At 71.3% G+C, this 55,984-nt stretch carries 58 protein-coding genes (1 of these 58 cut by a window edge); 16 read left to right on the top strand and 42 right to left on the bottom strand.

Translation table 11 applies throughout. From position 1 onward, the window contains the following. On the bottom strand, positions 1-816 hold the 5' portion of the coding sequence (locus ACIBVP_RS33615) for a cystathionine beta-synthase (RefSeq protein WP_396110462.1). 561 nt of this gene lie to the left of the window's left edge; the window shows 816 of its 1,377 coding nt (coding positions 1-816); the start codon lies at positions 814-816; its stop codon lies off the left edge, out of view. A gap of 197 nt (positions 817-1,013) precedes the next feature. On the opposite strand from ACIBVP_RS33615, the gene ACIBVP_RS33610 reads away from it, so the two are divergent. Both ACIBVP_RS33610 and ACIBVP_RS33605 read left to right on the top strand, forming a co-directional pair. Then, complete coding sequence (locus ACIBVP_RS33610; RefSeq protein WP_396110461.1) at positions 1,014-1,859, top strand: SGNH/GDSL hydrolase family protein; 846 nt, start codon at positions 1,014-1,016, stop codon at positions 1,857-1,859. A 13-nt stretch (positions 1,860-1,872) separates the two neighbouring features. Beyond that, positions 1,873-3,093, top strand: coding sequence for an acetyl-CoA C-acetyltransferase (locus ACIBVP_RS33605; protein WP_396110460.1), 1,221 nt, complete (start codon positions 1,873-1,875; stop codon positions 3,091-3,093). A 7-nt stretch (positions 3,094-3,100) separates the two neighbouring features. On the opposite strand, the gene ACIBVP_RS33600 is transcribed toward ACIBVP_RS33605, so the two are convergent. After that, positions 3,101-4,210, bottom strand: coding sequence for a hypothetical protein (locus ACIBVP_RS33600; RefSeq protein WP_396110459.1), 1,110 nt, complete (start codon positions 4,208-4,210; stop codon positions 3,101-3,103). 65 nt (positions 4,211-4,275) lie between these two features. Here ACIBVP_RS33600 and ACIBVP_RS33595 point away from each other — a divergent pair, with 65 nt between their 5' ends. Then, positions 4,276-4,779 carry a SigE family RNA polymerase sigma factor gene (locus tag ACIBVP_RS33595; protein WP_396110458.1) on the top strand — a complete coding sequence of 168 codons (504 nt, stop codon included), beginning with the start codon at positions 4,276-4,278 and terminating at the stop codon, positions 4,777-4,779. A 3-nt stretch (positions 4,780-4,782) separates the two neighbouring features. Further along, positions 4,783-5,136: a hypothetical protein gene (locus ACIBVP_RS33590; RefSeq protein ID WP_396110457.1), complete on the top strand. Its 354-nt coding sequence runs from the start codon at positions 4,783-4,785 to the stop codon at positions 5,134-5,136. 1 nt (position 5,137) lies between these two features. Here the strand turns inward: ACIBVP_RS33590 and ACIBVP_RS33585 are convergent, their stop codons facing one another. Next, complete coding sequence (locus ACIBVP_RS33585) at positions 5,138-5,731, bottom strand: histidine phosphatase family protein (RefSeq protein WP_396110456.1); 594 nt, start codon at positions 5,729-5,731, stop codon at positions 5,138-5,140. Continuing rightward, positions 5,728-7,023: a geranylgeranyl reductase family protein gene (locus ACIBVP_RS33580; protein WP_396110455.1), complete on the bottom strand. Its 1,296-nt coding sequence runs from the start codon at positions 7,021-7,023 to the stop codon at positions 5,728-5,730. Before ACIBVP_RS33580 ends, ACIBVP_RS33585 begins: the two co-directional genes overlap by 4 nt. A gap of 139 nt (positions 7,024-7,162) precedes the next feature. Between ACIBVP_RS33580 and ACIBVP_RS33575 the strand changes: the two genes are divergently transcribed. Next, complete coding sequence (locus tag ACIBVP_RS33575) at positions 7,163-7,834, top strand: DUF4328 domain-containing protein (RefSeq protein ID WP_396110454.1); 672 nt, start codon at positions 7,163-7,165, stop codon at positions 7,832-7,834. Between the two features lie 199 nt (positions 7,835-8,033). Here the strand turns inward: ACIBVP_RS33575 and ACIBVP_RS33570 are convergent, their stop codons facing one another. From ACIBVP_RS33570 to ACIBVP_RS33535, 8 genes are all read right to left on the bottom strand, one after another. Continuing rightward, a complete protein-coding gene (locus tag ACIBVP_RS33570) occupies positions 8,034-8,738 on the bottom strand; it encodes a demethylmenaquinone methyltransferase (RefSeq protein ID WP_396110453.1) in 705 nt (234 codons plus the stop codon). 21 nt (positions 8,739-8,759) lie between these two features. Beyond that, complete coding sequence (locus ACIBVP_RS33565; protein ID WP_396110452.1) at positions 8,760-9,878, bottom strand: glycosyltransferase family 4 protein; 1,119 nt, start codon at positions 9,876-9,878, stop codon at positions 8,760-8,762. Between the two features lie 74 nt (positions 9,879-9,952). Further along, positions 9,953-11,008, bottom strand: a complete 1,056-nt coding sequence (gene paaE / locus ACIBVP_RS33560; protein ID WP_396110451.1) for a 1,2-phenylacetyl-CoA epoxidase subunit PaaE — start codon at positions 11,006-11,008, stop codon at positions 9,953-9,955. Between the two features lies 1 nt (position 11,009). Continuing rightward, positions 11,010-11,507, bottom strand: a complete 498-nt coding sequence (paaD, locus tag ACIBVP_RS33555; protein WP_396110450.1) for a 1,2-phenylacetyl-CoA epoxidase subunit PaaD — start codon at positions 11,505-11,507, stop codon at positions 11,010-11,012. 108 nt (positions 11,508-11,615) lie between these two features. Then, on the bottom strand, positions 11,616-12,506 hold the full coding sequence (gene paaC, locus ACIBVP_RS33550) for a 1,2-phenylacetyl-CoA epoxidase subunit PaaC (RefSeq protein WP_396110449.1): 891 nt from the start codon (positions 12,504-12,506) through the stop codon (positions 11,616-11,618). A 73-nt stretch (positions 12,507-12,579) separates the two neighbouring features. Beyond that, positions 12,580-12,867, bottom strand: coding sequence for a 1,2-phenylacetyl-CoA epoxidase subunit PaaB (gene paaB, locus ACIBVP_RS33545; protein WP_396110448.1), 288 nt, complete (start codon positions 12,865-12,867; stop codon positions 12,580-12,582). Continuing rightward, positions 12,864-13,793, bottom strand: coding sequence for a 1,2-phenylacetyl-CoA epoxidase subunit PaaA (gene paaA, locus ACIBVP_RS33540; RefSeq protein ID WP_396110447.1), 930 nt, complete (start codon positions 13,791-13,793; stop codon positions 12,864-12,866). The genes paaB and paaA overlap by 4 nt, the downstream gene beginning before the upstream one ends. A 41-nt stretch (positions 13,794-13,834) precedes the next feature. Then, positions 13,835-14,263 carry a DUF3592 domain-containing protein gene (locus ACIBVP_RS33535; protein ID WP_396110446.1) on the bottom strand — a complete coding sequence of 143 codons (429 nt, stop codon included), beginning with the start codon at positions 14,261-14,263 and terminating at the stop codon, positions 13,835-13,837. A 191-nt stretch (positions 14,264-14,454) separates the two neighbouring features. Between ACIBVP_RS33535 and ACIBVP_RS33530 the strand changes: the two genes are divergently transcribed. Next, positions 14,455-16,878, top strand: coding sequence for an immune inhibitor A domain-containing protein (locus tag ACIBVP_RS33530; RefSeq protein WP_396110445.1), 2,424 nt, complete (start codon positions 14,455-14,457; stop codon positions 16,876-16,878). A 399-nt stretch (positions 16,879-17,277) separates the two neighbouring features. On the opposite strand, the gene ACIBVP_RS33525 is transcribed toward ACIBVP_RS33530, so the two are convergent. Then, positions 17,278-18,009, bottom strand: coding sequence for a TIGR04222 domain-containing membrane protein (locus tag ACIBVP_RS33525; protein ID WP_396110444.1), 732 nt, complete (start codon positions 18,007-18,009; stop codon positions 17,278-17,280). A gap of 30 nt (positions 18,010-18,039) precedes the next feature. Here ACIBVP_RS33525 and add point away from each other — a divergent pair, with 30 nt between their 5' ends. Then, positions 18,040-19,014, top strand: coding sequence for an adenosine deaminase (gene add, locus ACIBVP_RS33520; protein WP_396110443.1), 975 nt, complete (start codon positions 18,040-18,042; stop codon positions 19,012-19,014). Here the strand turns inward: add and ACIBVP_RS33515 are convergent. The 5 genes from ACIBVP_RS33515 to ACIBVP_RS33495 form a co-directional block, all read right to left on the bottom strand. Beyond that, positions 19,000-20,472, bottom strand: a complete 1,473-nt coding sequence (locus ACIBVP_RS33515) for a M1 family metallopeptidase (RefSeq protein ID WP_396110442.1) — start codon at positions 20,470-20,472, stop codon at positions 19,000-19,002. The genes add and ACIBVP_RS33515 overlap by 15 nt on opposite strands. Before the next feature lie 40 nt (positions 20,473-20,512). Next, a complete protein-coding gene (locus ACIBVP_RS33510) occupies positions 20,513-21,346 on the bottom strand; it encodes an aldo/keto reductase (protein WP_396110441.1) in 834 nt (277 codons plus the stop codon). Then, complete coding sequence (locus ACIBVP_RS33505; protein WP_396110440.1) at positions 21,343-21,525, bottom strand: DUF397 domain-containing protein; 183 nt, start codon at positions 21,523-21,525, stop codon at positions 21,343-21,345. The genes ACIBVP_RS33510 and ACIBVP_RS33505 overlap by 4 nt, the downstream gene beginning before the upstream one ends. Positions 21,526-21,633: 108 nt before the next feature. Continuing rightward, complete coding sequence (gene menD / locus ACIBVP_RS33500) at positions 21,634-23,319, bottom strand: 2-succinyl-5-enolpyruvyl-6-hydroxy-3-cyclohexene-1-carboxylic-acid synthase (protein WP_396110439.1); 1,686 nt, start codon at positions 23,317-23,319, stop codon at positions 21,634-21,636. A gap of 28 nt (positions 23,320-23,347) precedes the next feature. Beyond that, entirely contained in the window at positions 23,348-24,514 is a 1,167-nt protein-coding gene (locus tag ACIBVP_RS33495; RefSeq protein ID WP_396110438.1) for a hypothetical protein, read from the bottom strand. 63 nt (positions 24,515-24,577) lie between these two features. On the opposite strand from ACIBVP_RS33495, the gene ACIBVP_RS33490 reads away from it, so the two are divergent. Continuing rightward, positions 24,578-25,489 carry a 1,4-dihydroxy-2-naphthoyl-CoA synthase gene (locus ACIBVP_RS33490; protein WP_396110437.1) on the top strand — a complete coding sequence of 304 codons (912 nt, stop codon included), beginning with the start codon at positions 24,578-24,580 and terminating at the stop codon, positions 25,487-25,489. Here ACIBVP_RS33490 and ACIBVP_RS33485 read toward each other — a convergent pair. Continuing rightward, positions 25,483-26,367, bottom strand: a complete 885-nt coding sequence (locus ACIBVP_RS33485; RefSeq protein ID WP_396110436.1) for an arylamine N-acetyltransferase — start codon at positions 26,365-26,367, stop codon at positions 25,483-25,485. The two genes, ACIBVP_RS33490 and ACIBVP_RS33485, sit on opposite strands and share 7 nt — an antisense overlap. A gap of 38 nt (positions 26,368-26,405) precedes the next feature. On the opposite strand from ACIBVP_RS33485, the gene menE reads away from it, so the two are divergent. From menE to ACIBVP_RS33470, 3 genes are all read left to right on the top strand, one after another. Next, positions 26,406-27,515, top strand: a complete 1,110-nt coding sequence (gene menE, locus ACIBVP_RS33480; protein WP_396110435.1) for an o-succinylbenzoate--CoA ligase — start codon at positions 26,406-26,408, stop codon at positions 27,513-27,515. 115 nt (positions 27,516-27,630) lie between these two features. Continuing rightward, positions 27,631-28,815 (top strand): hypothetical protein, encoded by a 1,185-nt coding sequence (locus tag ACIBVP_RS33475; protein WP_396110434.1) that lies wholly within the window; start codon positions 27,631-27,633, stop codon positions 28,813-28,815. Positions 28,816-28,846: 31 nt separating this feature from the next. After that, positions 28,847-29,722 (top strand): 1,4-dihydroxy-2-naphthoate polyprenyltransferase, encoded by an 876-nt coding sequence (locus tag ACIBVP_RS33470; RefSeq protein WP_396110433.1) that lies wholly within the window; start codon positions 28,847-28,849, stop codon positions 29,720-29,722. Here the strand turns inward: ACIBVP_RS33470 and ACIBVP_RS33465 are convergent. From ACIBVP_RS33465 to ACIBVP_RS33455, 3 genes are read right to left on the bottom strand one after another with little or no spacing between them, the layout of a single operon-like run. Then, positions 29,708-30,805 (bottom strand): PLP-dependent cysteine synthase family protein, encoded by a 1,098-nt coding sequence (locus ACIBVP_RS33465; protein ID WP_396110432.1) that lies wholly within the window; start codon positions 30,803-30,805, stop codon positions 29,708-29,710. The genes ACIBVP_RS33470 and ACIBVP_RS33465 overlap by 15 nt on opposite strands. Then, on the bottom strand, positions 30,806-31,093 hold the full coding sequence (locus ACIBVP_RS33460; protein ID WP_396110431.1) for a DUF4229 domain-containing protein: 288 nt from the start codon (positions 31,091-31,093) through the stop codon (positions 30,806-30,808). Positions 31,094-31,103: 10 nt separating this feature from the next. Beyond that, entirely contained in the window at positions 31,104-31,568 is a 465-nt protein-coding gene (locus tag ACIBVP_RS33455; RefSeq protein ID WP_396110430.1) for an Lrp/AsnC family transcriptional regulator, read from the bottom strand. Positions 31,569-31,713: 145 nt separating this feature from the next. On the opposite strand from ACIBVP_RS33455, the gene ACIBVP_RS33450 reads away from it, so the two are divergent. Together ACIBVP_RS33450 and ACIBVP_RS33445 are read left to right on the top strand one after the other, a co-directional pair. Beyond that, positions 31,714-31,929 (top strand): BldC family transcriptional regulator, encoded by a 216-nt coding sequence (locus ACIBVP_RS33450; RefSeq protein ID WP_396110429.1) that lies wholly within the window; start codon positions 31,714-31,716, stop codon positions 31,927-31,929. Between the two features lie 77 nt (positions 31,930-32,006). After that, a complete protein-coding gene (locus ACIBVP_RS33445; protein WP_396110428.1) occupies positions 32,007-32,228 on the top strand; it encodes a hypothetical protein in 222 nt (73 codons plus the stop codon). A gap of 68 nt (positions 32,229-32,296) precedes the next feature. On the opposite strand, the gene ACIBVP_RS33440 is transcribed toward ACIBVP_RS33445, so the two are convergent. The 20 genes from ACIBVP_RS33440 to ACIBVP_RS33345 all read right to left on the bottom strand — a co-directional run bounded on the left by ACIBVP_RS33440 (position 32,297) and on the right by ACIBVP_RS33345 (position 52,680). Continuing rightward, positions 32,297-33,595 carry an AAA family ATPase gene (locus ACIBVP_RS33440; protein WP_396110659.1) on the bottom strand — a complete coding sequence of 433 codons (1,299 nt, stop codon included), beginning with the start codon at positions 33,593-33,595 and terminating at the stop codon, positions 32,297-32,299. Between the two features lie 327 nt (positions 33,596-33,922). Next, positions 33,923-34,678, bottom strand: coding sequence for a hypothetical protein (locus tag ACIBVP_RS33435; protein WP_396110427.1), 756 nt, complete (start codon positions 34,676-34,678; stop codon positions 33,923-33,925). Between the two features lie 102 nt (positions 34,679-34,780). Beyond that, positions 34,781-35,728 (bottom strand): c-type cytochrome biogenesis protein CcsB, encoded by a 948-nt coding sequence (gene ccsB / locus ACIBVP_RS33430; RefSeq protein ID WP_396110658.1) that lies wholly within the window; start codon positions 35,726-35,728, stop codon positions 34,781-34,783. Continuing rightward, the gene (locus ACIBVP_RS33425) at positions 35,728-37,320 is read right to left on the bottom strand and encodes a cytochrome c biogenesis protein ResB (RefSeq protein WP_396110426.1); all 1,593 of its coding nucleotides are present in this window, start codon (positions 37,318-37,320) and stop codon (positions 35,728-35,730) included. Before ACIBVP_RS33425 ends, ccsB begins: the two co-directional genes overlap by 1 nt. Positions 37,321-37,387: 67 nt before the next feature. Beyond that, positions 37,388-38,143 (bottom strand): cytochrome c biogenesis CcdA family protein, encoded by a 756-nt coding sequence (locus ACIBVP_RS33420; RefSeq protein WP_396110425.1) that lies wholly within the window; start codon positions 38,141-38,143, stop codon positions 37,388-37,390. A gap of 51 nt (positions 38,144-38,194) precedes the next feature. Further along, positions 38,195-38,785, bottom strand: coding sequence for a TlpA disulfide reductase family protein (locus tag ACIBVP_RS33415; protein WP_396110424.1), 591 nt, complete (start codon positions 38,783-38,785; stop codon positions 38,195-38,197). After that, positions 38,782-39,414 (bottom strand): histidine phosphatase family protein, encoded by a 633-nt coding sequence (locus tag ACIBVP_RS33410; RefSeq protein WP_396110423.1) that lies wholly within the window; start codon positions 39,412-39,414, stop codon positions 38,782-38,784. The genes ACIBVP_RS33415 and ACIBVP_RS33410 overlap by 4 nt, the downstream gene beginning before the upstream one ends. Positions 39,415-39,487: 73 nt before the next feature. After that, positions 39,488-40,789 (bottom strand): glutamate-1-semialdehyde 2,1-aminomutase, encoded by a 1,302-nt coding sequence (gene hemL, locus ACIBVP_RS33405; protein WP_396110422.1) that lies wholly within the window; start codon positions 40,787-40,789, stop codon positions 39,488-39,490. An 18-nt stretch (positions 40,790-40,807) separates the two neighbouring features. After that, positions 40,808-41,128 (bottom strand): hypothetical protein, encoded by a 321-nt coding sequence (locus tag ACIBVP_RS33400; RefSeq protein ID WP_396110421.1) that lies wholly within the window; start codon positions 41,126-41,128, stop codon positions 40,808-40,810. 13 nt (positions 41,129-41,141) lie between these two features. Continuing rightward, entirely contained in the window at positions 41,142-41,669 is a 528-nt protein-coding gene (locus ACIBVP_RS33395) for a hypothetical protein (RefSeq protein ID WP_396110420.1), read from the bottom strand. Positions 41,670-41,673: 4 nt separating this feature from the next. Next, positions 41,674-42,126: a hypothetical protein gene (locus ACIBVP_RS33390; protein ID WP_396110419.1), complete on the bottom strand. Its 453-nt coding sequence runs from the start codon at positions 42,124-42,126 to the stop codon at positions 41,674-41,676. Further along, a complete protein-coding gene (locus tag ACIBVP_RS33385; RefSeq protein ID WP_396110418.1) occupies positions 42,123-42,833 on the bottom strand; it encodes a hypothetical protein in 711 nt (236 codons plus the stop codon). Before ACIBVP_RS33385 ends, ACIBVP_RS33390 begins: the two co-directional genes overlap by 4 nt. A gap of 29 nt (positions 42,834-42,862) precedes the next feature. Beyond that, positions 42,863-43,834, bottom strand: a complete 972-nt coding sequence (gene hemB / locus ACIBVP_RS33380) for a porphobilinogen synthase (protein WP_396110417.1) — start codon at positions 43,832-43,834, stop codon at positions 42,863-42,865. A 75-nt stretch (positions 43,835-43,909) separates the two neighbouring features. Further along, entirely contained in the window at positions 43,910-45,454 is a 1,545-nt protein-coding gene (locus ACIBVP_RS33375) for a uroporphyrinogen-III synthase (RefSeq protein ID WP_396110416.1), read from the bottom strand. 26 nt (positions 45,455-45,480) lie between these two features. After that, complete coding sequence (hemC, locus tag ACIBVP_RS33370; protein ID WP_396110415.1) at positions 45,481-46,446, bottom strand: hydroxymethylbilane synthase; 966 nt, start codon at positions 46,444-46,446, stop codon at positions 45,481-45,483. After that, on the bottom strand, positions 46,443-47,747 hold the full coding sequence (locus tag ACIBVP_RS33365; RefSeq protein WP_396110414.1) for a glutamyl-tRNA reductase: 1,305 nt from the start codon (positions 47,745-47,747) through the stop codon (positions 46,443-46,445). Before ACIBVP_RS33365 ends, hemC begins: the two co-directional genes overlap by 4 nt. Continuing rightward, positions 47,744-48,514 (bottom strand): redox-sensing transcriptional repressor Rex, encoded by a 771-nt coding sequence (locus ACIBVP_RS33360; protein WP_396110413.1) that lies wholly within the window; start codon positions 48,512-48,514, stop codon positions 47,744-47,746. The genes ACIBVP_RS33365 and ACIBVP_RS33360 overlap by 4 nt, the downstream gene beginning before the upstream one ends. 219 nt (positions 48,515-48,733) lie before the next feature. Next, entirely contained in the window at positions 48,734-50,293 is a 1,560-nt protein-coding gene (locus ACIBVP_RS33355) for a molybdopterin-dependent oxidoreductase (protein WP_396110412.1), read from the bottom strand. A gap of 673 nt (positions 50,294-50,966) precedes the next feature. Further along, positions 50,967-51,200, bottom strand: coding sequence for a glutaredoxin family protein (locus tag ACIBVP_RS33350; protein WP_396110411.1), 234 nt, complete (start codon positions 51,198-51,200; stop codon positions 50,967-50,969). A gap of 1 nt (position 51,201) precedes the next feature. Next, entirely contained in the window at positions 51,202-52,680 is a 1,479-nt protein-coding gene (locus ACIBVP_RS33345; protein WP_396110410.1) for an AMP-binding protein, read from the bottom strand. A gap of 177 nt (positions 52,681-52,857) precedes the next feature. On the opposite strand from ACIBVP_RS33345, the gene ACIBVP_RS33340 reads away from it, so the two are divergent. The 3 genes from ACIBVP_RS33340 to ACIBVP_RS33330 all read left to right on the top strand — a co-directional run bounded on the left by ACIBVP_RS33340 (position 52,858) and on the right by ACIBVP_RS33330 (position 55,717). Then, positions 52,858-53,493, top strand: a complete 636-nt coding sequence (locus ACIBVP_RS33340; protein WP_396110657.1) for a sigma-70 family RNA polymerase sigma factor — start codon at positions 52,858-52,860, stop codon at positions 53,491-53,493. 38 nt (positions 53,494-53,531) lie between these two features. Beyond that, positions 53,532-54,704 (top strand): DUF5667 domain-containing protein, encoded by a 1,173-nt coding sequence (locus ACIBVP_RS33335; protein ID WP_396110409.1) that lies wholly within the window; start codon positions 53,532-53,534, stop codon positions 54,702-54,704. 110 nt (positions 54,705-54,814) lie between these two features. Further along, on the top strand, positions 54,815-55,717 hold the full coding sequence (locus ACIBVP_RS33330) for an HAD family hydrolase (RefSeq protein WP_396110408.1): 903 nt from the start codon (positions 54,815-54,817) through the stop codon (positions 55,715-55,717). Positions 55,718-55,984: the final 267 nt, after the last annotated feature.

The following is a 55,984-nucleotide window of genomic DNA, read 5'->3' as shown; positions in this document are numbered from 1 at the left end:
CATGCCGCACGAGCCGCCGACCAGCAGGCCCTCCTCGCGCGCGAGGCGCCGGGTGACCTGGAACGACTCGGCGTCGGAGACCGCGATGATCTCGTCGGCGATCTCCCGGTCGTAGGTGGTCGGCCAGAAGTCCTCGCCGACGCCCTCGACCAGGTACGGGCGGCCGGTGCCGCCGGAGTACACCGAGCCCTCCGGGTCCGCACCGATGATCTTGACCCGGCCCTCGGAGACCTCCTTGAGGTACCGGCCGGTGCCGGAGATCGTGCCGCCGGTGCCCACGCCCGCGACGAAGTGCGTGATCTTCCCGTCCGTCTGCCGCCAGATCTCCGGGCCGGTCTGGCGGTAGTGGCTCTCCGGGTTCTCCGGGTTGGAGTACTGGTCGGGCTTCCACGCGCCCTCGATCTCGCGCACGAGCCGGTCGGACACGTTGTAGTAGGAGTCCGGGTGCTCCGGGGCGACCGCCGTCGGGCACACCACGACCTCGGCGCCGTACGCCTTGAGCGTGTTCCGCTTGTCCTCGGACACCTTGTCCGGGCACACGAACACGCACTTGTAGCCCTTGCGCTGGGCGACCATGGCGAGGCCGACACCGGTGTTGCCGGAGGTCGGCTCCACGATCGTGCCGCCCGGCCGCAGCTCACCGGAGGCCTCGGCGGCCTCGATCATCCGCAGCGCGATGCGGTCCTTGACGCTGCCACCGGGGTTGAAGTACTCGACCTTCGCGAGCACGGTCGCCGACACCCCCTCCGCCAGCGATCCCAGCTTGACCAGCGGGGTGTTGCCCACCAGATCGGTCACATGCTCGACGTACTCCACCTGCGCTCCTCGTGAGAACTCAACAATCCCCGGCCCGGGAGCCTAGCCCGCATTACCACGGGGGCATCTGTTCACCTAGTGAAATCGAGCCCTGTTCGAGTTACTCCCGAGTGACCGGTCACACACTCGATAACGACCGGGCGATAACCGTCGCAAGAACCGTCACTGGCTGCGACACTGGAGTTGGGAGGACGGCGATGGCTGGAGCGCGAGCGCTGAAGGCGCTGATGTTCGCCGCCGGTTCGATCGGCGGGCTGTCAGGCGCGGCATACGGCCTGCTCACGGGCCAGTCGAAGCGTGCTCGAACAATCATCGGCGTACCCCGGGACCTGCCGTTGAACGCGGACGGGCAGTACCTGCCGGACGGCTCCGGGCCACTCCCCCCGGTTCGTGGTGACGCTCTGTCATTCGCCGTTCTGGGTGACTCGCTGGCCGCCGGCCTTGGCGCGGAGTCACCGGAGCGGCTGCCGGGCGTGCTGCTGGCGAAGTCGCTCTCCGACGAGCTGGCCCGGCCCGTGCGGCTGGTGACGCACGCGATCAGCGGCTCCCGGACCGTGGAGCTGGAGCCGCAGGTGGACCGGGCGCTGATCGACCCGCCGGACCTGGCGCTGGTGATCATCGGCGGCAACGACGTGACCTCACGGCTGTCCATCGGCGCCTCCGCCGCCCTGCTCGCCGGGCAGGTGGAGCGGCTCATGGCGGCGGGGACGACCGTGGTCGTCGGCACGTGCCCCGACCTGGCCATCATCCAGCCGATCCCGCAGCCGCTGCGGACCGTCGCGAGCCGGTACGGGCTCTCGCTCGCCCGCGCGCAGCGCCGTGCGCTGGACAAGATCGGCGCGCGGGCGGTGTCGATCGCCGCACTGCTGTCACCGGAGTTCCTCGCCCGCCCGCACGAGCTGTTCAGCGCCGACCGCTTCCACCCCAACGGCGCGGGCTACGAGCTCGCGGCGAACGTCCTCCTCGCCCCGTTGTGTGATGTTGTGCGGCGGGCACAGGGCCTTACCGGGGTGGGCCGCGTAGCCTCCGTCGTAGTGTCCTGACGAAGGAGTTGGCATGCCAGAGGCCGTCATCGTTTCCGCGGTCCGTTCGCCGATCGGGCGGGCCGGCAAGGGTTCCCTGATCGACATCCGGCCGGACGACCTCGCCGCGCAGATGGTGCGGGCGGCGTTGGACAAGGTCCCGGCCCTCGACCCGGCGGACATCGACGACCTCATGCTCGGCTGCGGCCTGCCCGGCGGCGAGCAGGGTTTCAACATGGGCCGCGTGCTAGCCGTGCTGCTCGGCTACGACCACCTGCCCGGCTGCACGGTCACCCGGTACTGCGCGTCCAGCCTGCAGACCACCCGGATGGCGTTCCACGCGATCAAGGCGGGCGAGGGTGACGTGTTCGTCAGCGCGGGCGTGGAGACGGTGTCGCGGTACGCGAAGGGCAGCTCGGACAGCTGGCCGGACACGCAGAACCCGGTGTTCTCCGACGCCGTCGCGCGCACGGCGGCCGTGGCCGAGAAGGGCGCGGCCGAGTGGCACGACCCGCGCGGTGACGGCGACGTCCCGGACGTGTACATCGCGATGGGCCAGACCGCGGAGAACCTGGCGCTCGCGAAGGGCGTGTCCCGCCAGGAGATGGACGAGTTCGGCGTCCGTTCGCAGAACCTCGCCGAGCAGGCCATCAAGGACGGCTTCTGGGCACGCGAGATCACCCCGGTCACGTTGCCGGACGGCCGCGTGGTCGACACCGACGACGGCCCGCGTCCCGGTGTCACGTACGAGAAGACGTCGACGCTGCAACCCGTCTTCCGGCCGGACGGCCGCGTGACGGCGGGCAACTGCTGCCCGCTCAACGACGGCGCCGCCGCGCTGGTGATCATGTCCGACACGAAGGCGGCGGCGCTCGGTCTCACACCGCTCGCGCGGATCGTGTCGACCGGCGTTTCCGGGCTGTCGCCCGAGATCATGGGGCTGGGTCCGGTGGAGGCGTCGAAGCAGGCGCTGGCCCGTGCGGGCATGACCATCGACGACATCGACCTCGTGGAGATCAACGAGGCGTTCGCCGCGCAGGTCATCCCGTCCTACCAGGACCTGGGCATCGACATCGACAAGCTGAACGTCAACGGCGGCGCCATCGCGGTCGGCCACCCGTTCGGCATGACCGGCGCCCGCATCGCCACGACGCTCATCAACTCCCTGCAGTACCACGACAAGCAGTTCGGTCTCGAGACCATGTGCGTCGGCGGCGGGCAGGGCATGGCGATGGTGCTGGAGCGCCTCAGCTAGATCACGGCTAGATGGCGTACGCCCAGGCGGTGAGCGCGTAACCGCCGAACCAGCCGGACAGCAGCGCGGTGGCGGACAGCACGGCGAGCACGGTGCCGGTCCGCCGCCGCGCGAGCCCGGCGGCGACGGGCAGCAGCAACGTGAACGCGGGCACCAGCAGGCGCATCTTCGAGTAGGTGACACCGCTGGAGCCCGCGGTCATCACGAACAGCCCGATGCCGTACGCCACCAACGGCCACGGCGGCTTCCGCACCACCACGACCACGCACAGCACGAGCGCGCCCAGCACGGTCAGCACGTTGGCCGTCTCCATCAGCGGCGCGTCCGACGTCAGCACCCGGCCGACGAACTCGGCGGTGTTCACGCCGCCGTCGAACGCCGTGCCCCACCCGGACTCCTGCAACACGAACCAGCCGAACACGTTCCCGGTCCGGTCCGCGACGAACAGCAGGTACCCGGCCAACCCGAGCGGGCAGACGACGGCGGCGAGCACCCCGCGGTACCCGCGTTCCCGCAGCACCACGGCGACGATCACGATGAGGATCAGCACGCCGGCGCTCGGCCGCACGAGCCCGGCGCCCACGCAGCACAGGGACGCGAGCCACCACTTCCGTTCCAGCACACCGACGAGCGCCCACGCGGCCAGTGCGCTGAACAGCGCCTCGGAGTAGACCATCGACAGCGTCACCGCCATCGGCGTCGACGCGAACAAGGCGACGAGCACGAGCCCGACGCGCCGGTCGCCCGCCAGCCGCGTGATGCCGTAGGCGGCGGCGATCCCCGCGGCGACGCTGACCACGAGCCCGCTGAGCACCGACGGGCCGAGCAGCGCGACCAGCACCGGGTAGCCGGGGAAGAACGCGAGCGTGGTGTTCGGTGTGAAGTTGCCCGCGGCGTCGACGAGACCGCCGCCCTCCCGGTCGTAACCGTGCTCGGCGATCGAGAGGTACCAGTCGCCGTCCCACGACTTCAGCACGTCGAGCAGCGAGCGGTCGTGGGCCGCCGCCATGATCGCGAGCACGACGAGCCCCGCCAGCCGCACCGCGAGGTAGACCGCGGCGGGGGTGAGGGCGTGGCTGGTCAGTGATGTCCGGGACGGCTTCTGGACGGTCTGCACGTGGCTACCTATGCCGCGACCACGCGGACGGGTTGCACCGAGTTCCCGCTGGCATACTCGCCGGCGTGGCCGCCCGGGACGACTTCAGCGAGTACTTCGCGGCGCGGGCACACGCACTGCGCGCCACGGCGTACCTGCTGTGCGGCGACTGGCACCGCGCCGAGGACATCACGCAGGTGGCGATGACGAAGCTGTACCTGGCGTGGCCGAGGTTGCGGGAGCAGGGCATGGACGCCTACGCGCGCAAGGTGGTCGTGCGGACGTTCCTCGCGGAGAACCGCAGGCTGTGGCGGCGGCGTGAACACCTGACGGAGACGTTGCCGGAACCGCCGGTCCCGGACGGTGATCCGGACCAGCGCATGCTGCTGGAGGCCGCGCTGCGGACCGTGCCACCGCGTCAGCGGGCCGTGCTGGTGCTGCGGTACTGGAACGACCTGTCCGTCGAGGACACCGCCGAGGTGCTCGACTGTTCGGCCGGGACGGTGAAGAGTCAGGCGGCGCGCGGCATCGCGGCGTTGCGCACACGGCTGGGCCCGCACTTCGATGTGCTGTCCAAGGGCGGGAGGTGAGTGGTGAACGAGGACGACGAGCAGATGCGGGCGCTGTTCACCACGGTCGGTGAGCAACCGGGGCCGCCGCTGGGGTTCACCGCGGACGGCATCGCGCGGCGCGGGCGGCGCATCCGGCTGGCGCGCTGGGGCGCGGGCGCGGCCGCGAGCCTGGTGGTGGCGGGCGCTCTCACGGTGACGGTCGCGCTCACCGCGAACCGGGACGTGGCACCGGGCTCACCGCTCCCGGCCCCACCCGAGGTGACGACGACGGACGTGCCGACGACGACCCCGGACGTCCCCACGACGACGGAACACACGTCGGAAACCACCACGACGACCACCACGACGACCACCACCACGCCGACCACGAGCTAGGTCACCACGCGGCGCTGCGCTCCGGCGGGAAACCCGTCCACCGCAAGGGATCCGGCAGGTGGGACTGGTCGTTGAACACCACGAGGTTCGGCGGCCAGCCCGGCCGGTACTGGATCACGGTCAGCGCAGCGTTGGCCGCGTTGACGCCCACCCACCGCGCGGCGGGCGCGTCGAGCGCGGCACGCACGAACCACGTGACGATCTGGCTGTGCGTGATGATCAGGTCCGTGCGGGGCGTCGGCGCCGTGAACTCCGCCAGCGCGCGCTCCGCCAGTCCGGGCCCGGTCTCCCGCTGGTCCGCCGGGTAGTCCGCGACGTGCGCCAGCGCGAGCGGCGCGAACTCCGGTGCCAGTTCGCCGGCCGTCGGCGCGTACGGCAGGTAGTCGCCGACCAGCGGCGACACCGTCACCGGCACGTCCGGCACCGCGGCCGACACCAGCGCCGCCGTCTCCGCCGCCCGCTCCACCGGGCTGTGGAACACGCCGTCCAGTGGCTTCCGCGCGAGCCGCAGGCCCAACAGCCGCGCCTGCTCCCGCCCGGCGAGCGTCAGGGCACCCGCCGCCTCGCCGTGCCGGGCCAGGTACAGGGTTCTCACACGCTCGGCGCCACCCGGGTGGCGGCGGTGATCATGCGGTCGAACGCGTCGCCGTCCTTCGGGTCGTAGAGGCCCGCGAGCAGCTTCAGCACGAGCTTCATGAGCGTGGTGCGCGGCAGCCCGTACTTGGTGGCGGTACGCATCACGAGCGGGTTCCCGATGAGCTTGCTGAAGATGTTGCCCAGCCGGTAGTAGCTGCCGAGCGCCTGCTTCATCGCGATCGGGTACCCGTGCAGCGCCTTCTCCCTGGCGGGCCCCTCGGCCCGGGCGAGTGCCTGCACGACGACCTCGGCGGCGATCTTCGCGGACTCCATGGCGTAGCCGATGCCCTCGCCGTTGAACGGGTTGACCATGCCACCGGCGTCGCCGACGAGCAGCAGGCCGGGCGAGTAGTGCGGGGTGCGGTTGAAGCCCATGGGCAGCGCGGCGCCGCCGATCTTGCCGGTGGCGTTGTGCTCGCGGAAGCCCCACTCCTCCGGGGTGCCGTCGAGCCAGGACCGCATGAGCGCGCGGTAGTCGGTCTTGCCGAACGCCTTGGACGTGGACAGGATCCCGAGGCCGACGTTCACGGTGCCGTCACCCATGCCGAAGATCCAGCCGTAGCCGGGCAGCAGCCGCGGGTCCTCGGCGTTGGACCGGTCCCACAGCTCGAGGTGCGACTCGAGGTAGTCGTCCTTGCTGCGCGGCGACGCGTAGTACCGGCGGACGGCCACGCCCATCGGACGGCTCTCGACCTTCTCGATGCCGACCGACAGCGCGAGCCGCGCGGACACGCCGTCGCAGGCGAGGACGATCGGCGCGCGGTAGGTGACGGGCGCGCGTTCCGGGCCGACCTTGGCGGTGACGCCGACGACCCGGCCGTTGCGCTCGTCGGTGACCGCGCCGGTGACGTTGGTCTGCTCCAGCAGCCGCGCGCCCGCGCGCTGGGCGGTGCGGGCGAGCATCTCGTCGAAGTCCTGGCGCGGTCGGACCACGCCGTACGGCGGGAAGGTCGCGAGGTCGGGCCAGTCCAGTTCGAGGGTGACGCCACCGCCGACCACGCGCAGGCCCTTGTTGTGCAGCCAGCCGGCTTCCTCGCGGGTGTCGATGCCGAGATCGATGAGTTGTTTCACACCGCGCGGGGTGAGGCCGTCGCCGCACACCTTCTCGCGGGGGAAGCTGCTCTTCTCGAGCAGCAGCACGTCGAGCCCCGCTCGGGCGAGGTACGTCGCCGCTGTCGAGCCTGCCGGCCCGGCGCCGACCACGATGACCTCGGCGTCCTCGGCCGGCTTGCGTCGGCTGGGCGTTCCCATGACGGCTCCCTCGCGCTTGTGAAAACGTTCACGAACTGAGTGCATTTTATCCCGGGTGGAGCAATCCCCGTCGTGTGCCGAAACGGACACCTGTTGACGAACGATCTCACAGTGTCACAACGCACACCTGGGGGCGGATTTGACGAGTCAGGACGCCAGGCCGCTGGCCCTGCTCCCCGTGCGCCCGATCGCGACCGTGGCGACGATCATGCTGTTCGCGACCTGCGCGGCCAACGTGTTCGGCACGTGGACCGACTGGCGCCGCCACGAGGTCGCGACGGACTTCGTGGCCGAGGAGCCCGGCGTCGGCATCGCGGACCTGGTGGCCGCGGACAACATGGCGATGGGCGCGGTGTGGCTGATGGTCCTCGCGCTGCTCGCGACGGCCGCGGTGTTCCTGACGTGGCTGTGGCGCACACGGCTCAACGCCGAGCGCCTGTGCCGCGCGGAGCACCGCCTGCCCCGCGGCTGGACGGTCGGCGCGTGGTTCGTGCCGGTGGTGAACCTGTGGTTCCCGATGCGGATCGTGACCGACGTCTGGCGGACCAGCAGGCCGGGCGTGCCCGCGGACACGTACCGGGTGGACGGCCTGGCGCAGAGCCCGCTGGTGCACGCGTGGTGGTACACGCTGCTGGCGAACGTGGCGGTGCTGGTCGTGCTGCGGGTCGAGACCCGCAGCGTGGTGACCGTCGACGTGCTGAGGGCGGCGGCGCTGTACGGCACGGTCAGTACGGTGTTGCTCGTGGTCGCCGCGGTGCTGCTGAGCCAGGTGATCCGCCAGATCACGCGGTGGCAGTCGACGCCCCGCTGACCGGCGTCTCCAGATTTGGCAAGGACGGGTGCGCCCACCTTGAGCACAGGGCTGGGATGCGCCACCAAGCCTCTGAACTACGAAAATGCTCCACCCAGTACGTACTCGAACCCCCACCCGATCCCGGGGGCCACCCGCCATGCCAGTCTACCGGTGGGGGGTGACAGAACGGGGGCTTCACGCCTGGTCTGTGGATAACTCAGGCGGTTGTGGACAAGCCCGGTTTCACCGCTCGGTGGAGCGCCACCACGCCGAACGTGAGGTTGAGCCACTCCACCTCGGTCCAGCCCGCCTCCGCGATCAGCAGCGCCAGCTCCCGCTGGTCGTGCCAGTCGCGCATCGACTCGGCCAGGTACGAGTACGCCTCCTTGTTGGAGGAGAACGGCCGCGTGATCCGCGGCAGCAGGCGCAGCACGACGTTGTAGTGGAGCCACCGGATCGGCCGGAACGGCGGTTGTGACACCTCGCAGATCACCAGCCGCCCGCCGGGGCGCACGACCCGGCGCATCTCGCGCAGCGCGTCGACCGTCGGGCTCATGTTGCGCAGCCCGAAGGACACCGTGACCGCGTCGAAGGCGTCGTCGGCGAACGGGAGGTGGAACGCGTCGGCCGCCACCTTCGGGACGTCGCGGTGCTCGCCGCCGCGCAGCATGCCGAGCGAGAAGTCCGCCGCGACGCACCACGCGCCCGACTTGGCGTACTCGGTGGTCGACACCGCGGTGCCCGCGGCCAGGTCGAGGATCCGCTCGCCGGGACTCGCCTCCAGCACCCGCCTGGTCAGCCAGCGCCAGCGGCGGTCGAAACCCATCGTCATCACCGAGTTGGTCCGGTCATAGCCCTTGGCCACGCCGTCGAACATCTCGGCCACGTCGCGGGGGTTCTTGTCCAATCCGGCACGTGACATGTCCGAACCCTATGCCACCCGCTACGCCGCCAGCACGCTGGCGCTCACCTGTTCGTAGTGCGCCAGCAGGTCGTCGCACACCGCGGGCCACGTCCGCGCCAGCACCGACTCCCGCGCCGCCGCACCGAGCCGCCTGCGCAGCCCACGTTCCCGCAGCAGCTCGACGTACGACCAGAGTTCGCCCGCGAACCGGTTGTCGTCGTACGGCTCCAGCAGGTAACCGGTCTGGTCGTGCGTCACCAGGTCGCGCGGGCCGCCCGCGTCCGGCGCGAGCACCGGCAGACCGGAGGCGAGCGCCTCCTGTGCGGCCTGGCAGAACGTCTCGTACGGGCCGGGGTGCACGAACACGTCCAGCGACGCGTACGCGGTCGCGAGCTCCTCGCCGGTGCGGAAACCGAGGAACGCCGCGTCCGGCAGCAACCGCCGCAGCCTCTCCTCCTCCGGCCCCTCGCCGACGACCACGACCCGCACGCCCGGCAGCCCGCTCAGCGTCGCGAGGCGGTGCACGTGCTTCTCGGGCGCGAGCCTGCCGACGTAGCCGACGAGCAGCTCGCCGTTCGACGCCAGCAGCGACTTCAGCCGCAGGTCGGCCCGGTGCGGCGCGAACAGCTCGGTGTCCACGCCCCGCGCCCAGCGGTACACCCGAGGCACACCGTGCTCGGTGAGGGCGTGCACGGACGCGTGCGACGGTGCCAGCGTGCGGTCGGCGCCCGCGTGCAGCTTGCGGATCCACCGCCACGCCGCCCGCGCGCCGTGCTTGAGCCCGTACGCGGCGGCGAAACCGGCGACGTCGGTCTGGTAGACGGCGACGGTCGGCACACCGAGGCGGCGCGCGGATCTCAGGCCCGACGCGCCGAGCACGAACGGCGACGCGAGGTGCACGACGTCCGGCTCGAACTCCGACAGCGCGGCGTGCACCCTGGGCGACGGCACGCCGATCGGCAGCGAGCTGATGACGGGCAGGTCGACCGCGCGCACGCGGCGGACCTCCGCGTGCCGGTACCGCTCCGGGCCCGGCCCGGGCGCCACGACCATGGCGTCGTGACCCCGCAGCTGCAGGTGCTCGACGACGCGGAGAACCGAGTTCGTCACGCCGTTGACCTGCGGCAGGAAGCTCTCTGTGACGATGGCGACTCGCACGTCACGACCGTCGCAACCCGCACTGCCGGTGGGAGAACGGTTACGTGACGTGCGAGCGAACGTTGCGCCAAGAGTTATGCGTCGTAGTCGACGGTGACCTCGGCGGTGATCGGCAGCGACTGGCAGGTGAGCACGAAACCGGCCGCGACCTCGTGTTCCTCGAGCGCGTAGTTGCGGCGCATCTCGACCTCGCCCGCGGTGACCTTGGCGCGGCAGGTGCCGCAGACGCCGCCCTTGCACGCGAACGGGAGGTCGGCACGCACGCGCTGTGCCGCGTCGAGGATCGGGGTGTCGGCGGGCAGGTTCAGCGTGGTCTCACGGCCGTCGAGCACGACGGTCACCTCGGCGACCGGACCTTCCACTGTGGACTCGTCGACGCGCTTGGGCTCGGGCGGCGGTTCGTCGACGTAGAAGAGTTCGCGGTGGATCCGCTGCCGTGGCACGTCGTACGCGGCGAGCGCGACGTCCGCGTCCAGCAGCATGCCGTAGGGTCCGCACAGCCACCAGTGGTCCACATCGGACGTCGGGACGATCGCGCCGAGCAGCCGGTGGAGCCGGCCGGCGTCGAGACGACCGGAGAACAGTTCGACGTCACGCGGCTCGCGGGACAGGACGTGCACGAGCTGGAACCGGTCCGGGTAGCGGTCCTTGAGGTCGGCGAGCTCGTCGGCGAACATCACGGTGTCGGTGCGGCGGTTGCCGTACAACAGGGTCACGTGCCCGCCCGCGGACAGCACGGTGTCCATGATGGACAGTGCGGGGGTGACACCGGAGCCCGCGACGATGAACGCGTGGTGCCCACCGGTCTCGTCGGGGGTGAACTTCCCTTGCGGCGGAAGGACTTCGAGCGTGTCACCGGGTGCGAGCCGGTCGACGATGCGCGCGGAGAAGAGCCCGTTCTCGACGCGGCGGACCCCGATGCGCGGCGCGGTGCCCGCCGCCGCGCAGATGGAGTAGGAGCGGCGTTCCTCGACGCCGTCGACGTCCTGGCGGAGGGTGAGGTACTGGCCGGGCCGGAACGCGAAGGTGTCACTGAGGTGCGGCGGGACGTCGAAGGTGACGGCGACCGCGTCCGCGCACAACCGGTCGACGCGGGCGACCGGCAGCTCGTGGAAGGCGGGGCGGGCCATGTCAGATCTCCTTGACGTGCTCGAACGGCTCCTGGCAGTCCCCGCAGCGGCGCAGCGCCTTGCACGCGGTGGACGAGAAGCGCGACAGCTCGGTAGTGCGCCACGATCCGCAACGGGGACAACGCACCCGCTGCGACGGCGGCGTGAGGTTCAACGTGACCGGCCCGGCCTTCCGCTGCGGCGGCGCGATCCCGTGCTCGGCGAGCTTGCGGCGGCCGTCGTCGCTGATCCAGTCGGTGGTCCAGGCCGGCGTGAGCGCGGTGCGGATCTTCACCCGCTCGTAGCCCGCGTCGAGCAGCGCCCGGCGCAGGTCGGCCCGCATCTCGTCGAGCGCGGGACAACCGGAGTACGTGGGGGTGATGGTGACGGTGACGCGGCCGCCGTCCTCCCGCACGTCGCGGAGCACCCCGAGGTCGGCGAGCGTGAGCACGGGCAGCTCGGGATCGAGCACCCGCTCGGCGATGGCGCGGGCTTGTCCACAGGTGACCGAGTTATCCACAGCCACCACCTTCCGACCCGTTTCTGTCGGTGCCCCCCGGTAGACTGGCATGGCGGGTGGCCCCCGGGATCGGGTGGGGGTTGGGCACCGGGCGCGCGCGAGCCGGTTTCACCACTTCGCTCCTGGTAGCGAGCGCGCCAGGTGCTGCATTTCCGCCAGCAGGTAGCCCATCGCTTCCGTGTGGACGCCGTCGCGGCCCGCCTTGCCCGCCACGGTCGACATCGGCGCCATGTCCGGGCGGTCCAGCGCGGCGGCCGTGAACACCTGGTCCAGGACCTCGTCCACGTCCGCGCGCACGTCCGCCGACGCCACCGCCACCCCCGGCAGCGCCTCCTCCACCGCGTGCGTGGTGAACAGCTCGTCGACCAGCGGCCAGATCCGCGCCAGCCCCTCGACCATCCGTTCCCGCGAGAGCTCCGTCCCACCCGCCAGCCGCAGCGTCCACTGCGCCGCGTGGTCGCGGTGGTAGGCCAGCTCCTTCACACCCTTCGCCGCGATCGCCGCCAGCACCGGGTCCTTCGACGACGTCAGCCGCTCGAACAGCGCCAGCCGCCACGTCGAGCACACCAGCAGCCGCGCGATCGTCACCGCGAAGTCGCCACCCGGGCCGGGGCCGCAGTCGATCTCCACCAGCCGCACGTTGCGGAACTCGTGCTCGTCGCGCAGGTACGCGAGCGCGTCCTCGTCCCGCCCCCTGCCCTCGACCTCACCGGCCCGCGTCAGCAGCAGCCGGGCCTGGCCGAGCAGGTCGAGCGCGATGTTCGACAGCGCGACGTCCTCCTCCAGCTCCGGCGCGCGCGAGCACCACTCGGCCAGCCGCTGCGACAGGATCAACGCGTCGTCGGCCAGCATCAGGCAGTACGCCGCCAGGTCCCCGGCATCCACGTCGGGAACGGCACGGTCCACTCCGGACAGCGGGTCGTCGAAGCCGGTGCCGAACGCCCAGTGCTGGTCATCGCCCGAATCGGTGATGGCGTCGTAAGCGTTGTCGAAACTCACGACGACCCCTCGCAGGCTCGGTGTCGCCGCTCGCGGTCGCCCTGTGTTCGATGGTTCACTCCGCAAGCTCCGTTCACAGATGCGGCACGTCCTCGGGGATCGCGTAGAACGTCGGGTGCCGGTACACCTTGTCGCCGCTCGGCGCGAAGAACGGGTCCTTCTCGTCCGGCGACGACGCCGTGATCGACGCCGCGGGCACGACCCAGATCGACACGCCCTCGTTGCGCCGCGTGTACAGGTCACGCGCGTTGCGCAGCGCCATCTCGGGGTCCGGCGCGTGCAGCGAACCGACGTGCACGTGGTTCAGGCCGCGCTTGCTCCGCACGAACACCTCGTACAGCGGCCATGACGACCTGGTCATGCGACCTCCTCCACGGAAGCGGCCTTGGCCGCGTACGCCGCCGCGGCCTCCCGGACCCACGCGCCGTCCTCGTGCGCCGTGCGCCGGTGCTCGACGCGCTGCCTGCTGCACGGCCCGTTGCCACCGACGACGCGCCAGAACTCGTCCCAGTCGATCTCGCCGAAGTCGTGGTGGCCACGCTCGGGGTTCCAGCGCAGCTCGGGGTCCGGCAGCGTCACGCCCAGCGCCTCCGCCTGCGGCACGGTCATGTCCACGAACTTCTGCCGCAGCTCGTCGTTGGTGTGCCGCTTGATCCGCCACGCCATCGACTGCACGGTGTTCGCCGACTCCGCGTCCGGCGGGCCGAACATCATCAGCGACGGCCACCACCAGCGGTCGACCGCGTCCTGCACCATCCGCCGCTGCGCGTCCGTGCCGCCCATCATCGTCATCAGCAGCTCGTAGCCCTGCCGCTGGTGGAACGACTCCTCCTTGCAGACGCGGATCATCGCCCGCGCGTACGGCCCGTACGAGGTGCGGCACAGCGGGACCTGGTTGCAGATCGCGGCGCCGTCGACCAGCCAGCCGATGACCCCGACGTCCGCGAAGGTCAGCGTCGGGTAGTTGAAGATCGACGAGTACTTCTGGCGGCCCTCGATCAGCTTCTCGGTGAGGTCCGCGCGGTCGGCGCCGAGCGTCTCGGTCGCCGCGTACAGGTACAGGCCGTGTCCGGCCTCGTCCTGCACCTTGGCCAGGAGGATCGCCTTGCGGCGCAGTGACGGCGCGCGGCTGATCCAGTTGGCCTCCGGCTGCATGCCGATGATCTCGGAGTGCGCGTGCTGGGCGATCTGGCGGATGAGCGTGCGGCGGTAACCGTCGGGCATCCAGTCCCTCGGCTCGACCCGCTGCTCGGCCTCGACCAGGCGCGTGAAGTCGTCCTCATCCACGACCCGATGTTACACGCGGACGTGCCAAATGAGGAGAAGTGTTACAAACGGCGGCGGAGCCACCACACCGCGGGTATCACGACCGCCCACAGCCCGAGCAGCGTGAGCCCGACCGGCAGCAGCGTGACCACGGCACCACGCCCCGCGACACGGACCAGCTCGGGGTTCTCCTGGTTGTACTCGACCTCGACGACGTCGCCGACCTCCAGACCGGTCGGGTACAGCACGCCGACCTGCGGAACGTGCTCCGCGCCGTCGGGTGTGTAGAAGCGGATCAGGGTGCGGGAGAAGTCGTCGGCGACGACCTCCGCGTTGGTCTGCCCGAGGTTGCCGTCGATCGAGATGTCCTCGGTCCACGCGGCGACCACCAGCACGACACCCAGGAACGTGACGATCCCGCCGAGCGCCAGCAGGCCGCGCGCCGCCCACCGCCGCACCAGCGGCTTCCGCCCGTCCGTCACCTGCGTCACGCGCCTGAGCCTAACCGGCGGAGTCACCCGATCGGCGGCATGGCGTCCCAGCGGTACCCGGCTCGGACCGTTCGCTTCGACCACCTGGACCAACCCGAACTACTTACTCCTTTTGGATTACTCCTTTCGTCGGGTCCGAAAGAGATAGAACGATCCGTAATATCGCGCTGCGCACTAGGCCACTCCATCGAGTGACCAGCGCTGAGCCGATCCTGGAGGAAGTGTTGCAACGGAGAATTCTCGTCGGCCTGACGAGCGCCGCGGTGGCGGCGGCCGGGCTGACGGCACTCGGACCGACCGCGCAGGCGGCGCCACCGGCCGACACCACGACGAAAGCAGTCGCCGCGCCTGTCGACGACCTGCCAAGCCCCGCTGAGGAAAAGCGTCGCGCGCTGCGCCAGGAAGCGCTCTCCGACGTGCTCAGCGGCGCGAAGAAAGCCGAGAAACGCGGTTCCAGCACCGTCGTCAAGATGGGCGAGAAAGCCGCGCCGAAGTCGAAGAACCGGAAGAAACCGGGCAGTGGCGACAAAACTGTCGACCAGTACGTCGAACTGAGCCGCGAGAAGACCGACAAAATCTTCGTCGTGCTCGCCGAGTTCGGCAACGAGCGGCACGCGAACTACCCCGACCAGGACACCAGCCCCAACGTGCCGGGCCCGGTGAAGTTCGACGGGCCGCTCCACAACGAGATCCCCGAGCCGGACCGCACCAAGGACAACTCCACGATCTGGCAGCCCGACTACAGCCGGGAGCACTTCCAGGAGCTGTACTTCTCGACCGACCCCGGCGCCGACTCCGTCGCGAACTACTTCAGCAAGCAGTCGTCCGGCCGGTACTCCGTCGACGGCCACGTCACCGACTGGGTGAAGGTCCGGTACAACGAGGCACGGTACGGCCGCTCGAACGGCTACCCGTGCGGCGGCAACGTCTGCAGCAACTCCTACGCGCTCGTCGCCGACGGCGTGAACCAGTGGTACGCCGACCAGATCTCGGCGGGCGTGCCCGCCGAGGAGGTCAAGGCCCAGCTGGCCGAGTACGACGTGTGGGACCGCACGGACTACGACGGCGACGGCAACTTCGACGAAGCCGACGGCTACATCGACCACTTCCAGATCGTGCACTCGGGTGGCGACCAGGCCGACGGCGACCCGATCCAGGGTGAGGACGCGCTGTGGAGCCACCGCGCGTTCGCCTACTCGAACACGACCTCCGGCCCGGACGGGAACCTGCAGGGCGGCGTCGAGATCGGCGACACGGGCATCTGGGTCGGCGACTACACGATGCAGCCGGAGAACGGCGGCATCGGCGTGTTCTGCCACGAGTACGGCCACGACCTGGGCCTGCCCGACCTGTACGACTTCTCGGGCGGCGGCCAGAACCACGTGAACTGGTGGTCGCTGATGGCGCAGCAGCGCGTGTCCGGCCCCGGCGAGGTGCTGGGTTCGCGGGTCAACGACATGGACCCGTGGTCGAAGCTGCAGCTGGGGTGGCTGGACTACGAGGTCGTGGTCGCGGGCCAGTCGAAGACGCTGAACCTCGGCCCGCACGAGTACAACTCGGCGAAGCCGCAGGCGGTCGTGGTCGTGCTGCCGGACAAGTCGGTCGAGTTCCAGTACGGCGAGCCCGCCGCGGGCGAGAACATGTGGTACAGCACCACCGGCGACGACCTCGACACGTCGATGACCCGCACGGTGGACCTGACCGGCAAGACGAGCGCCGCGCTCGCGCTCAAGGCCAGGTACGCGATCGAGCTGGACTTCGACTACCTGTACGTGCAGGCGTCGACGGACGGCGGCGCGACGTGGCAGACGCTGGACGGCACCGTGAACGGCGAGCCGTTCTCCCGCGACTCCGGTGACCAGCCCGCGCTGACCGGCTCGTCCGAAGACCAGTGGGTCGACATGCGGGTGCCGCTCGACTCGCTCGCCGGCAAGGAGGCGCAGCTGCGGTTCCGCTACAAGACCGACGGCGCCACCTACGAGGCGGGCTTCTTCGCCGACGAGATCGCCATCACCGCGGACGGCCAGCCGGTCTTCACCGACGGTGCCGAGGCGGGCGCCAACGGCTGGACGCTGGACGGCTTCCGCACCGCCAAGGCGGTGGAGACGCACCTGTTCGACAACTTCTACATCGCGTCGAACCGCACGTACGAGTCGTACGACCAGTACATGCGGACGGGCCCGTACAACGTGGTCAGCCCGGCCAACACCGACTGGGTGGAGCACTTCCCGTACGAGACCGGCCTCGGTGTCTGGTACTGGGACACGTCCTACTCGGACAACAACACCAGCCAGCACCCGGGCGGCGGCATCGCCCTGCCGGTCGACGCCCACCCGGCGCCGATCTACAACCTCGAGGGCCAGATGTGGCGTGAGCGGATCGCGGGTTACGACGCGCCGTTCTCGCTGGAGAAGGCGGACTCGTTCACGCTGCACGTGAACGGCAAGCCGAGCTACATCCGCGGCCAGGCGGCGGTTCCGCTGTTCGACGACACCAGGAAGTACTGGTACGCCGAGCAGCCCACCGCGGGCGTGAAGCTCCCGGCCACCGGCACGACGATCCGCGTCGTCTCGGTGAACGGCACGTCCATGAAGGTCAGGATCGGCACGAAGTAGTCACCGCCGAAGGGCCCCGCACGCACGCCGTGCGGGGCCCTCCGTTTGTCCACAGGTGGGTCGGTTATCCACAGCCGACCGCTCGCACCCTGGTTCCGTCGGTGGGTACCGGTAGGCTGGCATGGCGGGTGGCCCCCGGGAACGGGTGGGGGTTGAGGTTACGCACTGGGGGCGTGTTCCCGCTGGTCAGAGGGCTTTTTCTGTGGTTTCCCTCCGGGGGGGTCACCGCCGGACGGGCTGATCTCGGGGAGGGGCCTTCCGATTTCGGCGTGTCGAGGTTCGGCATGGATGGGTTCTGCCTGCCGGAACCCAACGGTCCGGAAGCGTCCTTCGGAGCGTCGGCGCCCTCATCAGTGCACACACATCGCCGCGGCCCGCCAGGCCGGTGTTCCTTTACCTTCACCAGCTGCCGCCGCCACCGTCGGATCCACCGCCGCCGTCGTCGCCACCACCCACGTCCGCCCCGTAGCTTGGGGCGCCGAACCAGACGGGCGCGTGCACCCAGCCGAAGCCGCCGCTCAACTGGGACAGCCGCGCGCCCCTTCCGTTCGGCCGGTGGGTTCGGCGGTCCGGCGGCGCCGCCGCCAAGGTGCGAGCGCCGCGGATCGTCACGCCGCGCAGCGCCATCAGCCACGACGCGACCAGCACCGCCACGACGCTGGTGAGCACACCGACCACCACGTTGCCCACCCCATGTGCCAGTGCCACCAGCGCTGTCACCGGTGCCACGAACGCGGTCAGCGAGCCGAGCACGCGCCGGGCAGGGCCCACCCGCAGTCTCGCGCCGATCACACGATCGGCCACCGGTGCCAGCTCGTCCTGGACCGACGGGGTCTCGAGCAGGCTGGACACCCCGTCGGCCGACGGGCCGAGGCTCTCGAACACTGCGCGTACCAGCGGAGCGGTCGTGCGCGGCGGCCGTCCCTTCCTGCGCTCTGCCCTGCCGCGGCGTGCCCGCACCAGTCCCTGGTCGACGAGCAGCCCCAGCGCGGCCTGCACGGCGCCGCGCGGGCCACGCCACGCGTAGCCCAGCTCGGTACGGGCGAAGTCCGCCGGATCGCGACGCGACCAGGGCAACGTGAGCACTGCCACCGCCGCCACCAGCAGCGCACCGACGACCGGGTACGTCATCCAGCCAGTGTGCGCGCTTAGGCTCCGGGTATGGAGGACTTCATCCGGCGGATGCCGAAATGTGAACTGCACCTGCACATCGAGGGCACGTTGGAGCCCGAGCTGCGGGACCGGCTCGCCGCGCGCAACGGGGTCACGCTGCCGCCGCGGCCCGCCTACGACTTCCACGACCTCACGTCGTTCCTCGTCGGCTACTACGAGGGCATGTCGGTGCTCGTGCACGAGCCCGACTTCTACGAACTCGCCTACGCCTACTTCGAGAAGGCGGCGGCGCAGGGCGTCGTGTACGCGGAGATCTTCTTCGACCCGCAGGGGCACACCTCCCGCGGCGTCCCGTTCGACACGGTGATCCGCGGCCTGCGCCGGGCCCAGCTCGACGCGCGCCGGATCCTCGGCCTCCACTCGCAGCTGATCATGTGCTTCCTGCGGGACTTCCAGGCCGAGTACGCGATGGCCACGTTGCTGGAGTCCCTGCCGTACAAGGAATGGATCATCGGTGTCGGGCTGGACTCCGACGAGCGCGGGAACCCGCCGTCGAAGTTCGCGGCCGTGTTCGCGCGGGCACGGCAGGAGGGCTACCTGCTCACCATGCACTGCGACGTCGACCAGCAGAACTCGATCGAGCACATCCGTCAGGCGGTCGTCGACATCGGCGTCGACCGCGTCGACCACGGCGTCAACATCCTCGCGGACGCCGCGCTCGTCGCCGAGGTGAAACGTCGTGGCCTCGGGCTCACCATCTGTCCCGTGTCGAACCGGTTCGTCACCGACGGCACCAAGGCGGCCGACCTGAAGCGGCTGCTCGACGAGGGCGTGCGGGTCACCGTGAACTCCGACGACCCGGCGTACTTCACCGCGTACGTGCTGGAGAACCTCCTCACCGTGCAGCAGGAGCTGGACCTGACCCGCGAGGAGATGATCACGTTGCAGCGCAACGCGATCGAGGCCTCGTGGGCGCCGCCCGCCGTGCGGCAGGAGGTGCTGGACCGCCTAGCGGCGCTGTGACATGCGCGCGACCGACTCCGGCGGTGCCGACAAGGCGGCCGACAACGCGGCCGACGAGGCGCCTGCCGGAGCGGTCGCGGGCTTGCCCGGCGAGTGCAGCCACGTGTCGAACAGCGCGTCCAGGTCCCGACCGGACACCTGTTCCGCCATCGCCTCGAACTCCGCCGATGTCGCGTTGCCGAACTTCTTCTCCGTCGGCCACATCTTCATCAGCGTGAAGAACGCGTCGTCGCCGATCGTCTCCCGCAGCGCCTGCAACGCCATGGCGCCGCGGCGGTAGACGGCGGTGGCGAAGTTGCTGTTGCCCGGGCCCGGATCGGTGACGACGGTCTGCCAGAACGCGTTGTCCGCCGGGTAGAGGTCGTAGTAGTACCGCGACACCTCCGCCGCGGTGCCCTCGCCGACGTGCTCAGAGTACAGCCACTCCGCGTAGGTCGCGAAGCCTTCCGACAGCCAGATGTCGCTCCAGTTCCACACGGACACCGAGTTGCCGAACCACTGGTGCGCCAGCTCGTGGACCACCACGTACGGCCCGGCGCCCCCGGTCGTGAACACCTCCTCGCCGTAGGTCGGCCGGGTCTGGTTCTCCAGACCGAACCAGCCGGTGAGCACGGTGCCGCCGGTCGCCTCGAACGGGTAGGGGCCGAACAGCGACGACTCGAAATCCAGGAGTTCCGGCGTGCGTTCCACGATCCCGCGCACGGTCGGGCCGTTCTTCAGCGCCGTGGCGTAGGCGTTGACGTACGGCAGCCCGTCAGGAGTGGTCGTCGCGGTGATGTCGAGATCGGTGACGATCATCGTCGCCTGGTACGGGCCCTGCGGGCTTCGGCTGCGCCAGTTGTAGCGGACCCAGCCGTTCGTCTGCTGTCTCGTGCCCATGAACAGGCCGTTCGACACGGCTTCGAGACCCTTCGGCACCGCGACCGACACGTCGTAGGTCGCCTTGTCGCGTGGGTGGTCGTTGCCGGGGAACCACCAGCGCGCGATGTGCGGCTCACGGAGCGCCATGGCGCCGTCGGGCAGGCGGGTCCAGCCGACACGACCATCCAGCTCGTGGCTGCTCGGGACGTCCCGGTAGGCCACGACGACAAGCAGTTGACTGTTGGCGGGCACGAGCGTCGCCGGCCGCACGACCAGCTCACCGTCGCCCCGCGACTCGAACTCCGCCGGCGCGTTGTTCACCAGCACCGACGACGGGGTCAGCAGGAAGTCCAGGTTGAACTGGCTGAGGTCCTGTGTGGTCCTCGCCAGGACCGTCGTGGTGCCCCACAGCTCGTCCGTGGTGGGCTGGTAGCTGAGCCGGATGTCGTAGTGGGCGACGTCGTAACCGCCGTTGCCGTCGAGCGGGTAGTAGGGGTCACCGAACCCGGGAGCGCCGATGGTCGACTGGTCCGCGTTCGCGCTCACCGGCGCGACGGTCAACGCCGCGGCCACGAGCACACCCAGGAATGCACGCATTCCCGCACGCTACGCGCGGCGTACGCCCAAGGAAGTGTTGTTATGCGCCGCCTGTGCGGTGCAGTGCGTCGAGCCGGGCCAGCTCCTGTTCGGACAGCCGCACATCGCCCGCGGCGACGTTCTCCGCGAGGTGCGCCGGATCGCCGGTGCCGGGGATGACGAGCACGTGCGGCCCGCGTGCGAGTGTCCACGCGAGACGGACCCGCGCGTCGGTGCCGCCGCCGGTCTCCCGGTTCGCGCCCGCGATGGAGAAGAACGGCACGAACGCCACGCCTTGTTCACCACACAGGCGGATGAACTCGTCCTGCTGTGCCCGGTAGCCGAGGCTGTAGGAGTTCTGCACGGCCACCACCGGCGCCACCGCCCGCGCCTGCGCGAGCTGGTCCGGCCCCACCGCGGACACGCCCAGGTGCCGGATCAACCCGGCCTGCCGCAGTTCCGAGAGCGCGGCGAACCGGTCCGTGACGTCGCCCGGCCCTTCGGCACGCAGGTACACGAGATCGAGGTGGTCCCGCCCGAGCTGGCGCAGGTTCTCCTCCACCTGCCCACGCAGGTCGCCAGGACCCGCCGGTGGCCGCCACGCGCCGGACGGATCACGGCTCGGCCCGACCTTGGTCGCGATGACCAGGTCGTCCGGGTACGGCGACAGCGCGGAGTTGATCAGCTCGTTCGCCGACCGCAGCGACGAGAAGTAGAACGCCGCCGTGTCGATGTGGTTGATCCCGAGCTCGATCGCCTTCCGCAGCACGGTGATCGCCTGACCGCGGTCGCGCGGCGGGCTGCCGGGCTCGAACGCCGGACCGGTCTGCGGCAACCGCATGGCCCCGAACCCGACACGGTTGACGAGCCGGTCCCCGAGCAGCCAGGTACTCACCGAGGCAGGAACGACAACCACGCGGCCGCGGGGAACGACAGCACCGGCCCCGCCGGGTCCTTCGAGTCCCGCACCATCGCCAGCACGCCTTGGATGGACGCCACCTCGACGCAGGCCCCGCTGCCACCGCTGCGACTGCTTCTGCGCCACACACGCTTCGACGGGTCCGGTGCGGTCATCTTGTGCTCCTCCGGCAGGCCGACTGGGCATACAACTCTAGTCCGCACCGGCGTCCCCATCCGTGTGACGAAGAACGCTGCCATCGGGTGATCGTGTGCCGTGCGGCGTTACCGCAGGGCGGCGTCCGCCACTGTTGCGCGGAGGCGGGCGTGCAGGTCGCGCAGCAAGGCCCGGTTCGACCTCACCTCCACGACACGCAGCCCTCGCCCGGGGGCGAGGGCCCGGCGTAACTCGTCCGGGGTGGCCGCGAGGGTGTGTGCCACGTGGTAGCCGCGGCACAGCGATGCCAGGTCGGCGCCGTGCGGGGTGCCGAACACGCGCTCGAAGGTCGGCTGGTACTCCGCGGCGCCCTGTTCCAGCAGCGTGAAGATGCCGCCGCCGTCGTCGTTGTGCACGACGACCGTCAGGTCCGGGCGCTGCTCCGGCGGACCGACCAGCAGCCCGTTGAGGTCGTGCAGCAGCGTCAGGTCACCGATCAGGGCGTACGCGGGCCGTTCGGTGGCCAGCGCCATGCCCGCGGCCGTGGACACGTTGCCGTCGATGCCCGCGACACCGCGGTTGGCGTGGATCGCCACGTCCGACCTCGGCTCGGCGACCAGGTCCACGTCCCGCACCGGGTTGGACGAGCCGAGGAACAGTGCCGCGCCGGATGGCAGCGCGTCCAGCACCTCCGCCGCGATCCGCAGCCCGGTGGGCCACTCCTGCTCGCCGAGCAGCTTCTCCACCGCGGTGGCCGCCGCCGCGTCCGCGTGCCGCCAGGCGGGTAACCAGTCCTGGTCGATGCCGTCCACATGGGACATGTCGTCGAGGTCGAGCCAGCCGCGCACGTGCGTGGCGACGTACTGCGGATCAGTCCACTGTGGATGATCACCGATGCCGTACACCGGGGCACGACCCATCAGCCCGCGCACACCACGCGACAACGTGGGCCTGCCGACCACGACGACGGCCTCCGGACGCAACGACTCCGGCAACTCGCCCGCCGCCAGCAGCAGCGCACCGCAGCGCAGCACGCTCGCGCCACCCGCGAGCGCCGCCGCCTGCCCCACCGGTTCCGCCACCGCTGGCCACCCGGCGCTCGCTGCGACCGCGGCCGCGGCACGAGCCCGGTCGTCGCGGCCACTGCCGACGACCATCAACGTCCTCGCGGGCAACGGGAAGTCGACGCGACTGCCCGCCATCGTGACCGGTGCGGCGGAGGTGGTCCAGCGCAACCCGTCCGGCCTGCCGTCGAGCGGCTCGGGCCAGCGCGGCTCGAACGTGGGCACCAACGGCTCCCGGAACGGCATGTTGACCTGCACCGGCCGCCCCGCCTCCGCCTGCGCGACCGCCCGGCAGACGAGCCCACGCCACACCTGGTTCTGGCCACCGCGCCGCTCGGCGACGGGGAACTCGACCGCCAGCGCCGCCGGGCCGAACAGGCCGCGCTGGTCGATGGTCTGGTTCGCGCCGGTGCCGTGCAGCTCCGGTGGCCGGTCGGCGGTGAGCAGCAGCATGCCGACACCCGAGTGGTAGGCCTCCAGCACGGCGGGATGCAGGTTGGCGACCGCCGTGCCGGACGTGCAGGCGACCGCCGCCGGCCGTCCGCTCGCCTTGCTGAGCCCGAGCGCGAGGAAGCCCGCGGACCGCTCGTCGATCCGGACGTGCATGGTCAGCCTGCCCGCCTCGGCGGCCTCGTGGAGTGCCATGGCGATGGCCGCGTTGCGGGAACCCGGGCAGACGACCACGTGCCGCACGTCGTTGCGCACCAGTTCGTCGACGACGACCGTGGCCTGGGCGGTGGACGGGTTCACGTGCCACCTGCCGCCACGGTTCGCACGCTCATTCGTCCACTCCTCGCATCGCCCGGGCCCGGATCCCCGTCAGGGCCACCCGCCTGCCGTAGTCGGTCAGGCGCTGGTGCTCGCCGGGGGCCGTCAGCACGCCCGCCGTGTGCATGTCGGCCAGCAACGCACCGGCCACCTCCCGCACGGTATCGCTCGGGTCCGGGCGGTCGTGCGCGCCGGTCTCGAAGAACACCATGCCGAGGCGGTCCATCAGCATGTCGTTGTCGACCGAGCCCGCGAGCACCAGCATGGCCAGCAGGGGCAGCGCCACCTGCCCTGCCACCCGGTCCGGCGGTGCCGCAATGCCGCTCACGACCGCCTCGAACAACAGGACCGGCTGCCGGAGCGCCAGCTCACCGTCGTCGGTGCGCTCGCCGTGCCCGTCGAGCAGCCCGAACCGCTCGGCGACCGCCGTCATGCGCGGTGGACCGTCGCCGTCGTGCACCACCTGGGCGAGCGGCCGCGTGCCGGTGAGCAGGAGCTCCGGCGTCAGGTCCGCGGGCCTGGCCACGTCCGGCCCCACCCTGACCAGCAGCTCACGCAGGGTCTGGCTGCCGCTCAGGTGGTGCAGCCGGGCCATGCGCTCGGCGAGCATCAGCGCCTGTCTGGTCTCCGTGTGCCCGTCCGGCACCTGGTCGAGCACCGCGACGGCCAGCGCGAGCCTGCCCGGCTCGTCACCGGGCGCCAGCTCGCCCGACGCGATCGCGCGTTCGAGCGCCCTGGTGATCGCGTCGTACAGGGCCTCCTCACGCGGCCCCGGCCGGTCCAGCCAGGCGATGTGCAGGCCGGGCGGCGGCATCAGCCCCGACTCGTACGTGGCCTGCGCGTACAGCTCGAAACCGAGCATCTGGTCGTGCGCGGCCTCGAGGATCTCCCGCGTCCGGTCACCGCGGCACAGCGCGGCGTAGCGGGGCTGGTCGAGCCGCTCGAAGAACCAGGCGGCCTCGTCGAGGACCGCCTGCCAGTGCGGCATCGGGTGGAGGTCGTCGGGCGGCTCGCGCACCAGCTGCGGCAGCGTCAGCCACAGGAAGTTCTGCACGTCGAACTGCGACATGAGGTAGTTCGGGCGGTCGTTCGATGCCTCGTACCAGCAGGCGGCGACCACCAGCCCGGCGTCGTCCCGGGCCGCGAGCTCCTCGACGACCGCCTCGACGTCCGGCATGACGTCAGCTTCGCACGGCGATCCGAGGGTCGGCGATTTCTGACCACCCATATGCTCGGGCCCGTGGCTACCCCGACCGTGTCCGAGCTGTTCGACCCGACCGCCTGGCAGGTCGTCGAGGGCTTCGACTTCACCGACATCACCTACCACCGGGCCGTCTCGACCGGGGCCGTGCGGATCGCGTTCGACCGGCCGGAGGTCCGCAACGCGTTCCGGCCCCACACGGTCGACGAGCTCTACCGCGCGCTCGACCACGCCAGGATGTCCTCCGACGTGGGGTGTGTGCTGCTGACCGGCAACGGACCGTCGCCCCGCGACGGTGGCTGGGCGTTCTGCTCTGGCGGTGACCAGCGGATCCGCGGGCGCACGGGGTACCAGTACGCGTCCGGCGAGACGGCGGAGACGGTCGACCCAGCGCGGGCGGGGCGGCTGCACATCCTCGAGTGCCAGCGGCTCATCCGGTTCATGCCGAAGGTCGTCATCGCGGTGGTGCCGGGCTGGGCGGCGGGTGGCGGGCACAGCCTGCACGTCACGTGCGACCTGACGCTCGCGAGCGCCGAACACGCCCGGTTCAAGCAGACCGACGCCGACGTCGGCAGCTTCGACGGCGGGTTCGGGTCCGCCTACCTCGCCCGGCAGGTCGGCCAGAAGTTCGCGCGGGAGATCTTCTTCCTCGGCCGCACCTACACCGCCGAGGACATGCACCGGATGGGCGCCGTCAACGCGGTCGTGCCGCACGCCGAGCTGGAGGCGACGGCTCTGGAATGGGCGACGGAGATCAACGGCAAGTCGCCGACGGCGCAGCGGATGCTGAAGTACGCCTTCAACCTGATCGACGACGGGCTGGTCGGGCAACAGCTTTTCGCGGGCGAGACGACACGCCTCGCGTACATGACCGACGAAGCGGTCGAGGGCCGCGACTCGTTCCTGGAGAAGCGCGCGCCCGACTGGTCGCGCTTTCCGTACTACTACTGACGTGAACCGGCGAGCCACTTCTCGTGGGCTGCCGTGACTCTGTGCCACAACAAGGTCTTTCTCTGAGTGTCCACTTCGGACAAGGTGAGGCCGAACAGGTCGGCGAGGCAGGAGTGCCATTCGGGAGCGCTGGTCAGCTCCCGAATGGTCTCCCCGGTGGCGTCCAGGCGCTTGAGCACGAGGCCGCGCAAGAAGTCGACGCCGTCCGCGTCGCGGCGGAACGCCACCAGGGTGCGCACGAAGCTGGAGTCGGGGGCCGCTTGGAGACGCTCGTGCTCGGCCGTGAGGTCGGCCGGTGTCGCCTCACCGGGCAGGAAGTCCATGCCGTGCAACGACATGGACGGGTCGGCGTCGAACCGCCACCCACCCGGCGCGACCTCCGACGGGCGTAAGCCGTACGTGTGCGGGCCCTGGGTGTAGGTGCCGGTGCGCAGGGGCATGGGCTCGTGCGGGCCGTCGCCGAGGCCGGCGTCGACGAACCACTCGCCGCCGGGGTTGTCCGCTGTCGGCAGCGCGGAGACGGTCAGCGCGAGGTGGTTGCCGTCCACGTTCGCCTTCGCGTCCGGGTGGCCCTGGACGCCGCCGACGTGCCAGTGCACGTGGAAGCCCAGCCAGCCGAGCAGCGTCGCCATCGCGCCGTTCTGGTGGTAGCAGTAGCCGCCCCGGCCACCCGCCAGGTAGCGGACGGAGTCGAGCGGCTCGATGGTCCTGCGCTCGCCCAACCAGACCCACACCGACTCGTACGGCACGCGCTCCACCTGCGCCCGGTGCACGGCGAACAGCGTCGCCGCGGTCGGCGGTGGCGGCGCGTCGAAGCCCAGCCTGCGCAGGTACGCGTCCCTGAGCGAGAGGTCGACGGATGGCCTGGTCGAAGTCATGGCGCGGAGCTTATGTGCGGTGTCCGACAATTTCGATCGTGTTACTGACGCCTGTGGACAACTCGGAGATCGTGACCGCACTCGCCGCCGCGCTGGAGGGCGGACCTGCGGTTTTACCGTTGTCGGCCACCGATCCACAGGCGTCGCGCCTGCGTGCTGCCATGGCGCCGGAAAAACCGGTTCTTGCCGGGACGGCCGTCGTCGTCGCGACGTCCGGGTCGACCGGTGCGGCCAAGGGCGTTGAGCTGTCGGCCGCCGCCCTCACGGCGTCCGCGACCGCCACGCACGCACGCCTCGGCGGGCCCGGGCAGTGGCTGCTGACGTTGCCCGCCCACCACATCGCGGGGGTGCAGGTCGTCGTGCGGTCGCTGCTGGCGGGCCTGCCGCCGGTGATCCGCGGGACGCAAACGTTTGCCGAGGCCGTGGCCTCGATGACCGGACCGCGGCGCTACACCTCGCTCGTGCCGACACAGCTGCTGCGGCTGCTCGACGACCCCGAGGGGCTCGACGCGCTCCGGTCCTTCGACGCCGTTCTCCTCGGCGGCGCCGCGACGCCCGGGCCGCTGCTCACGCGCGCACGCGCGGCCGGGGTGACGGTCAGCACCACCTACGGCATGTCCGAGACCGCGGGCGGCTGCGTGTACGACGGGCGACCACTCGACGGCGTGCGAGTGCGGGTCAGCGGCACCGTCCACCTCGCCGGTCCGGTGCTCGCGAGCGGGTACCGGCTGGACCCGGCCGCGACGGCCGAGGCGTTCGCCGACGGCTGGTTCCGGACCACGGACCTCGGGGAGCTGCGGCCGGACGGCACCCTCCACGTGCTCGGACGCGCCGACTTCATGATCAACACCGGTGGCGTGAAGGTCGCACCCGCCGCGGTCGAGGACGTGCTGACGGCCCAGCCCGGGGTCGCCGAGGCGTGTGTCGTGGACCTGCCGAGCGAGGAGTGGGGACAGCTCGTCGCCGCCGCCGTCGTACCCACCGATCCCGCCAACCCACCCGAGGTCAGCACGCTGCGCGCGGCGGTCCGCGAACGGCTCGGCGGCCCCGCGGTGCCCAAGATCGTGCGGTTCAGCGATCACCTTCCGTCGCGCGGCCCGGGCAAAGTGGACCGGAACGGGGTGAGGGACCTGCTCCTCGGAACCTGAGGAGCCGTCGATGGCGGTCGGCCTGGACGGCGACCGCGTCGTGCCGCGGGACCGATCACCTGGTCAGTGATCCTTCCAGTTGCGGGATCACCGAGGTGCGTCTTGGCTCGACGGTATGAAGCTGAGCCGATACCTGCTGGTCAGCACCGTGCTGACCAGCTCGCTCCTCGGCGTCCCCACCGCTTCGGCGACCACCGGCTGGCAGGTCGACCTCGACCGGCCCGGCCTCGGCAGCACGAACGTCGCGACCGGCCCGGTGCGGCTCGGGCCGGGCGACAACCGCGCGGCCAGCGCCGGTGCCACCACGCGGACCGGCATGGCCGTCTACCCGCACACGCTCGCCGCCCCCGCCGGTGCGTTCACGGCCACGGCCACCAGCACCGTGCCGGACGGCGCCGAGGTCGCGGTCGACGTGCGGGGCAGGACCGACGGGCGGTGGAGCGAGTGGGCCGAGATCCGGCCCGGCGCGCCCGGCACGCTGCCGGTGGCGACGCGGGACGTCGAGGTCCGGGTCGTGCTCAGTGCGCCGGACGGGGTGGCGTCACCGTCGGTCGAAGCGCTGGCGATCACGCCGGTGGCCGGGTCTCGGGCGCCCGCGACCCCGGCGGGCGCGTCGTACCGGGTGTTCGCGACCAGGGAGGGCCTGGTCGGTCACACCACGGCCAACGGGCACAAGATCGTCAAGCGCGACCACTTCGTGGCGTTGCCCTCACGCCGGGGCCTGTCCGCCAAGGGGGCCGGTGACTACAGCGTCCGGGTGTGTGCGGCCAGCGGCCGGTGCGAGTGGGCGCCGACGTGGGACGTCGGCCCGTGGAACACGCGGGACGACTACTGGGCGGCCCCTGGCGTGCGTCAGCAGTGGGGGGACCTGCCGCAGGGCACACCGGCGGCGCAGGCGGCGTACGAGGACGGTTACAACGGCGGCAAGGACGGGTTCGGGCGGAAGGTGAAGAACCCGGCGGGCATCGACCTGGCCGACGGCACGTTCTGGGACGGGCTGAAGCTCACGAACAACGCGTGGGTCACCGTGACCTACCAGTGGACCGGCTCGCACCCGCACGGATTCGTGCGGACGCCCGGTCCCGCGTTGAACGTGCGCCCGGCGCCGAGCAGCGACGGCGCGAATGTCGGGCTCGCGGCGAAGCACGCCCAGGTGCGGATCGAGTGCGCCGTGGCGGGCGAGCGGGTCGAGGGCTCGCAGGGCACCACGAACCAGTGGTACCGGCTCGCCGAGGGCATGTTCGTCGCGGCGGCCTACGTCGCCACCGCGCCCGGCGGAAAGGCCGTACCGCCCTGCTAACGCCCGGTCAGGGCCCTAGTTAGATGGGGCCATGGCCGCAACCGCAGGACAGTGGGTGGCCGGCGCACGCGTTCGGACGCTGCCGAACTCCGTCGCGCCGGTGATCGTGGGGGCAGGCGCCGCGGGCGCGATCGGCGAGTTCACCTGGTGGGCCTCGCTGCTCGCTCTGGTGGTGTCGCTGGCTCTGCAGGTCGGCGTGAACTACGCCAACGACTACTCCGACGGCATCCGGGGCACGGACGACACGCGCGTCGGTCCGCTGCGGCTGGTGGCGTCCGGGGTCGCGTCGGCGTCGGCGGTGAAGCTGGCGGCGTTCGCGTGCTTCGGCGTCGCGGGGGTGGCCGGGCTGCTGCTCGTGGCACTGACCGGGCACTGGTGGCTGATCAGCGTCGGCGTGGTGTCCGTGGCGGCGGCCTGGTTCTACACGGGCGGGCCGAAGCCGTACGGGTACTCGGGCTGGGGCGAGGTCGCGGTCTTCGCGTTCTTCGGTCCGGTGGCCGTGCTCGGCACGCTGTACGTGCAGGCGGGTGAGGTGACCTGGCCGGGCGTGGCCGGTGCGGTGGCGCTCGGCGCGATCTCGGCGAGCGTCCTGGTGGCGAACAACCTCCGTGACCTGCCCACGGACCGCGAGGCGGGCAAGATCACGATGGCCGTGCGGCTCGGGGACGGGCGTACGCGGGTCCTGTACGCCGTGCTGGTCGCCGTGCCGTTCGTGGTGAGCGTGGTCCTGGCGGTCGAGAACCCGTGGTCGCTGCTCGGGCTGCTCGCGGCGGTGCCCGCGGTACCTGGCCTGCGGGCGGTCGGCAGCGGCGGTGTGGGCCTGGCGCTGATCCCGGCTGTGCGGGACACGTCGCTGGCGATGCTCGCGTGGGCCGTGCTGACGACGGTGGCGCTAGCCCTGTTCTGACCATTCGCCGGTGGACAGGAACTTGGTCACGGTCTCCTTGTGGGGAGCCAGGTCGAGGTCGTGGGCGGCGAGCCAGTCCTGGTCGTAGTACGTGTTCGCGTAGCGTTCGCCGCCGTCGCACAGGAGGGTCACGACGCTGCCCTCGTGACCGGCCGCGCGCAGCTCGGACACGATCTGGAAGGCGCCCCACAGGTTCGTGCCGGTCGAGCCGCCCACACGGCGGCCGAGGATCGGCTCCACCGCGTGGATCGTCGCCAGTGAGGCCGCGTCCGGGACCTTCATCATGCGGTCGATGACCTGGCCGACGAACGACGGTTCGACGCGCGGGCGGCCGATGCCCTCGATGCGGGAGCCCTGGCAGGCGGTGAGATCGGGCACGGTGTCACGCCATGCCTCGAAGAACACCGAGTGCTCGGGGTCGACGACCGCGAGACGGGTGCGTCGTCGCTGGTAGCGGATGTAGCGGCCGATCGTGGCGCTGGTGCCGCCGGTGCCCGCGCCGACGACGACCCACTCCGGTTCCGGGTTGGGTTCGAGCGCCATCTGCTCGAAGATCGACTCGGCGATGTTGTTGTTGCCCCGCCAGTCGGTGGCGCGCTCGGCGTGTGTGAACTGGTCCATGAAGTGGCCGTTCAGCTCGGCGGCGAGGCGGTGCGACTCGGCGTAGAGCTGGCTCGGTTCGTCGATGAAGTGACATCGGCCACCCTCGCGTTCGATCAGCGCCACCTTGCCCGCGCTGGTCGTCCTCGGCATGACCGCGATGAACGGCAGGCCGAGCAACCGCGCGAAGTACGCCTCCGACACCGCGGTCGAGCCGGACGAGGCCTCGATGATCGGCGTGCCCTCGACGATCCAGCCGTTGCAGAGCGCGTACAGGAACAGGGACCGGGCCAGCCGGTGCTTCAGCGAGCCGGTCGGGTGGGTCGACTCGTCCTTCAGGTAAAGGCGGACTTTCCATTCGGCGGGCAGCGGGAACGGCAGCAGGTGGGTGTCGGCGCTGCGGTTGGCGTCCGCGTCGATGATGCGGACGGCCTCGCACACCCAGTCGCGGGTCCGCTCGCTGCAGCGGTCGACGGCGGCCATCTACTCGCCGTCCGTGTCGGGCTTCGGCGTCTCACCGCGCAGTTCGGCACGGAGGCGCTCGCGGGCGTCCATGCGGTCCTTGCCGCGCTCGGCCAGGGCCGCGGTGACGCGCTGGTTGAGGCCGCGGAACACCAGCAGCCCCAGCGGGAACCCGACGACGACGGCGACGGCGAGCGCCACCAGCAGCGGCACCTCGAACAGCACGAGCAGAGCCGTGACCGCGGCGATCAGCACGAGCCTGCCCAGCGTGTAGAGGGTCAGGTCGCGTGCGAGGTTGTGCTCAGCCACCCGCAAGACGTTACTCGTCATCCGTGCCGACCTCCGAGGTGTTCGGCCTGCCCTCGAACCTGGTCGAGAGCACGAGCGTGGTGCGGGTCCTGGCGATGCCCTCGATGCGGCGGAGCCTGCCCAGCGTGCGTTCGAGGTCGTCGACGGTGGCGACGCGTACCTTGACGATGAAGGACTCGTCACCCGCGACGCGGTAGCAGGACTCCACCTCGTCGAGGCGGGCGAGCTCTTCGGCCACGTCCTCGTCGTCCGCGGTGTCGGTGGAGTAGATGCCGATCAGCGAGGTGACGCCGAGACCGACCGCGCTGGGGTTCACCACGGCGTGGTAGCCGGTGATGACGCCGCTGGTCTCGAGCTTGCCGACGCGCTCGTGCACCGCGGACGCGGACAGGCCGACCTGCCGCCCTAACTCGGCGTAGGTCGCCCGGCCGTGCTCTCGTAGTGCGGCGATGATGCGGCGGTCGACGTCGTCCACGGCGGCACTCTAGCGGGTTCTTGATCGTGTCCGATCCCGCCGTTTTGTCCCTTACTACCTCTTTACCATCAGACAACCGTTCGAGTACCCGATGGTCGAGATGCAACGATTGCTGTGTCCAGTTCAGACTGACTGAGGAGGACACGTGACAGCGGCACATGTCGGTGAGCGGCTCCTGACCCCCGGCGAGGTCGCGGCGTTGTTCCGCGTCGACCCGAAGACCGTGACGCGGTGGGCGACCGCTGGCCGCATCGGTTCCATCCGGACACCCGGTGGGCACCGCCGGTTCCGCGAGTCCGAGGTGAAGGCCCTGCTCGCCGAACTCACCACCGAGGCGAATCTCGGGAACGGCCACGCCTGACTCTGCGTTGTCATCCCGAGGGCCCTAAATCGGTACAAAAGGGCTAACCTCGATGCCAGGACCTCGGGAGGTGGCAGATGCTGTACTTGCTCGCCGCGATCGGCGCCGTCTGCGTCGTTGTGCTGCTGTGGCGGGCGTTCGTCGCGAACCCCGACACGGGGAGTGAGCGACGCGTGAGCCGTCCGGTCCGCCCGGTTCGTCGTCCCGGGCCCGTCGCGCCCGACGACGACCCGGAGTTCCTGCGCAGCCTCAACGAGCGGAAGAACCCGCCGGACGCGGACGGCAAGCCGCCCGCCTGACCAACCGGAACCCACGACAGCGTCGCGCAGTCCCGTATCGCTCGGGAACGCGCGACGCTGTCGCGTGATCAGCGCATGTAGTAGAACTCACTCGGGAAGCCGTCGGCGACCGTGGCCGCCAGCTCCAGCAGAGCCAGGCGGGTGGGTGCGGCCAGGCGGTCCAGTTCGATCTCCGCGCCTTCTTCCAGGTGCGGGTCGAACGGGATGGTGCAGACGGCCCGGCAGCGGGCGCCGAAGTGCTGCGCCAGCTTGTCGAGGTCCACCGAGCCCGCACGGGGGCGGACCGAGTTGATGACCGCCACCGACCGGGAGACCAGGTCGCGGTAGCCGTGGACGTCGAGCCAGTCCAGGGTGGCCGACGCGGACCTGGCGCCGTCGACCGAACCGGACGACACGACCACCAGCGAGTCCGCGATGTCCAGCACGCCCTTCATGGCCGAGTGCATGAGTCCGGTGCCGCAGTCGGTCAGGACGATGTTGTAGAAGTGCTCGAGCAGCGCGACCGTGCGGCGGTAGTCGTCCTCGCTGAAGGCCTCGGAGACCGCCGGGTCCTGCTCGCTCGCCAGCACCTCGAGGCGGCTCGGGCCCTGGGAGGTGTACGCGCGGATGTCGCTGTAGCGGTGGATGCGGTCGGCGTCGCGCAGCAGGTGGCGGACGGTGGCCGTGGTCTCGAGCGGGATCTTCTGGCTCAGGGTGCCGCGGTCGGGGTTCGCGTCGACGGCGATCACGCGGTCGCCACGCAGCGAGGAGAACGTCGAGCCCAGCGTGGTGGTCGTGGTCGTCTTGCCCACGCCGCCCTTCAGGCTCAGCATCGCGATCTTGTAGCAGCCGCGGAGCGGCTGGTTGACGCGGGCGATCAGCTCCCGCCGGTGCTGCTCTGCCGGACTCTCGCCGACGTTGATCAAACGGCCGCTCGCCACGAAGACCGCCTTGCGCCAGCCCGACTGGGGTGGGCGCTTCGACTGCTTGATCAGCTTGGCGGACGACAGCTCCTCGCCGTGCACCTGCTGGCCCTGGCGGACGGGGCCGGGCTGGCCCGGGTACTGCTGCTGGTACGGGAACGGCTGCTGCGGCGGCACCTGGTGCGGGCCGGAGCCCTGCGGCACCTGGTGGGGGCCGGAGATGCCCGCCACCGGCTGGGAGCCCGACGGCGTCTGGTCGATGTACCGCGGCGACACCGGCTGCGAACCCGACGGGGTCTGGTCCACGTAGTGCTGCGGCACCTGCTGGGACGCCGAGGGGTTCGTGTACTGCGGCGGCACCGGCTGCGAACCGGACGGCGTCTGGTCCACGTAGTGCTGCGCACCCGGGGGCGTCTGTGCGGGCTGCCCGCCCGACGGGGTGGGCTCGGTGTACTGGGGCTGCATCGGCTGGGTACCCGGCCCCGGACCGTAGTTGGACACCAGTGGGTTGGGGCCGAAGTCGTGGGTGGGCCGGTCCGCGTCGTCCGTCGGCGGCTGGGTGCCGGGCGGCACCCAGGCGAAGTCGCTCCTCGGTGCCGCTTCCTGCTCTACGCCTGCGCGGGGAACGCCCCCATCCGGCTCTCCTTCGCGCGCACTCACCGCTGGGTTCCTCCCTGCCGCACCGACGTGGACCGCCTCCGCACGCGACGGTAGTCGCAGGTACTCGACACCGTCGACCTGGGGGCGTCCGGTGTTCGCACCAGCAACCGGTGCGGGCGGTCCCCGGTGGTGTCAGCCGCCCAGCAGGTCACCCAGCGGATCGATCATGGTGAGTGCCGGACCGGATGGCGCCGGGGCGCTCTGCGTCGACGTGGTGCTGCTGCCGGTCAGCGGGGACAGGACGCCGCCCACGGTGTCCGTGACCGGGGTGAGCACGTCGCCGACCGCGTCGGTGACCGGGGTGAGCAGGCCACCGTCCTGCTCCTGTTCCTGCTGCTGCTCCGGCGCGGGCGCCGGAGCAGGCGCGGGCTGCTGCGGCGCGGGCTGCTGGGGTGCGGGCGCCGGCGCGGGCGTGCTCGTGCCACCCGGCGTGCCACCGCCACCACCGACCGGGCTGCTCCCCTGGTCGACACCGGTGTCCGGGGCCGCGGGCGCGGGCGCACTCGGACCGTTCGCCGACGAGGGTGTGGTCTGGTCGTTCCGCTTCTGCTGCTTGTCGTCAGCCTGGCCGGGCGCCGGGGCGCCGACGACCGGGCCGCCCGGGTGGTGGCCGGGGGACGCGGGGGCGTGCTCCGGGGCGGAACCCGCCACGGGGGTGGCGCCACCGGAAAGACCGAGTGCGCCCGCGGCCATGGTGCCCGCGACGAGCAGTGCGCCCGCGGCGGCACCGAAGGTCCAGCGCTTGTTGGACGAGGCGGCCTCCGCGGCCTCCTCGGTCGCGATCTTGGTGGCCTCGCTACGGCGGACCCCCAGCGGGTGGTCCTCACGGCGTAACAGCCGGTCGACCGGCAGCCGCTCATCACGGCCGTAAGCCCCTGCGTACGTCACAACGCCCTCCTGGCCCAGTTCAGCTTCACCCACATGGGTGCAACCTGGCGAACCCCGCAGCGGAGAGTACTGATAACGGCGCAGGTTGTCCAACGATCGAGGTCAAACCCCTGCGTAAGAATGCAACCCGGCCGTTACCAGGTTGATGAAGAACAGGTTGAAGATCATGGCCGCGAATCCGACGATGTTGATCACTGCGGCGCGGCCGCCGCGCCAGCCCGCCGTCGCGCGCGAGTGGAGGTACGCCGCGTAGACGACCCACGCGATGAACGCGACGGTCTCCTTCGGGTCCCAGCCCCAGAACCGGCCCCACGACTGCTCCGCCCAGATCGCGCCGAAGATCACGCCCGCGGTGTAGATCGGGAACGCGAACACGGTCGTCCGGTAGGCCACCTGGTCCAGCACGTCCGCCGCGGGAAGGCGGGTCGACCACGCGGGCTTGCGGACCTTCAGCAGGTACAGCACGCTCACCACGCCGGGCACCAGCACCATGCCGCTGCCGAGCGCGATCGCGAAGACGTGGATCACGAGCCAGTACGACTGCAGCGCGGGCTGCACGGGCGCGGCCGTCGTGTACAGCACGACACCACCGAGGAACATGAGCACGATGACCGGGCAGAGGACCCACACGCCGAGGTGGCGGACGGTCGGGTACTTGCGCAGCACCACGAGCCACGTCCCGACGGCCACGAGGCACAGGGTGGCGCCGAACTCGTACATGTTGCCCCACGGCGCGCGGCTGGTCGCCAGCGCGCGCAGGACGAGCGAGCCGAGGTGCAGCAGCGCGCCGAACGCGGTGAGCGACACCCCCAGCTTGCCGATCCGCACCGCGCGGGCGACCCGGGACGGCGAGTCGGACGGCTCCTCGGAGGGCCTGTCCTCGACGAGGGTGTCGCTGCCGCCGACCGCGACCAGCTCCTTGGCCGCCTTCCGCTCGCGGTACCCGAAGGCCTGCTCGTACAGGTAGAACAGCATCGCGACGACGTACGCGCCGACGGCGATGCCGTAACACCAGTCGCTGTAGCTGGACAACGTCTCGTTGACGTCCATCATGGCTCCCTCGAAGCGGTGGCGCCTTCACGTTCTTCTTCGCGCGGGGACAGCTCCGCGAGCAGGTCCTCGGTCACCCGCCCGAACTCCTCGCCGTATCCGGCCTGGTCAGTGCGGGCGAGACCGCCGAACACCAGCACGGTACCGCCGCCGTCGGTCTTGTCGGCGCCGGACGGTGCCGCGCGCACCCACAGCCTGCGCCGCTTGATCACGAGCGACATGCCGAGCCCCAGCACGACCAGCACGGCGAAGACCAGCACCCAGCCCTGCGCCGGGTCGTGCGAGACCTGCAGGTACACCCAGCGCTGCACGCCGTCGAAGCTGACCTTCGAGCCGTCGTCGAGCGTGATCTCGTCACCGGGCCGCATGTTCTCGCGGGCGACGCGCTTGAGCCGCCCGGAGTCGACCATCTCCTGGTTGACCTCGTAGATCGACTGGCCGCGGCCGGAGTCGTTGCCGAGGTCGCCCTTCATCACGTCGATGGCGACGGCCGGGTCGCGCAGGTCGGGGAAGCCGGAGCTGAGGATGTTGCCGTGGCCCATCGCGGCGGTCGGCGCGAACAGGCCGGTGATCGCGAGCTGGCGCTTGCGGCGCTCGACCGGGTCGGTGACACCGGGCGGGTCGAACTTGGTCGCACCCTCGGACAGGTACGTGAGCTGGTCGACCGGGCGCCACTGGACGGTCTGGGTGCGGGTCTGGCCGTCCGGGAAGGTGACCGTGAAGGTGGGCGCGTAGCCGTGACTCAGCAGGTAGACCCGGTCGCCCGCGGTGCGCAGCGGCGAGTTGACCTCGAGCGTGTACGGCCGCCACGTGCCGTTCTCGAGGTCGGCGCCGGACTGGTACTCGATGTCGGCGCGGTAGTAGTCGGCCTGGCCGGTGGGCAGGAAGCGCGCGTCGAAGCCGTTGACCTTCACGCAGAACGGGTTCAGGTCGGTGCCGTCGACCCGCAGGCCGGGGCGGAACGAGTCGTAGCCGACGGTGCCGATGTTGCAGAACTCCGACCCGTTGGCCTGGACGATGACCTGACCCTCGTACTGGAACATCTTGCCGATGGCGAGCGCGACGATCAGGCCGAGCATCGCGAAGTGGAAGACGAGGTTGCCGGTCTCGCGCAGGTAGCCGCGTTCGGCGGAGACGCTGCGGGCGCCGTTCTCCTCCTCGCGCACCTCGTAACGCCAGCCCTTGAGCCGCTCGGTGACCTTCGCCATGACCTCGTCGGGCGTGGCGGAGGTGGTGGTCTCGCGGTGGTGCGGCAGGCGAGCCAGGTTGCGCGGCGTGAGGACCGGCTTGTCGCGCAGCGCGCGGGCGTACTCGAACGAGCGGGGCAGCAGGCAGCCGACGAGCGAGATGAACAGCAGCAGGTAGATCGCGGAGAACCAGACGCTGCCGTAGACGTTGTAGAACTCCAGCCGCCCGAGCAGCTCGCCCCACCAGCCGTGCGACGCGATGTACTCGTCGACCTTCTGCGAGTTCAGCGAGCGCTGCGGCAGGAGCGCACCCGGCAGGGCCGCGACCGCGAGGAGGAACAGCAGCACGAGCGCCGTGCGCATGGAGGTGAGTCCGCGCCACGTGTTGCGCAGGAAGGCGATCACGATTCCCCCTCGCAGGCTCCGGGGAATCGTTGTCCCTGTGCTCGATGGTTCGCTCCGCAAGCTCCGCTCACAGTGGCAGCTCCGTCGTCGTGACCACCGTGTACTTGAGCCAGTTGGTCAGCTCGGCCCACAGGCCGGTGACGAGGAGCACGCCGACGACGAACAGCAGGCCGCCGCCGACGAGCTGGATGGTGCGGGTGTGGCGGCGCAGCCAGCCGTTGGTGCGGACCGTCCAGCGCGCGCCGAGCGCGATCAGCAGGAACGGGATGCCGAGGCCGAGGCAGTACACGAGGACGAGCAGCAGCCCGCGGGCCGCGGTGCCGCCGGTGCTCGCGGCGATGACCATCACCCCGGACAGTGTCGGGCCGATGCAGGGGGTCCAGCCGAGACCGAAGATCGCGCCGAGGACCGGTGCGCCCGCGAGACCCATGCGGGGCACCTTGTGGAAGCGGAACTCGCGCTGCAGGCCGGGGACGAAGCCCACGAAGACCAGCGACAGCGCGATGATCACCACGCCACCGACCCGCTGCAGCGTCTCCTGGGTGGCGAACAGCGTGTCGGTGAGCCAGACGATGCTGCCGACGCCCGCCGCGAACACGACGGTGAACCCGAGGATGAACAGGCCGACGGCGCCGAGCACCTTGACCTTCTTGCTCTTCTCCTCCTCCTGGCCCTCGGCCCCGACGAGCGCGGCGAGGTAGGCGACGTAGCCGGGGACGAGCGGCACCACGCACGGCGACGCGAAGGACACCAGGCCCGCGAGCAGCGCGACACCAGCGGCCAGCAAGAGCGGCCCGCTGGTGGCGATGGCGGTCGGGTCCACGGCGACCAGGGTAAGCGCGGGACTTAGGTCCTGGTGACGACGGGGTACCGGTCAGGACTTCTCGGCGAGCAGTTTGTCGATGAGCGGGGTCAGGTCCTCGGCGAGCAGGTCGCGCAGGAAGATCGCGGCCACGCGGTGTTGCTTGTCCAGCACGATCGTCGACGGGACCGCGGCCCTGGGGTAGCCCTTCAGCGGCAGCAGGGACCGGCCGGACGGGTCGTAGATCGACGGGTAGGTGAGGCCGGTGTCACGCATGAAGTCGGCCGGTTGCTGGCGGTCGTAGTCGCGGAAGTCGATGCCCAGGACCTGCACGCCCTTGTCCTGGTAGGTCTCCCACACCTCCTGCAGCTGCGGCGCCTCGACCCGGCACGGCGGGCACCACGCGCCCCACAGGTTGATCACCACGACCTTGCCCTTGTAGGAGGAGAGCGTGATCTGCTCGCCCTCCTCCATGAGGCTGTCGCCGCGCATCTCGGGGATCTGCTGGCGTTCGTCGCCCTCGTAGGTGATGTCGGTCTGGCCGCCGGGGCTGACGAAGTTGAACTCGGTGCCCGTCGCCACGGCGTCCGAGCCGGTCGAGCAGCCCGCGGTGGCGATCAAGGCGGCGACGACCGCGGCGAGGAGGAGTGCGTGCCGTTTCATGCGCCGGTCACCTTCGGGCTGCTCGCGCCCGCCGGTTCGCGGTAGCGGATCGCGACCAGGCTCTCGTCGTCGAACATGAGCGAGGTCAGCGACGCCAGTGAGCACTGGCGGCGACGTGGGTCGTGCCACAGGCGCTTGCCCTCCAGGAACCGCCGCAGCGTCCAGATCGGCAGCTGGTGGGACACGCACACCGCCTCGTGGCCCTCGGCCGCGGCGCGGGCCCGGTAGACGGCGCCGAGCATGCGGCGGGCGATCTGCAGGTACGGTTCGCCCCACGACGGCAGGAACGGGTTGTGCATGTGCGGCCAGTGGCGCGGCGAGCGCAGCGCACCGTCGCCGATGGACACGCGCAGGCCCTCGAACACGTTGTCGGCCTCGATCAGCTGCTCGTCGGTGGCGAGGTCGAGCTGGTGCGAGTCGACGATGGGCCGGGCGGTCTGCTGCGCGCGTTCCAGCGGCGACGCGACGACGTGCGTGACGTCGTTGCCCGCCAGGTGCTCGGCCACGGTCAGCGCCTGCCGCTGCCCCAGCTCGGACAGCTTGAAGCCGTCGAGACGCCCGTACAGGATGCCGGTCGGGTTGTGCACCTCGCCGTGGCGCAGCAGGTGCACCACCGTTCTCTTGCTCATGCCTCCCCCTCGAAGGCTCCGGGGAGCCGCTCGCGGTCGCCCTGTGTCCGATGGTTCGCTCCGCAAGCTCCGCTCACGTCGCCCCCTCGGAAGCGGCGGCGGCACGCGCGGCCGCCGGCATCGCCGCGCTGATGATCTCGAACGCCTCGTCGTCCATGGCGGCGTTGACGAACCACGCCTCGAACGCGCTCGGCGGTGCGTACACGCCGCCGTCGAGCAGCGCGTGGAAGAACGCCGGGAACCGGCCGGTGCCGGACGCCTTGGCCTCGGCGAAGTTCCGCACCGGTGTGTCGGTGAAGAACACGCTGACGAGGTTGCCCGCGAACTGCACGTGGTGTGGCACACCCGCGGCGGTCAGCTCGGCGCCCATCATCGCGCCCAGGCGGGTCGCGTTCGCGTTGAGCTGCCGGTACGTGTCGGGGGTGGCCTCCCGCAGCGACGCGAGGCCCGCCGCGACCGCGACGGGGTTCCCGGACAGGGTGCCCGCCTGGTAGACGGGGCCCGCCGGGGCCAGGTGGGCCATCACGTCCGCCCGGCCGCCGAACGCGGCGGCGGGCAGGCCGCCGGACATGACCTTGCCGAACGTGTAGAGGTCGCCGGGCACGGTGTCGATGGCGAACCAGCCCGCGCCCGACACCCGGAAGCCGGTCATGACCTCGTCCATGACGAGGAGCGCACCGTACTGCCTGGTGATCTCGCGGAGGCCCTCGTTGAAGCCGGGCTCGGGCGGGACGGCACCCATGTTGCCGGGGGCGGCCTCGGTGATGACCGCGGCGATCTCGTCGCCGTGCTCGGCGAACGTGGCGCGGACGGCCGCGAGGTCGTTGTAGGGCAGGACGATCGTGTCGCCTGCCTGCGCGCCGGTGACGCCGGGCGAGTTGGGGAGCGCGAACGTGGCGACGCCGGAACCCGCCTCGGCGAGCAGCGCGTCGACGTGACCGTGGTAGCAGCCGGCGAACTTGACGATCCTGGACCGGCCGGTGAAGCCGCGGGCGAGGCGGATCGCGCTCATGGTGGCCTCGGTGCCGGAGTTCACGAGGCGCACGGCGGAGACCGGCTCGACGCGGCTGATGATCTCCTCGGCCAGGTCGATCTCACCGGCGGTCGGGGTGCCGAACGACAGTCCGCTGACGGCGGCGTTCCGCACGGCCTCGACGATCGGCGGGTGTGCGTGCCCGTGGATCATCGGACCCCAGGAGGAGACGAGGTCGACGTAGCGGTTGCCGTCGGCGTCCCACAGATAGGCGCCCTCGCCGCGAACCATGAACCGCGGGGTGCCGCCTACCGCCTGGAACGCGCGCACGGGGGAGTTGACACCGCCGGGGGTCACCGACTGGGCACGCTTGAAGAGAGCGGCGGACTGTTCGGTCGTCACAGCCCCAGTCTTACATCGTCATCGACCGCGCTTCGGGCGGGCACGGACGGCGAGCACGACCTGTCGCACGGCGTCGAGGACGAGGATGGCCGCGATGGTGCCGAGCAGGATGGCCAGCGACATCCAGCTGCCGACCCAGCGGGTGGACTCGAGCACGATGCCGTTGGGGTAGTGCTCGACGATCTTCGCGATGCCGCGTGGCCACGCGTCGAAGGCGAACCAGACGGCGACCGCGGCGATGATCAGCTCGGCGAGCGCCACCAACGCGCGCCGGGGCTTGTTCAGCCTGCCGGGCTCGGTCGGCGGTGGGGCGACGAGCTCGTCGGTGGCAGCGGTCACGCTGTCTACTTTCTCACGGTCGTTGCCGGGCCCGCAGGCGGCGCTGCTTGTGCTCGCCGAAGTACCTGGTCGACTCCGGCCGGAACATGTACACGACGGCGGTCACGCCGAACGCGACCTCGGCGAGGCTCCACATGAGGCCCAGCTCGGCACCGACCGACGCGATGGCGGTCAGGAAGCCCCACACGCCGACGCCCGTGTAGACGGTGAGCAGGATCCGCGCCCAGTTGCGGCCCGCGCGCATCTTGATCGCGAACAGCAGCATGAGGCCCGCGAAGATCGCGATGCTGAAGCCGAGGATGACCTGGAACGCGCCGACGGTGCTCGACACGGACATCCCCTCCTGGCCCTGGGGGAGGTCGGCCATCATGTCGTTGACCATGGCCGTGAGCTGGGCCTTGTCGAGCAGTACGGTGAACACCGTGCCCAGGGCGCTGATGGCGATGGTCGCGAGGACCGCGTGGAACGCCGAGTCGACCGCCTTCGGCCGGACGATCGGGGCTTCCGACGGTGGCAGGGGCGGTGGGGGCGGCATGCTCACGGTGTCATTCTCCCAGCCCTCGTTGTTCCTCCACGAGGCGGACGAGAGCGGCTGTGAGGGCCTCGTCGTCGCGGGCCCACGCGAGCACCGTGCTGCCGTCGTCGAGACGTACCGGGACCTCGACGGTCTTGCGCGGGACGGTCCAGCCGCCGCCGAGCACCTTGGCACCGGGCGCGACGCCGACGTCGGTGACCCGCTCGATGTCCTTCACGGGCAGGGTCTCGCGGCCCTGCCGGAGGGTGAGCGGGGTCAGCTCGACGCGGTAGACCTTGCGGCGCACGTTGACCCACAGGGCGAAGACCCCGAACAGGCCGATGCCGACGACGAGCCACTGGACGGTGTGGACGGGGCCGGTCAGCGCCTCCAGCCCGGCGCCGAGTCCGGCGAAGGCCGGGCCCCACAGCAGCGGCCACCGGGTCGAGCCGGGTTCCGCGTAGAGGACCGGCCCGTCGGTCATCGAAGCTCGCGCGGCGGGAAGTACTTGCGTGCCGACGGCGACCACAGCAGCGCGAGCCCGACCAGGCAGAACATGGCAGACAGCATGCCGGGCGGCGTGCCGTTGAGCAGCAGGTGGAACAGCACGAGGACGGTGCCGAAGATCGTGACGAGGGTGCGGGCGCGGCGGGTGCCCTCGGTCGCCTTGTAACCGAACAGGCCGAGGAACACGGTGAACGTGAGCGCCGCGATCGTGACGATCCACAGGATCTGCGTGACGCCGTTCGCGATCTGGTCCGGGGACAGGCCGGTGTCCCGGCTCGCCTCGATCTGGGCGTCGATGATGTCCTGCTTGTAGATCAGCGAGATCACCATGCTGGCGAGCCAGATCAGGCCCGCCACGACGAAGAAGTAGAAGGAGATGCGCAGCGTGCGCGGCGGCGGCTCCTCGAACCGGCGTTTGGCCTGGGCACGCAGCGCGGCCTCGCGGGCGGTCGGCATGACCGGCTCGTCGTCGGCGCGGATCCGCGGTGCCTTCTCGGTCCTCGGCTTGGCGGGCTTCGCCTTCGGCTTTGGCTCGGTCTTCTCCGGCTCGGTCTTCTCCGGCTCGGCGGCGGGTTCGGGCTCCACCGGGTCGGGCGCGAGCGACGACGTGCTGTCCTCGTCCGGCACGGCCTTGTCCGCGTCCTCGCGGCCGTCTGCGGGGTCCGAATTGCCAGGCTTCGTCACGGCGGGCAGGTTACCTGTGCCTTTTCTCGTCAGCGCAGCCAGCCCGCCGCCTCGACCGCCCAGTAGGTCAGCACGACGTCGGCGCCTGCCCGGCGGATGGAGGTGAGCGACTCGAGGATCGCTGTCCGCCGGTCGCACCAGCCACCGGCCGCGGCGGCCTCGATCATCGCGTACTCGCCGGAGATCTGGTACGCGGCGACCGGCACGTCGGACTCCTCGGCGACCGCGCGGAGCACGTCGAGGTAGAGCATGGCCGGTTTGACCATGACCATGTCGGCGCCCTCGTCGAGGTCGAGCCGCACCTCACGCAGGGCTTCGCGGACGTTCGCGGGGTCCTGCTGGTAGGTGCGGCGGTCGCCCTTGAGCGACGACTCGACGGCGTCGCGGAACGGGCCGTAGAAGGCCGAGGAGTACTTGACCGCGTAGGCGAGGATGCCGGTGTCGACGTGCCCGGCCCTCTCCAGCGCGGAGCGGATGGCGCCGACCTGGCCGTCCATCATGCCGCTGGGGCCGAGCAGGTGGGCGCCCGCCTCGACCTGGGCGATGGCCATCTGGCCGTAGATCTCGAGGGTGGCGTCGTTGTCGACGCGACCCCGGTCGTCGAGCACGCCGCAGTGGCCGTGGTCGGTGAACTCGTCGAGGCACAGGTCGGACATGAGGACGGTCTCGTCACCCAGTTCCGAGCGGAGGTCCCGGAGCGCGACGTTGAGCACGCCGTCCGGGTCGACGCCGCCGGAGCCGGTCGCGTCCTTGTGCTCGGGGACGCCGAACAGCATGAGCCCGCCGACGCCTGCCTCGACCGCCTCCACGGCGGCTTTCCGCAGGCTGTCGCGGGTGTGCTGCATGACGCCGGGCATGGTCGCGATGGGGACCGGCTCGGACGCGCCCTCCTTGACGAACATGGGCAGCACGAGCTGGCTCGGCCGCACGGTCGTCTCGGCCACCATGCGGCGCATGGCCGGGGTGCTGCGCAACCGGCGGGGCCGGTGGGCTGGGTACATGGTCGGCTCCTTCGTGCCCTGACAGACGCTTCCGGGACAGTCGACGTCCCGAAAGCGTCTTTCAGGGCATCTGCGTCAGCGGCGGGCCCGCTTGGTCTTGCGAGGCGGCGGGAGCGCGCCTTCCGCACGGAGGCGGGCGGCGTGCTCGGCCAGCGCGTCGACGAGCGCCGGGACCTGGGCGACCTCGGGCTGCACGTCGACCCGGAGGCCGAACTCCCGCGCCGTTTCGGCCGTCTTCGGGCCGATGCAGGCGACGAGCGTGCGGGTGTGCGGCTTGCCCGCGATGCCGACCAGGTTCCGGACGGTCGAGGACGAGGTGAAGCACACCGCGTCGAAGCCACCGGTCTTGATCATCTCGCGGGTCTCCGCGGGCGGCGGAGCGGCACGCACGGTGCGGTACGCGGTGACGTCGTCGATCTCCCAGCCGCGGTCGCGCAGACCGGCGGCGAGGGTCTCGGTGGCGATGTCGGCACGCGGCAGCAGCACGCGGTCCACCGGGTCGAGGATGTCGTCGTAGGGCGGGAACTCCTCGAGCAGGCCCTCGGAGGACTGCTCGCCGGAGGGCACCAGCTCGGGGATGATGCCGAAGCCGCGCACCTTCTCGGCGGTGGCCTCGCCGACGCAGGCGATCTTCACGCCGGAGAACGCGCGGGCGTCGAGCCCGAACTCCTCGAACTTCTCCCACACCGCGCGCACGGCGTTGGTGGAGGTGAACACGAGCCACTGGTAGCGGCCGTCGACGAGGCCCTTGACGGAGCGCTCCATCTGGGCCGGGCTGCGCGGCGGTTCGACGGAGATCGTCGGCACCTCGGACGGGATGGCGCCGTGCAGCCGCAGCCGCTCGGACATCTCGCCGGCCTGGTCCTTGGTGCGCGGGACGAGCACGCGCCACCCGTAGAGGGCGCGGGACTCCCACCAGGACAGCTTGGTCCTGGCGGCGACGGCCTGACCGACGGTGACGACGAGGTTGCCCGCGATCTCACCGGCGTCCTGGGCGAGCGTGGCGAGCGTGGTGTCGAGCGTGCGCTGGCCGGCGCCGGTGCCGTCGGCGGTGACCGCGACGGGCGTCTGCGGCGCGAGGCCGTGCTCGACGAGCGCGGAGGCGGCCTCGGCGAGGTGGCTGGAGCTGGCGAGCAGCACGATCGGGCCCGGGGTCTTGGCGAGCCCCGCCCAGTCGACCTCGCCGCGGACGTCGACCTCGGTGTGGGTGCCGCCGAGCGCGATGCCCGCGTAGGCGGGCACGGCGGTCGCGGCGGGCACGCCCGGGACGACGTCGAACACGGCGGACGTCTTGGCGACGGCCTGGGCCTCGGCGACGAGGCCGGAGTGCGTGAGCGGGTCACCGGAGACGAGGCGGATCACGACGCGGCCCGCCTTGGCCTCGTGAACGAGGTCCTTCGCGACGTCGGCCGGCTCGCCGACGGCGGGCCGGACCTCGGCCTCGCCTTCGATGTCCCGGCCGGCCAGCTCGAGCACGGCGGCCGGCACGTCCGGGTCGATCACCACGAGCTCGGCGCGCGCGATGAGCTCCTGTGCCCGGACGGTGAGAAGCCCGGCATCGCCGGGCCCCGAGCCCACGAACGCGATGCGTCCGGAGGACTTACGGGTACGGGTGGTCATTCCTGGGCCACTTCCCTCTTGATTACTTATTGCTCGTCACCGGCGAGCGCGCCGGCGCCGAGCTCGAGCAGCTCGGCGGCCAACGCACGCCCGAGCTGCTCACCTTCGGTCAGGTCACCGGTGGCCGAGGCACGGATCAGGTCGACAGCGGGCCCTTCGGCCGTGCTGCCCGCTGTCCAGTTCGCGGCCGCGACCCCGCGCAGCGACAGGCGGTGGACCACCTTGTCGTTCGCGTCGAGGTCCTCGACCACGTCGGCCAGAGCGCCAACCGGGGCCTGGCAGCCCGCCTCGAGCGCGGCCAGCAAGGCCCGCTCCGCGGCGACCGCCGCCCTGGTGGCATCGTCGTCCACAATGGACTGGAGGAGGTGCTCGGTGTCCACGTCGTCGACCCGGCACTCCACCGCCAGCGCCCCCTGCGCCGGCGCGGGAAGCACCTGGATCGGGTCGAGCACCTCGGTGATCACGTCGAGCCTGCCGAGCCGGGCGAGCCCGGCGCGGGCGAGCACGACGGCATCCAGCTCGCCGTCGTGGACCTTGCGGATCCTGGTGTCGACGTTGCCCCTGATGGGCACGATCTGAAGACCCAGGCCGAGCGCCTGGATCTGTGCCGCCCTGCGGGGCGACCCCGTGCCGACCCGAGAGCCCGCGGGCAGCTCGCCCAGCGTGAGCGAGTCCCGTGCGATCAGCGCGTCCCTCGGGTCCTGCCGCGGCGGCACCGCGGCGAGGGAGAGACGGGGGTCAGGCGCGGTCGGCAGGTCTTTGAAGGAGTGGACGGCGACGTCGACCTCACCGGCGGCGAGCGCGTCGCGCAGCGCGGAGGTGAAGACGCCGATACCGATCTCGGCGATGGGCGCCGACGACTTGTCGCCGGGCGTCACGACGGTGACGATCTCGACCTTGGCGCCCGCGGCCTCGAGCTGGGCGGCGACGGTGCCGGTCTGGGCGAGCGCGAGCGCGCTGCCCCGCGTACCGATGCGGATGACGCGGCTCATCGTGCCTCACCCCCGGACATGTTCGCGGCGATCGTCGCGGGCGCGGCCGGGTCGAGCTGGAACAGCTCGCGCAGCGCCTCCGCGTACTCGACGCCGTTCGGGCCGGACGCCAGCTCCTTCACGCGCACCGTCGGCGTGTGGAGCAGCTTGTCCACGACGCGGCGCACGGTCTGCGCGACCTCGGCACGCGCCGCCGCGTCCAGGTCCAGCCGCGAGTCCAGGCGCAGCAGCTCCGCGTCCACCACCTCGGCGGCGCGGCGGCGCAGCGCGGTGACGGTCGGCGTGACCGCCGCGGACCGCTGGGTCGCGAGGTAGGCGCCGACCTCGTCGGCGACGATCGTGGTGGCGCGGTGGGTGTCCAGGCCGCTCGGCGACTCCGCCAGCCGCCGCTGCAGGCTCTCCAGGTCGACGATCGTGACGCCGGGTACGTCGGCCACGTCCGCGGCCACGTCCCTCGGCAGCCCCAGGTCGCACACGACCAGCGGACGCACCCTGGCGGGCACCATCCCCGCGTCGACCACCGTGCCGGTCGCGCCGGTGCACGCGACCACCACGTCGGCGGCCGCGATGTGCGCGGGCAGGTCGTCGAGGCCGACCGCGCGGGCCGGGGTGCCCTGCTCCAGCTGCAGCTCGGCGAGCCGGGCGCCGGTCTCGACCGTGCGGTTGGCGATGACGATCTCGCCGATGCCCGCGCGGCGCAGCGCGGCGGCGGACAGTCCGCCCATCGACCCGGCGCCGACGATCAGCGCGCGCCGGCCGGTCAGGCCGCCGAGCACGCGGTCGGCGTCGGCCAGCGCCTCGGAGACCACCGAACCACCGGCGGCGTCCAGGCCCGTCTCGGCGTGGACGCGCTTGCCGACCCGCAGTGCGCGCTGGAACAGCTCGTGCAGCGTGCGGCCCGCGGTGCCCGCGTCGCGCGCGGTGTTGTACGCGGTTCGGACCTGGCCGAGGATCTGCGCTTCGCCGACGACCATCGAGTCGAGCCCGGCGCTCACCCGGAACAGGTGCTCGGCCGCGGCCGCCGCGTAGTGCACGTAGAGGTGCTCGTACAGCTCCGCCGTGTCGAGGCCGGAGTGCCTGCCGAGGACGCCGACCACGTCCGCGAGACCGGCGTGGAAGGCGTCCACGACCGTGTAGACCTCGACCCGGTTGCACGTCGTGACCAGCGTGGCCTCGACGACGTGCGCACACCGCATGAGCTCGTCGAGCACCTTGGTGACCTCGCCGGACGGGACCGTCGCGCGCTCCAGCACGCGCACGTCCGCTGACCGGTGCGAAACACCGACCGCCAGCACACTCATCGTCTGACCACCGCCCCGTTCGGCCTGTTCTCGACACTGTGACGCGGCGAACCGTTGACCCGACCGTTGCTCCTCGGCTGCGGCGCGGTCTCCCCGGGGGGAGCGCTGTCCGCGCGCCTGGCCTGGTGGAACGACAGGATCTGCAGCTCGACGGCCAGGTCCACCTTGCGGACCTCCACCGTCTCGGGCACCTGCAGCACCACCGGGGCGAAGTTCAGGATGCACTCGACGCCCGCCTGCACCAGCCGGTCGCACACGACCTGTGCGGCGGCCGGCGGTGTGGCGATGACGCCGATGGTGATCTCCTTGGCCACGCACACCGTCGGGATGTCGTCGATGTGGTTGACCGGGATCCCACCGACGGGCACGCCCATCAGGTCGGGGTCGACGTCGAAGAGTGCGGTCACCGGGAAGCCTCTGCCAGGGAACCCGCCGTAGTTGGCGAGTGCATGCCCGAGGTTACCGATGCCGACCACTGCCACGCTCTGTTCACGGGTGAGGCCGAGGACACGTTCGATCTGGTCGATGAGGACCGCGACCTCGTACCCGACGCCACGTGTGCCGTAGGTGCCGATGTAGGAGAGGTCCTTGCGGAGCTTCGCGGAGTTGACGCCCGCCGCGACGGACAGCTCCTCCGAGGACACCGTGCCGGTGCCCTGCTCCTTCATGCCGGACAGAACGCGCAGGTAGACCGCGAGACGCGCGACGGCGGCCTCGGGGATCGCCCGCGGGGAGAGCGCTCCCTGACCGTTGGTCAGGGGTGGCATGGGCGCCGTCACTTCCGCAGCGTTCTCAGCGGGAACTGGCTTCCTACCGTTCGCGCCAGTCTGACCACGCTGCGCCACGCTGATACTCCTCGAAAGACACGCCCATGGGAATGTTCATACGGTAGCCGCTTGTGAACGCAGGCACAAAGTCGCCGGTGAACGGCGGTTTTGTCCCTCCATCCCGAGTCTGTCAACGACGGGTAACAGGTCCCTGGACCGCTAGTCGACCGTGACGTGGACCGTGTGCCACCCGGTGGCGCCGTCGGGTGCGGGCGGAGCCTCGGCGTCGGTCTGCGTGTGGCCGCGGTTGTCGGTGGCGCGGACCTGGATCGTGTGCTCGCCCGGCCGGAGGTCGACGGTGACGCGCCACATGCGCCACGTGTTCAGGTCGACCTCGGTGCTCAGTTCCGCCGGCTGCCACTCGCCAGGTCCGTCGCCGCTGTCGACGCGGACCGCCACGCCGCGGATGCCGATGGTCTGTGCCCACGCGGTGCCCGCGATCGTGTTCGGGCCACGGCCGAGGAGGAAGCCGTCGCGCGGGGTGTCGATGCGCGACTGGGTCTTGATCGGCCCCCTGGCGGACCAGCCGCGCGGGATCCAGTAGCCCTGTTTGCCGGCGAACGTGGTCAGCTCCATGTCCGCGACCCACTTGGTGGCGGACACGTAGCCGTACAGGCCGGGCACGACCATGCGCGCCGGGAAGCCGTGCTCCTGGGGCAGGGGTTCGCCGTTCATGCCGATGGCGAGCATGGCGCCCCGGTCGGGGTCCATGAGCGCGTCGACGGGGGTGCCCGCCGTGAAGCCGTCGACGCTGGTGGAGAACAGCTGGTCGGCGCCCTGCCGGACGCCCGCCTCGAGCAGCAGGTCGCGCAGTGGCACGCCGATCCAGTTCGCGGTGGAGATGAGGCCGCCGCCGACCTCGTTGGACACGCAGGCCAGCGTGACCGGCCGCTCGATCAGGCGGCGGTCGCGGATGTCGGCGAAGGTGAACTCGACGGTCCTGTCGACAAGGCCGTGGATGCGCAGCCGCCAGTCCCGCGCGTCGACGCGGGGCAGCGTGAGCGCGGTGTCGATGCGGTAGAACTCGCGGTTGTCCGTGATGAAGCGGGCCGTCCCGGGGAAGTCGGCGTTCGGCGGCAGCTTCGGCGCGGGGCTCGCCGGTGTGAGGTCGCCCACGGCGGCACGGGACGCCTCGACGTCCACCCGGTTGCCGGTCAGCTGCCCGATCGTGGCGGCCGCACCGGCGCCGAGCACCGCACCGGCACCGGCCCGCAGGAACCGGCGGCGGCTGTCCCGGTCCTGCTCCACCGGCCAGGCCCGGTTGTGCAGCCAGTTGAAGACGACGAGGCCGACGACCATGCTCGCGGCGGGCGCGGCGATGCCCAGCTGCCCCAGGTCGGGCCGGGTGAGCACGGCGACGAACCCGACGACGCCCTGCACGGCCGCGACGACCAGCCCGGGCGTCGGCCGTGTGCGGGACAGCAGGCCCGCGGCGGCGGTGACGGCGAGGACGACGACGGTGACGCCGATGAAGAGGACGGTCTTGTCGGCGGTGCCGAACGTGTCCTTGGCCCACTCGACGACCGCGTGCGGCGAGTTGTCCCGCACCCAGTTGCCGACCGCGAGGAAGGGTGACGCCTCCGGTCCGACGAACCCGGCGACGAGGTGCCCGGCGCCGAGCGCCGCGACGAGGGAGACGAACGCGACGGCCACGGCCCGGCCTCTGGGGAGCCTGGACGCGAGGTCGGCGGCCGCGACGGGCCGGGTGTCGAGCTGCACACCTCTACGTTCGTCCCGGCGGGCACTCCGGTTCAACCTCGCCGCGATTACGGAGTTCTTACCTGGCCCCGTGGGGTGCCCGTGGAACGATCCCCGCGCGTCGCCGGAGGGCGTCGGAAACCGGTCGCGCGAGCCGGGCCAGGGGCGACGCCCCGTCGGCGGGCTCGTCACCGTCGTCGTGTCGGTCGTCTGCCTCGCCGCCGTCGCCGGGCTGGCGGTCTGGGGTTTCGGTCTGCTGAGGGACGAGGTCGAACAGTCCGGTGCGGACCGGCCGACCACCGTGCGGGAGTCGACGCCGACCGCGCCGCCCACGACCTCGCGTGGCGCGAACGAGGCGAACGTCGGCGACTGCGTGCGCGTCGTCAAGGGCGGCGTGGACGCGGAACTCGAGGTTCTGGAGTGCGGTTCTCCCGCCGCGGTCTACCGGGTCGGGCTCGAACTCGAGCGCGGGGAGCAGTGCCCGACGGGCCCGTACACGCAGTACCACGCGGCGCTCGGGGTGGCGTCGGTGCTCGCGGGCAAGGCCGATGTGAATGGGCGCCCCCCACCGTCGCCGGACGTGGCGTTCCATCCCGAGCCGCTGATCTACCCGAAGCCGCCGTTGACCATCTGCCTGACGTACGTCCCGAGCCGCTGGGCCGGCAACCGGGGGCTGGCGGCCGCCCCGTGCCGGCTACCTGGACGCCAGGGCCGCCCGGAAGCGGTCCTCCTCCACGCGCCAGTAGCCGTGCTCGTCGCCGTCGATCAGGATCACCGGGACCTGGTCGCCGTACTCGGCGCGCAGTTCCGGGTCGGCGTCGACGTCCGTGACCTCCCACGGTTCGCCCAGCTCGCCGCAGATGCGCTCGACGTCCGCCTCCGCCACCTCGCACAGGTGGCAGCCCTGCCTCGACACCACAGTGACCACGTCAGGCGACGCTACTCCGCAGTGACGCCCGCCGGACCTTCCCCGTCGCCGAGTGCGGCAGCTCGTCGACGAACCGCACGGCCCTCGGCACCTTGAACCGGGCCAGGCGTTCCGCGCAGTGGTCGCGGACCTCGTCCTCGGTGAGCGCCGCGTCCGCACGCAGCACCACGACCGCCACGACGTGCTCGCCCGTGCGCTCGTCCGGGACGCCGACGGCGGCGCACTCCGCCACCTGCGGCAGCTCGTCGAGCACCCGCTCGACCTCGTTCGGGTACACGTTGAAACCGTTCACGATGATCAGGTCGTTCGCGCGGTCGACGAGCCGCAGGTCGCCGTCGACGTCGAGGTAGCCGACGTCGCCGGTGCGGAACCAGCCCTCGTCGTCGGGGCCGTGGGCGCCGTCCGGCCAGTAGCCGCTGAACAGGTTCGGTCCCCGCGCGGCGACACGGCCGGTCTCCGGCTCGTCGCCGTCGAACCACTCCGGTTCGTCTGGGTCCCCCGGCACGCCGACGGGACGGCCGTCGCTGTCCACCAGCCGCAGCTCCACACCCGGCAGCGGGCGACCGACCGACCCCGGCTTGGCGACCCCGCCGACCAGCGTCGACGTCAGCACCGGGCCGGTCTCGGTCAGGCCGTAACCCTCGAAGACCGGCAGGCCCGTCACCTGCTTGATCGCGGACAGGACGGCGGGGGCGAGCGGCGCGGCACCCGAGGTCAGCAGGCGGACCGTGGACAGACCGTTCGCGAGCCGCTCCGGGTCGGTCGCGGCGAACGCCTGGTACATCGCGGGCACGCCGACCAGCGCGGTCACCCGGTGCTCCGCGCACACCGCCAGCGCGCGTTCCACGCCGAACGTCTCCAGCAGCACGGCCGTCGCAGCCGCGGCCGCGACCTGCAACAGGCCGGGACCGAGGCCATACAGGTGGAACAGGGGGACCACGAGCAGCACGCGGTCGGTCGCGGTCACGGGCGCCGGCTTCAGCTGGGCGCACTGGCCGACGTTCGACAGCAGCGCGCGGTGGGACAGCATCACGCCGCGCGGCACGCCCGCCGTGCCCGAGGTGTAGCAGACGACCGCGATGTCCTCGCCGCCGCGCGCGACGGGATGCACGTCCGATGCGGCGTCCAGGTCGGGCGCCGCGAAGCCGTCGCCCACCACGAACCGGGCGCCGCTGTCCTCGAGCAGCCTCGACAGCTCCGGCGAGTTCGCCGCCGCGGGGACGGCGATGCCACCCGCGCGCAGCACGCCGAACAGCGCGACGCAGAACTCGGCGCTGGTGGGCAGCACGATGGCGACCCGGTCGCCTTCCTCGAGACCGGCGTCCACCAGACGGGCCGCGAACGCGTTCACGGCGCGGTCGGTCTCCTGCCACGTGAGCGTCCGGCCGGATGCGCTGTCGACGAGCGCGGCCCGGCCAGGTGCCCTGCCGGCGGCGTCGGTCACCAGATCGGCGACGTTGCCGGTCAGCGTGTCGACCATCCGAACCTTCCTTCCACCCGGGTTTGGGGCAGTGTGGCACGACTCACTCACGTCATGGTTGACCCTGTCACGCGTCCTAGGGGTAGGAGCACTACCTACTATCGAGTAACTACACGTATGCTGCTGAAGTCTCACCGGGCGGTGCGGCCCGTGGAGAAGCAGCCGAGGGAGTCGAGCATGCCGTCCGTGCGCCCAGTTCAACGGGACGCAGTGGGGGCTGACGATGCCCGGGTCCCGCGACAGGAGTCCGCCGTGGAGCCACCGGAGACCGGTGGGTCGTGGGAGCTCGTGCACGCCGCGCAGGAGGGTGACCGGTCGGCGTTCGGTGAGCTGTACGACAGGTATGTCGACGTGGTGTTCCGCTACGTCCTCTTCCGGGTCGGCGACCGGGAGCTGGCCGAGGACGTCACCAGCGAGACGTTCCTGCGCGGCCTGCGCAAGATCACGTCCGTGACCTACCAGGGCCGCGACGTCGGCGCCTGGTTCGTGACGATCGCCCGCAACCTGGTGCTCGACCACGTCAAGTCGAGCCGCTACCGGCTCGAGGTGGCCACCGCCGAGGTCGACGACTCCCGCCCCGTCGACGGCGGCCCCGAGCAGCAGGTGCTCGCGGGCGCGACCAGGGACGCGCTGCTGGACTGCGTCCGCCAGCTGGGCGACGACCAGCGGGAATGCATCGTGCTGCGGTTCCTCCAGGGCCTGTCGGTGGCCGAGACCGCGGCGGTGATGGACCGCAACGAGGGTGCGGTGAAGGCCCTGCAGCACCGGGCCGTGCGCAGGCTCGCCCAACTGTTGCCGCCCGAGGTCCGGTAGCGCGTAACTTTTGTCGACACGGAATCGTTTTCCCAGACGTGGACAGCGAGAGTACGGACGAGCACGACCGCACCGTCGTGCGTGCCCTGCGATCGCTGGCACCGCTGACCGCGCCGACCGGCGAGGAACGCAGGCGCATCCGTGACCGCGTCCTGCTCGCGCTCGACGACGACTCGAGCACACGGCAGGCACCGCAGGCGGCGGTCGGTGACCGGCCGGACAAACCGAGACCGGGCCGGTCCACGCGGGCCGGGGACAGACCCGGGGACACGAGACCGGCCACCAGACCGGGGCCGTCCGACCCCCGCAGCGAAGCGACCGGCCGCGCGTCCCGCCGTGCGGCGTTGTCGGGGGTGCGCGGCCGGTTCGCCGTCGCAGCGGTGGCCGTGCTGGCGCTCGTCGGGTCGCTTGCCGGGATGAGCCTGCTGCTGGCCAGGGACGCACTGCCCGGGGACGCCCTGTACGGCGTGAAGCGCAGCGCCGAGGCGGCCACGCTCGGCCTCACCTTCAGCGACGAGTCGAAGGCGCTCAAGCACCTCGAGTTCGCCGCGGCCCGGGTCAGCGAGATCGAGACCCTGGCACGCCGCTACCCCGACCCCGACGACGCACCCGTCGGGGCCTACCTCACCGCGCTCACCGACTTCGAGACCGACGCCACCGCCGGATCCCGCCAGCTCATCGCGCTCGCCACCAGCACCGACGGCAAGCTGCTCGGCTCGCTGCGCGACTGGTCGACCCAGCAGGCGGCCCGGCTCCGCGACGTGGTGCCCCACCTGCCCGGCGCCGCACGCAACCGGGAGATCGCCACCCACGCGCTCCTGGACAAGATCACGGCCCGCGCGGAGGCCCTCACGGCCCGCATGGACTGCTTCCAGATCACCTCCGGTTCCTACGACGACATCGGCGCGCTCCCCGCCACCAGCGCGTGTGAGCGTCCGTCGCCCGCGCCCACCACCGGGGCGACAGCACCCACTGTGCCCGTGCCCACCGACAGTCCCGGGCTCCCGACCGGACCGGAGACGCCGAGCGCGACGCTGCCGCCCGCGTCGCCGACCCCGAGCCTGCCGCCGGTCCCGGTCCCCGGCGCCACCGTGTCCGTGCCCGCGCCCGTCACCTCGGCTCCCCCGCCCGCCAGCTCGACGCCCGAATCGCCACCACTGATCGAGTTGCCGCCGCTCCTGCCCGGGCTGCCCGGGCTGAGCATCGGCTGAGCCACCGTGTGATGTGACCGGCACGTGCGCGTAGCGAGCAATGCTCTCGGGCGTGCTCGCTACGCTGTCACCTGGAACAGACGGGTAACCGAAACCGCGGAGGCGATGCCGTGTCCCTGTGGCGTGGCCGGGGGAAAGAGCCCGCGCTCGATCAGATCGCCACGATCGCGGGTGAGGCGTCCGCCGAGGCGGCCGTCGCGCTGGAGCATGCCGACCGCGCGGAGCGGCCCGCCCCGCCGGTCGACCTGACGGCGGCGGCGTTCTTCGACGTCGACAACACGATGATGATGGGCGCGTCGATCTTCCACTTCGCCCGGGGGATGGCCGCGCGGAAGTTCTTCACCAGCTCCGACCTGGCGAAGTTCGCGCTGCAGCAGGTGGTGTTCCGGGTCGGTGGCCGCGAGACGCACGACGGCATCCGCAACGCGCGCGAGTCCGGTCTGTCGTTCGTCGCCGGGCACTCGGTGGCCGAGCTGATGGCGCTCGGCGAGGAGATCTACGACGAGCTGATGGCCGACAAGATCTGGCCCGGCACGCGTGCGCTCGCCCAGATGCACCTGGACGCCGGGCAGCGGGTCTGGCTCGTCACCGCCACGCCCGTCGACCTGGCCACGATCATCGCCCGCCGCCTCGGGCTGACCGGCGCGCTCGGCACAGTCCTCGAGAGCGAGAACGGCGAGTACACGGGCAGGCTCGTCGGCGAGATGCTGCACGGGCCCGCGAAGGCGCACGCCGTCCGCGCGCTCGCCGCCCGCGAGGGCCTCAACCTGCGGCGCTGCACCGCGTACTCGGACTCGGCGAACGACGTGCCGATGCTGTCGGTCGTGGGCACCGCCGTCGCCGTCAACCCGGACGGCAGCCTGCGGGAGACGGCCCGCAAGCGGGGCTGGGAGATCCGGGACTTCCGCACGGGCCGCAAAGCGGCGAAGATCGGGGTTCCTTCCGTGCTCGGCGCGGGGGCACTGGCCGGGGCCGTCGCCGCCGGTCTCGCGTACCGGAAGCGGGGAACATGATCGCGCTGCTCGTCATCATCGTGGCCGTCGTGTGCCTCGGCGTCGGGTTCGTCATGGGCAGGCGCAACGGCATCGAGTCGGAGATGCGCCGCCAACTCCGCGAACGCGACCTCTGACACACCACCCCCGCGAGTCGCGTTCTCGCACACATCGAGTTGTCGGTTTCGTGCACACCCGGCCGACCCCGCCCCAAAAAAGAAAAACAAAAAAACCTTGTACGGCGAAACCGGACCACCGGGGGTTTTTGTGGGACCGACTCGGTGTTTT

The sequence above is a fragment of the Actinophytocola sp. NPDC049390 genome, from assembly GCF_044466355.1.
Taxonomy (GTDB): domain Bacteria; phylum Actinomycetota; class Actinomycetes; order Mycobacteriales; family Pseudonocardiaceae; genus Actinophytocola.
This window is presented reverse-complemented; position numbering and strand designations above follow the sequence as displayed.

Excerpts from the sequence above, each read along its gene's own strand:
- ACIBVP_RS33610 (WP_396110461.1), top strand. The coding sequence starts at position 1,014 with ATGGCTGGAGCGCGAGCGCTGAAGGCGCTGATGTTCGCCGCCGGTTCG.
- ACIBVP_RS33605 (WP_396110460.1), top strand. The coding sequence starts at position 1,873 with ATGCCAGAGGCCGTCATCGTTTCCGCGGTCCGTTCGCCGATCGGGCGG.
- ACIBVP_RS33580 (WP_396110455.1), bottom strand. The coding sequence starts at position 7,023 with ATGGGAACGCCCAGCCGACGCAAGCCGGCCGAGGACGCCGAGGTCATC.
- ACIBVP_RS33570 (WP_396110453.1), bottom strand. The coding sequence starts at position 8,738 with ATGTCACGTGCCGGATTGGACAAGAACCCCCGCGACGTGGCCGAGATG.
- paaE (WP_396110451.1), bottom strand. The coding sequence starts at position 11,008 with ATGGCCCGCCCCGCCTTCCACGAGCTGCCGGTCGCCCGCGTCGACCGG.
- paaB (WP_396110448.1), bottom strand. The coding sequence starts at position 12,867 with ATGACCAGGTCGTCATGGCCGCTGTACGAGGTGTTCGTGCGGAGCAAG.
- ACIBVP_RS33525 (WP_396110444.1), bottom strand. The coding sequence starts at position 18,009 with ATGACGTACCCGGTCGTCGGTGCGCTGCTGGTGGCGGCGGTGGCAGTG.
- add (WP_396110443.1), top strand. The coding sequence starts at position 18,040 with ATGGAGGACTTCATCCGGCGGATGCCGAAATGTGAACTGCACCTGCAC.
- ACIBVP_RS33515 (WP_396110442.1), bottom strand. The coding sequence starts at position 20,472 with ATGCGTGCATTCCTGGGTGTGCTCGTGGCCGCGGCGTTGACCGTCGCG.
- ACIBVP_RS33505 (WP_396110440.1), bottom strand. The coding sequence starts at position 21,525 with ATGACCGCACCGGACCCGTCGAAGCGTGTGTGGCGCAGAAGCAGTCGC.
- ACIBVP_RS33495 (WP_396110438.1), bottom strand. The coding sequence starts at position 24,514 with ATGCCGGACGTCGAGGCGGTCGTCGAGGAGCTCGCGGCCCGGGACGAC.
- ACIBVP_RS33485 (WP_396110436.1), bottom strand. The coding sequence starts at position 26,367 with ATGACTTCGACCAGGCCATCCGTCGACCTCTCGCTCAGGGACGCGTAC.
- ACIBVP_RS33475 (WP_396110434.1), top strand. The coding sequence starts at position 27,631 with ATGAAGCTGAGCCGATACCTGCTGGTCAGCACCGTGCTGACCAGCTCG.
- ACIBVP_RS33470 (WP_396110433.1), top strand. The coding sequence starts at position 28,847 with ATGGCCGCAACCGCAGGACAGTGGGTGGCCGGCGCACGCGTTCGGACG.
- ACIBVP_RS33465 (WP_396110432.1), bottom strand. The coding sequence starts at position 30,805 with ATGGCCGCCGTCGACCGCTGCAGCGAGCGGACCCGCGACTGGGTGTGC.
- ACIBVP_RS33445 (WP_396110428.1), top strand. The coding sequence starts at position 32,007 with ATGCTGTACTTGCTCGCCGCGATCGGCGCCGTCTGCGTCGTTGTGCTG.
- ACIBVP_RS33440 (WP_396110659.1), bottom strand. The coding sequence starts at position 33,595 with ATGCAGCCCCAGTACACCGAGCCCACCCCGTCGGGCGGGCAGCCCGCA.
- ccsB (WP_396110658.1), bottom strand. The coding sequence starts at position 35,728 with ATGGACGTCAACGAGACGTTGTCCAGCTACAGCGACTGGTGTTACGGC.
- ACIBVP_RS33415 (WP_396110424.1), bottom strand. The coding sequence starts at position 38,785 with ATGAAACGGCACGCACTCCTCCTCGCCGCGGTCGTCGCCGCCTTGATC.
- ACIBVP_RS33410 (WP_396110423.1), bottom strand. The coding sequence starts at position 39,414 with ATGAGCAAGAGAACGGTGGTGCACCTGCTGCGCCACGGCGAGGTGCAC.
- ACIBVP_RS33390 (WP_396110419.1), bottom strand. The coding sequence starts at position 42,126 with ATGACCGACGGGCCGGTCCTCTACGCGGAACCCGGCTCGACCCGGTGG.
- hemB (WP_396110417.1), bottom strand. The coding sequence starts at position 43,834 with ATGTACCCAGCCCACCGGCCCCGCCGGTTGCGCAGCACCCCGGCCATG.
- ACIBVP_RS33375 (WP_396110416.1), bottom strand. The coding sequence starts at position 45,454 with ATGACCACCCGTACCCGTAAGTCCTCCGGACGCATCGCGTTCGTGGGC.
- hemC (WP_396110415.1), bottom strand. The coding sequence starts at position 46,446 with ATGAGCCGCGTCATCCGCATCGGTACGCGGGGCAGCGCGCTCGCGCTC.
- ACIBVP_RS33365 (WP_396110414.1), bottom strand. The coding sequence starts at position 47,747 with ATGAGTGTGCTGGCGGTCGGTGTTTCGCACCGGTCAGCGGACGTGCGC.
- ACIBVP_RS33360 (WP_396110413.1), bottom strand. The coding sequence starts at position 48,514 with ATGCCACCCCTGACCAACGGTCAGGGAGCGCTCTCCCCGCGGGCGATC.
- ACIBVP_RS33345 (WP_396110410.1), bottom strand. The coding sequence starts at position 52,680 with ATGGTCGACACGCTGACCGGCAACGTCGCCGATCTGGTGACCGACGCC.
- ACIBVP_RS33340 (WP_396110657.1), top strand. The coding sequence starts at position 52,858 with ATGCCGTCCGTGCGCCCAGTTCAACGGGACGCAGTGGGGGCTGACGAT.